This window comes from Microbacterium oxydans (genome assembly GCF_026559675.1).
GTDB lineage: Bacteria > Actinomycetota > Actinomycetes > Actinomycetales > Microbacteriaceae > Microbacterium > Microbacterium oxydans_D.
Genome location: NZ_CP092891.1, coordinates 961,780 through 1,017,678 on the forward strand (window position 1 = coordinate 961,780; position 55,899 = coordinate 1,017,678).

58 protein-coding genes (2 of these 58 cut by a window edge) are annotated in these 55,899 nt (G+C 70.6%); 27 read left to right on the forward strand and 31 right to left on the reverse strand.

Going from position 1 to position 55,899, the window contains the following annotated elements:
• From MME74_RS04600 to MME74_RS04715, 24 genes are all read right to left on the reverse strand, one after another.
• Window positions 1–269: the 5' portion of a FliO/MopB family protein gene (locus tag MME74_RS04600; RefSeq protein ID WP_267417539.1), read on the reverse strand. 196 nt of this gene lie to the left of the window's left edge; 269 of the gene's 465 nt are visible here — the first part of the coding sequence; its start codon is at window positions 267–269; its stop codon lies beyond the left edge, outside the window.
• Window positions 270–301: 32 nt separating this feature from the next.
• Window positions 302–961 (reverse strand): flagellar motor switch protein FliN, encoded by a 660-nt coding sequence (fliN, locus tag MME74_RS04605; protein ID WP_267417540.1) that lies wholly within the window; start codon window positions 959–961, stop codon window positions 302–304.
• Window positions 958–1,890 carry a flagellar motor switch protein FliM gene (locus MME74_RS04610; RefSeq protein ID WP_267417541.1) on the reverse strand — a complete coding sequence of 311 codons (933 nt, stop codon included), beginning with the start codon at window positions 1,888–1,890 and terminating at the stop codon, window positions 958–960. The genes fliN and MME74_RS04610 overlap by 4 nt, the downstream gene beginning before the upstream one ends.
• A 48-nt stretch (window positions 1,891–1,938) precedes the next feature.
• Window positions 1,939–2,748 (reverse strand): OmpA/MotB family protein, encoded by an 810-nt coding sequence (locus tag MME74_RS04615; protein ID WP_267417543.1) that lies wholly within the window; start codon window positions 2,746–2,748, stop codon window positions 1,939–1,941.
• Window positions 2,745–3,554: a motility protein A gene (locus MME74_RS04620; protein WP_267417544.1), complete on the reverse strand. Its 810-nt coding sequence runs from the start codon at window positions 3,552–3,554 to the stop codon at window positions 2,745–2,747. The genes MME74_RS04615 and MME74_RS04620 overlap by 4 nt, the downstream gene beginning before the upstream one ends.
• Window positions 3,554–3,799, reverse strand: coding sequence for a flagellar FlbD family protein (locus MME74_RS04625; RefSeq protein WP_267417545.1), 246 nt, complete (start codon window positions 3,797–3,799; stop codon window positions 3,554–3,556). Before MME74_RS04625 ends, MME74_RS04620 begins: the two co-directional genes overlap by 1 nt.
• A 179-nt stretch (window positions 3,800–3,978) precedes the next feature.
• Entirely contained in the window at window positions 3,979–5,679 is a 1,701-nt protein-coding gene (locus MME74_RS04630; RefSeq protein ID WP_267417546.1) for a long-chain-fatty-acid--CoA ligase, read from the reverse strand.
• 43 nt (window positions 5,680–5,722) lie between these two features.
• Complete coding sequence (locus MME74_RS04635; protein WP_267417547.1) at window positions 5,723–6,121, reverse strand: hypothetical protein; 399 nt, start codon at window positions 6,119–6,121, stop codon at window positions 5,723–5,725.
• Between the two features lie 173 nt (window positions 6,122–6,294).
• On the reverse strand, window positions 6,295–7,455 hold the full coding sequence (locus tag MME74_RS04640; protein ID WP_267417548.1) for a flagellar hook protein FlgE: 1,161 nt from the start codon (window positions 7,453–7,455) through the stop codon (window positions 6,295–6,297).
• Between the two features lie 25 nt (window positions 7,456–7,480).
• A complete protein-coding gene (locus MME74_RS04645; protein WP_267417549.1) occupies window positions 7,481–7,918 on the reverse strand; it encodes a flagellar hook assembly protein FlgD in 438 nt (145 codons plus the stop codon).
• A 15-nt stretch (window positions 7,919–7,933) separates the two neighbouring features.
• Complete coding sequence (locus tag MME74_RS04650; protein WP_267417550.1) at window positions 7,934–9,379, reverse strand: flagellar hook-length control protein FliK; 1,446 nt, start codon at window positions 9,377–9,379, stop codon at window positions 7,934–7,936.
• On the reverse strand, window positions 9,376–9,798 hold the full coding sequence (locus MME74_RS04655) for a hypothetical protein (protein WP_267417551.1): 423 nt from the start codon (window positions 9,796–9,798) through the stop codon (window positions 9,376–9,378). The genes MME74_RS04650 and MME74_RS04655 overlap by 4 nt, the downstream gene beginning before the upstream one ends.
• Entirely contained in the window at window positions 9,795–11,090 is a 1,296-nt protein-coding gene (locus tag MME74_RS04660) for a FliI/YscN family ATPase (RefSeq protein ID WP_267417552.1), read from the reverse strand. Before MME74_RS04660 ends, MME74_RS04655 begins: the two co-directional genes overlap by 4 nt.
• Window positions 11,087–11,692: a FliH/SctL family protein gene (locus tag MME74_RS04665; protein ID WP_267417553.1), complete on the reverse strand. Its 606-nt coding sequence runs from the start codon at window positions 11,690–11,692 to the stop codon at window positions 11,087–11,089. Before MME74_RS04665 ends, MME74_RS04660 begins: the two co-directional genes overlap by 4 nt.
• Window positions 11,682–12,686, reverse strand: a complete 1,005-nt coding sequence (gene fliG / locus MME74_RS04670) for a flagellar motor switch protein FliG (RefSeq protein WP_267417554.1) — start codon at window positions 12,684–12,686, stop codon at window positions 11,682–11,684. The genes MME74_RS04665 and fliG overlap by 11 nt, the downstream gene beginning before the upstream one ends.
• Window positions 12,683–14,305 (reverse strand): flagellar basal-body MS-ring/collar protein FliF, encoded by a 1,623-nt coding sequence (fliF, locus tag MME74_RS04675; protein ID WP_267417556.1) that lies wholly within the window; start codon window positions 14,303–14,305, stop codon window positions 12,683–12,685. Before fliF ends, fliG begins: the two co-directional genes overlap by 4 nt.
• Window positions 14,305–14,607, reverse strand: a complete 303-nt coding sequence (gene fliE / locus MME74_RS04680; protein WP_267417557.1) for a flagellar hook-basal body complex protein FliE — start codon at window positions 14,605–14,607, stop codon at window positions 14,305–14,307. The genes fliF and fliE overlap by 1 nt, the downstream gene beginning before the upstream one ends.
• Window positions 14,607–14,999, reverse strand: coding sequence for a flagellar basal body rod protein FlgC (locus MME74_RS04685; protein ID WP_267417558.1), 393 nt, complete (start codon window positions 14,997–14,999; stop codon window positions 14,607–14,609). The genes fliE and MME74_RS04685 overlap by 1 nt, the downstream gene beginning before the upstream one ends.
• A complete protein-coding gene (gene flgB, locus MME74_RS04690; RefSeq protein WP_267417559.1) occupies window positions 14,996–15,337 on the reverse strand; it encodes a flagellar basal body rod protein FlgB in 342 nt (113 codons plus the stop codon). Before flgB ends, MME74_RS04685 begins: the two co-directional genes overlap by 4 nt.
• A 112-nt stretch (window positions 15,338–15,449) precedes the next feature.
• Entirely contained in the window at window positions 15,450–15,746 is a 297-nt protein-coding gene (locus MME74_RS04695) for a hypothetical protein (protein ID WP_267417560.1), read from the reverse strand.
• On the reverse strand, window positions 15,743–16,129 hold the full coding sequence (fliS, locus tag MME74_RS04700; RefSeq protein ID WP_267417561.1) for a flagellar export chaperone FliS: 387 nt from the start codon (window positions 16,127–16,129) through the stop codon (window positions 15,743–15,745). Before fliS ends, MME74_RS04695 begins: the two co-directional genes overlap by 4 nt.
• Window positions 16,130–16,131: 2 nt before the next feature.
• The gene (gene fliD, locus MME74_RS04705; protein WP_267417562.1) at window positions 16,132–17,520 is read right to left on the reverse strand and encodes a flagellar filament capping protein FliD; all 1,389 of its coding nucleotides are present in this window, start codon (window positions 17,518–17,520) and stop codon (window positions 16,132–16,134) included.
• Window positions 17,521–17,589: 69 nt separating this feature from the next.
• Window positions 17,590–18,420 (reverse strand): flagellin, encoded by an 831-nt coding sequence (locus MME74_RS04710; RefSeq protein WP_267417563.1) that lies wholly within the window; start codon window positions 18,418–18,420, stop codon window positions 17,590–17,592.
• 102 nt (window positions 18,421–18,522) lie between these two features.
• Window positions 18,523–19,323: a sigma-70 family RNA polymerase sigma factor gene (locus tag MME74_RS04715; protein WP_267417564.1), complete on the reverse strand. Its 801-nt coding sequence runs from the start codon at window positions 19,321–19,323 to the stop codon at window positions 18,523–18,525.
• Window positions 19,324–19,520: 197 nt separating this feature from the next.
• Between MME74_RS04715 and flgN the strand changes: the two genes are divergently transcribed.
• The 10 genes from flgN to MME74_RS04765 are packed head-to-tail and all read left to right on the forward strand — an operon-like array spanning window position 19,521 to window position 27,764.
• A complete protein-coding gene (gene flgN, locus MME74_RS04720) occupies window positions 19,521–20,003 on the forward strand; it encodes a flagellar export chaperone FlgN (protein ID WP_267417565.1) in 483 nt (160 codons plus the stop codon).
• 13 nt (window positions 20,004–20,016) lie between these two features.
• Entirely contained in the window at window positions 20,017–21,426 is a 1,410-nt protein-coding gene (flgK, locus tag MME74_RS04725; RefSeq protein WP_267417567.1) for a flagellar hook-associated protein FlgK, read from the forward strand.
• Window positions 21,427–21,439: 13 nt separating this feature from the next.
• Window positions 21,440–22,321: a flagellar hook-associated protein FlgL gene (flgL, locus tag MME74_RS04730; protein WP_267417568.1), complete on the forward strand. Its 882-nt coding sequence runs from the start codon at window positions 21,440–21,442 to the stop codon at window positions 22,319–22,321.
• On the forward strand, window positions 22,318–22,689 hold the full coding sequence (locus tag MME74_RS04735) for a flagellar assembly protein FliW (RefSeq protein ID WP_267417569.1): 372 nt from the start codon (window positions 22,318–22,320) through the stop codon (window positions 22,687–22,689). The genes flgL and MME74_RS04735 overlap by 4 nt, the downstream gene beginning before the upstream one ends.
• 60 nt (window positions 22,690–22,749) lie before the next feature.
• Entirely contained in the window at window positions 22,750–23,367 is a 618-nt protein-coding gene (gene tsaB, locus MME74_RS04740; protein WP_267417570.1) for a tRNA (adenosine(37)-N6)-threonylcarbamoyltransferase complex dimerization subunit type 1 TsaB, read from the forward strand.
• Complete coding sequence (gene rimI, locus MME74_RS04745; RefSeq protein WP_267417571.1) at window positions 23,364–23,852, forward strand: ribosomal protein S18-alanine N-acetyltransferase; 489 nt, start codon at window positions 23,364–23,366, stop codon at window positions 23,850–23,852. The genes tsaB and rimI overlap by 4 nt, the downstream gene beginning before the upstream one ends.
• Entirely contained in the window at window positions 23,849–24,916 is a 1,068-nt protein-coding gene (gene tsaD / locus MME74_RS04750; RefSeq protein ID WP_267417572.1) for a tRNA (adenosine(37)-N6)-threonylcarbamoyltransferase complex transferase subunit TsaD, read from the forward strand. The genes rimI and tsaD overlap by 4 nt, the downstream gene beginning before the upstream one ends.
• Window positions 24,913–25,398, forward strand: a complete 486-nt coding sequence (locus MME74_RS04755; RefSeq protein ID WP_267417573.1) for a hypothetical protein — start codon at window positions 24,913–24,915, stop codon at window positions 25,396–25,398. The genes tsaD and MME74_RS04755 overlap by 4 nt, the downstream gene beginning before the upstream one ends.
• A gap of 4 nt (window positions 25,399–25,402) precedes the next feature.
• On the forward strand, window positions 25,403–26,599 hold the full coding sequence (locus MME74_RS04760; RefSeq protein ID WP_267417574.1) for a hypothetical protein: 1,197 nt from the start codon (window positions 25,403–25,405) through the stop codon (window positions 26,597–26,599).
• On the forward strand, window positions 26,583–27,764 hold the full coding sequence (locus tag MME74_RS04765; RefSeq protein WP_267417575.1) for a hypothetical protein: 1,182 nt from the start codon (window positions 26,583–26,585) through the stop codon (window positions 27,762–27,764). The genes MME74_RS04760 and MME74_RS04765 overlap by 17 nt, the downstream gene beginning before the upstream one ends.
• A gap of 6 nt (window positions 27,765–27,770) precedes the next feature.
• Here MME74_RS04765 and MME74_RS04770 read toward each other — a convergent pair whose 3' ends face one another.
• Window positions 27,771–28,976 (reverse strand): THUMP-like domain-containing protein, encoded by a 1,206-nt coding sequence (locus MME74_RS04770; RefSeq protein WP_416383339.1) that lies wholly within the window; start codon window positions 28,974–28,976, stop codon window positions 27,771–27,773.
• 167 nt (window positions 28,977–29,143) lie between these two features.
• Here MME74_RS04770 and groES point away from each other — a divergent pair, with 167 nt between their 5' ends.
• From groES to MME74_RS04785, 3 genes are all read left to right on the forward strand, one after another.
• On the forward strand, window positions 29,144–29,440 hold the full coding sequence (gene groES, locus MME74_RS04775) for a co-chaperone GroES (protein ID WP_017203655.1): 297 nt from the start codon (window positions 29,144–29,146) through the stop codon (window positions 29,438–29,440).
• A gap of 148 nt (window positions 29,441–29,588) precedes the next feature.
• Window positions 29,589–30,518, forward strand: coding sequence for an EamA family transporter RarD (rarD, locus tag MME74_RS04780; RefSeq protein WP_267417577.1), 930 nt, complete (start codon window positions 29,589–29,591; stop codon window positions 30,516–30,518).
• Between the two features lie 144 nt (window positions 30,519–30,662).
• Entirely contained in the window at window positions 30,663–31,916 is a 1,254-nt protein-coding gene (locus MME74_RS04785; RefSeq protein WP_267417578.1) for an ABC transporter substrate-binding protein, read from the forward strand.
• A 168-nt stretch (window positions 31,917–32,084) separates the two neighbouring features.
• Here MME74_RS04785 and MME74_RS04790 read toward each other — a convergent pair whose 3' ends face one another.
• Genes MME74_RS04790 through MME74_RS04805 form a run of 4 tightly spaced genes read right to left on the reverse strand, consistent with a single transcriptional unit; the run spans window position 32,085 to window position 36,101 of the window.
• The gene (locus tag MME74_RS04790; protein ID WP_267417579.1) at window positions 32,085–32,852 is read right to left on the reverse strand and encodes an ABC transporter ATP-binding protein; all 768 of its coding nucleotides are present in this window, start codon (window positions 32,850–32,852) and stop codon (window positions 32,085–32,087) included.
• On the reverse strand, window positions 32,849–33,808 hold the full coding sequence (locus MME74_RS04795; protein ID WP_267418517.1) for an ABC transporter ATP-binding protein: 960 nt from the start codon (window positions 33,806–33,808) through the stop codon (window positions 32,849–32,851). Before MME74_RS04795 ends, MME74_RS04790 begins: the two co-directional genes overlap by 4 nt.
• A gap of 25 nt (window positions 33,809–33,833) precedes the next feature.
• Complete coding sequence (locus MME74_RS04800) at window positions 33,834–34,811, reverse strand: branched-chain amino acid ABC transporter permease (RefSeq protein ID WP_267417580.1); 978 nt, start codon at window positions 34,809–34,811, stop codon at window positions 33,834–33,836.
• Window positions 34,812–34,814: 3 nt separating this feature from the next.
• On the reverse strand, window positions 34,815–36,101 hold the full coding sequence (locus MME74_RS04805; protein ID WP_416383340.1) for an ABC transporter permease subunit: 1,287 nt from the start codon (window positions 36,099–36,101) through the stop codon (window positions 34,815–34,817).
• Between the two features lie 319 nt (window positions 36,102–36,420).
• Here MME74_RS04805 and guaB point away from each other — a divergent pair, with 319 nt between their 5' ends.
• Window positions 36,421–37,923 (forward strand): IMP dehydrogenase, encoded by a 1,503-nt coding sequence (gene guaB, locus MME74_RS04810; protein WP_267417582.1) that lies wholly within the window; start codon window positions 36,421–36,423, stop codon window positions 37,921–37,923.
• A gap of 98 nt (window positions 37,924–38,021) precedes the next feature.
• Here guaB and MME74_RS04815 read toward each other — a convergent pair whose 3' ends face one another.
• The gene (locus MME74_RS04815; protein WP_267417583.1) at window positions 38,022–38,558 is read right to left on the reverse strand and encodes a hypothetical protein; all 537 of its coding nucleotides are present in this window, start codon (window positions 38,556–38,558) and stop codon (window positions 38,022–38,024) included.
• A 162-nt stretch (window positions 38,559–38,720) separates the two neighbouring features.
• Between MME74_RS04815 and MME74_RS04820 the strand changes: the two genes are divergently transcribed.
• From MME74_RS04820 to MME74_RS04865, 10 genes are all read left to right on the forward strand, one after another.
• On the forward strand, window positions 38,721–39,035 hold the full coding sequence (locus MME74_RS04820) for a DUF2277 domain-containing protein (RefSeq protein WP_267417584.1): 315 nt from the start codon (window positions 38,721–38,723) through the stop codon (window positions 39,033–39,035).
• A 220-nt stretch (window positions 39,036–39,255) separates the two neighbouring features.
• The gene (locus tag MME74_RS04825; RefSeq protein ID WP_267417585.1) at window positions 39,256–40,299 is read left to right on the forward strand and encodes a response regulator; all 1,044 of its coding nucleotides are present in this window, start codon (window positions 39,256–39,258) and stop codon (window positions 40,297–40,299) included.
• A complete protein-coding gene (locus tag MME74_RS04830; protein WP_267417586.1) occupies window positions 40,299–41,288 on the forward strand; it encodes an ATP-grasp domain-containing protein in 990 nt (329 codons plus the stop codon). Before MME74_RS04825 ends, MME74_RS04830 begins: the two co-directional genes overlap by 1 nt.
• Complete coding sequence (locus tag MME74_RS04835) at window positions 41,285–41,998, forward strand: PHP domain-containing protein (RefSeq protein WP_267417587.1); 714 nt, start codon at window positions 41,285–41,287, stop codon at window positions 41,996–41,998. Before MME74_RS04830 ends, MME74_RS04835 begins: the two co-directional genes overlap by 4 nt.
• Complete coding sequence (locus MME74_RS04840; RefSeq protein WP_267417588.1) at window positions 41,998–43,485, forward strand: glycosyltransferase family 2 protein; 1,488 nt, start codon at window positions 41,998–42,000, stop codon at window positions 43,483–43,485. The genes MME74_RS04835 and MME74_RS04840 overlap by 1 nt, the downstream gene beginning before the upstream one ends.
• Entirely contained in the window at window positions 43,482–43,625 is a 144-nt protein-coding gene (locus MME74_RS04845) for a hypothetical protein (RefSeq protein ID WP_267417589.1), read from the forward strand. Before MME74_RS04840 ends, MME74_RS04845 begins: the two co-directional genes overlap by 4 nt.
• Window positions 43,622–43,969: a response regulator gene (locus MME74_RS04850; protein WP_267417590.1), complete on the forward strand. Its 348-nt coding sequence runs from the start codon at window positions 43,622–43,624 to the stop codon at window positions 43,967–43,969. Before MME74_RS04845 ends, MME74_RS04850 begins: the two co-directional genes overlap by 4 nt.
• Window positions 43,966–45,771, forward strand: coding sequence for an ATP-binding protein (locus MME74_RS04855; RefSeq protein WP_267417591.1), 1,806 nt, complete (start codon window positions 43,966–43,968; stop codon window positions 45,769–45,771). The genes MME74_RS04850 and MME74_RS04855 overlap by 4 nt, the downstream gene beginning before the upstream one ends.
• A gap of 87 nt (window positions 45,772–45,858) precedes the next feature.
• Window positions 45,859–46,410 carry an OsmC family protein gene (locus tag MME74_RS04860; protein ID WP_267417592.1) on the forward strand — a complete coding sequence of 184 codons (552 nt, stop codon included), beginning with the start codon at window positions 45,859–45,861 and terminating at the stop codon, window positions 46,408–46,410.
• A 79-nt stretch (window positions 46,411–46,489) separates the two neighbouring features.
• Complete coding sequence (locus MME74_RS04865) at window positions 46,490–48,178, forward strand: ABC-F family ATP-binding cassette domain-containing protein (protein ID WP_267417593.1); 1,689 nt, start codon at window positions 46,490–46,492, stop codon at window positions 48,176–48,178.
• 110 nt (window positions 48,179–48,288) lie between these two features.
• Here MME74_RS04865 and MME74_RS04870 read toward each other — a convergent pair whose 3' ends face one another.
• A complete protein-coding gene (locus MME74_RS04870; protein WP_267417594.1) occupies window positions 48,289–49,374 on the reverse strand; it encodes an FAD-dependent oxidoreductase in 1,086 nt (361 codons plus the stop codon).
• A gap of 73 nt (window positions 49,375–49,447) precedes the next feature.
• Here MME74_RS04870 and MME74_RS04875 point away from each other — a divergent pair, with 73 nt between their 5' ends.
• The 3 genes from MME74_RS04875 to MME74_RS04885 all read left to right on the forward strand — a co-directional run.
• Complete coding sequence (locus MME74_RS04875) at window positions 49,448–50,563, forward strand: GuaB3 family IMP dehydrogenase-related protein (RefSeq protein ID WP_017203636.1); 1,116 nt, start codon at window positions 49,448–49,450, stop codon at window positions 50,561–50,563.
• Between the two features lie 58 nt (window positions 50,564–50,621).
• Entirely contained in the window at window positions 50,622–51,380 is a 759-nt protein-coding gene (locus MME74_RS04880; protein ID WP_267418518.1) for an SURF1 family protein, read from the forward strand.
• Window positions 51,381–51,744: 364 nt separating this feature from the next.
• Window positions 51,745–55,899, forward strand: partial view of an ExeM/NucH family extracellular endonuclease gene (locus MME74_RS04885; protein ID WP_267417595.1) — the 5' portion only. It continues 378 nt past the right edge of the window; only the first 4,155 of its 4,533 coding nucleotides appear in the window; the start codon lies at window positions 51,745–51,747; its stop codon lies beyond the right edge, outside the window.

Below are 55,899 nucleotides of genomic sequence, written 5' to 3' on the forward strand. Positions count from 1 at the left end.
GTGGCCGACGACCACGTCGGGCGGGCGTCCTCGGCGTCGGGGGAGGCGGGTTTGAGGGGCAGCCGGTCGACGACGCTCACCCCGTGCTCGGTGACACCCAGCACGTAGCGGGCGTCCTCGGTCTGGATCACGACGACCTGCGCCTTCGGCCCGACCCCCTGGCGTCCGAGCACCGTGATCGCCTCGCTGTCACGACGACGTGCCTGCGTGCGCGCCACCCGGCGCTGCAGGAACCACAGCACCCCGAGCACTGCGGCGAGCGAGAGCACGACCCGCAGGCCGAGCAGGAGGTCGTCCAGGGTCAGGCCTCGACGTTCTCGAGGATGCGGGTGATCCGCACCGCGTAGTCCTGGTCGACCACGACGACCTCGCCGTGCGCGATGATGCGGCCGTTGAGCTTGATGTCGGCGGGGGCGCCTGCGGAGCGGTCGAGCTCGACGATGCGTCCCGGCTCCAAGTCGAGCACGTCGCGCACGGCCATCCTGGTGCGACCGATCTCGACCGTGAGCTCCATCTCGACGCCCGCGATGCGGTGCAGCCGGCGCGAGGAGTTCGAGGCGGCGGCCGGCGCGTGCGTGACGATGACGGCCAGGCGACCGATCGTGCGGTCCGTCTGATCCTGCAGGTCGAAGAGCTGTGCGAGCGGGTCGGAGAACAGCGGGGAGGCGTCGCCGATCAGAGCCTCGCCGAGCGCTCCGGCACCGAGTGCGCTCGTGGAGGCCTCCAGGGCGTCGCGGAGCCGGTCCGCCAGCGGGGCGCCGGCGAGGCCGTCGACCAGGGCGTCGGGGTCGAACAGCTGCACGGCCAGCTGGGCGCTGGCCTCCCCGACGAACTGCACGATCACGGCGTCGCCGGTGTCTCCCGAGACCTGCGAGGCCCGTGCGGCGACGGGAGCGGCGGTCGGCAGCGACGCGGCGAAGGCGGCGGCGACGGCGGACTCGTAGGTGGTGGTGCTGGTCACGCGGACTCCTCGGCGAGAGCTGGATCGGGGACGGTGGTGGTGACGACGCAGGCGAGGCGCGCTCCGGCGCTGCCGACGGCGGCGGTCGCGACGGGCTGGTCGCCCACGGCGAGGACCAGCGGGCGGTCGGCCGAGTGCGGGAAGGAGATGATGTCGCCCACGGCGAGGTCGAGCACCTCACGGGGGAGGACGGCCCGAGGAGCGAGCCGCAGCGCGAGCTCGACGGGGGCGACCTCGACCTGCCGACGGATCTGGCCGGGGGCGGCCGCTAGGTCGGCATCCGAGGAGCGCACCGTGAAGCCGGCGAGGACCGACGCGGGCAGCATCACGCTCGCCGGGACGGTGCGGCCCCCGAGGCGCATGGAGAAGCGCGCCACGATGACGGGTTCGCCCGCGGCCGCGACCTGCGCGAACTGCGAGTTGTACTGGATGCCGCTGACCGTGATCCCGGCGGGGAGCATCCCGTCCAGCGAGCCGGTGAGGTGGTCGATCGCGTCGACGATCAGCGAGCGGATCAGGGCCTGCTCGATCGGGGTGAACGTGCGGTCCTCGGAGGCGGCGGTCGCCCGCCCGCCGACCATCTGCACGATCCACGCGGTCGCGGCCGAGGTCGGCAGCTGCACGATCAGGCGCTCTTCGGAGTCGGGAAGCGCGCACACGATCATCGTGGTCGTGGTGGGGAGCGACTGGGCGTACTCGCCGTAGGTCATCATCCCGACGTGTTCGACGGCGATCGTGGCGCGGACGTGGATCTTGCCGGAGAGCTGCGCCGACCACTGTCGGGAGAACGTCTCGAAGGCCAGTTCCAGCGCCCTGGTGTGCTCGCGCGAGAGGGTCGCCGAACGGCCGAAGTCGTACACCTCGACCTCGGCGGTCTTCGTCGCCGTCGCTGCGCGCACCTCGGAGCGCACGCTGTCCTCGATCACCACGAACCCGACTATCGGGCGGTGGGCGGCGTGCGTTAGAAGAGGAACGGGTCAGGAGGAAGGCTGCCCCGCCTGTGCTTCGGGGATGAGCGCGCGCACCTCCTCGTTCGCGTCGGAGAGGACGACGATGTCGACCCGCCTGTTCTTCGCCAGGGCATCGGCGCTGCTGCCCGCTGCGACCGGGCGGGTGTCGCCGAATCCGACCGACTTCAGGTGCGTCGGCGGGAGGCCGGAGGACTCGACGAGATGGCGCAGCACCTGGGTGGAGCGACCGGCCGACAGCTCCCAGTTCGTGGGATACGGGGCCACGGAGCCGCGCACGTCGGCGTGACCCTCGACCGAGATCTCGTTCGGGGCGGAGACCAGCACCGAGCCGAGCGCATCCAGGACGCGCACGGCCTTGGCGCTGAGCGTGGTGCTGTTCGTGGTGAAGAACGTCTCGGCGCTGACGAGTCCGATCGTGAGGCCGCGCTCATCGATCGTGAAGGTGACGTCGGCCTCGAGCCCGTTGTCGGCGAGCACCTTGCGCAGCCGCTCCCGCAGCGCGGAGAGCTCGCTGAACTCGGTCTGCGCCGCGGCCATGTCGATGTCCGCGAAGTCGTCGCCGTTCTCGTCAACGAGCTCGGGCGGGACCACCACGCCGGTCGTGACGTCGACCTTGTCGGAGGGCTCCTGTCCGAAGCCGGTCGCGAGGGAGGCGCTGAGGGCCTCGAACTTCTCCTGGTCGACCGTCGACATCGCGAACAGCACGATGAACATGCACATGAGCACGGTGACCATGTCCATGTAGGACGCCATCCATCGCTCGTCCGGACCGCTGTGCTCCTCCTGGGGCACGCGGCGACGGGCACGGACGCTCATGACGCCTGCTCCGTCTCCTCGGCTGCTCGGGTGCGGGCATGACGGCCGGAGCGGGCGGAGGGACGCTCGGACACGAGGGCGCGCAGGCGTTCTCCGACGAACTGCGGCGGGGCACCGGCCTGGATCGCGAGCATGCCCTCCATGAGCACGGTCATGCGTTCGAGCTCGAGCTCGCCGAGACGCTGGAGGCGTCCGCCGATGGGCAGCCAGATGAAGTTGGCCGACAGGAGACCCCACAGCGTCGCCACGAATGCCGTCGCGATCATGGGACCCAGGGTGTCGGGCTTGTCGAGCTTCTCCAGCACATGCGTGAGGGAGACGACGGTGCCGATGATGCCGACGGTGGGCGCGAAGCCGCCGAGCGTCATGTAGAAGCGTGAGGCGGTGCGGTTGCGGGCGGCGGTCGAGGTGAGCTCATCCTCCAGCAGGATTCGCAGGTCTTCGGCGTCCGTGCCGTCGGCGATGCTCTGCAGTGCCTGGCGCAGGAACGGGTCCTTCTCGTCCTCCAGCCCCTGCTCGAGGGCGAGGAGCCCTTCGGCGCGCGCCTTCTCGGCGTAGCCGACCACCGTCTCGATCATGCTCGACGCGGTGCGGCGCTCGCCGCGGAAGGCGCGGGGGAGCGACTTGACCGCATGCAGTGCATCGCGCACGGTGCCGCTCGCGATGCCGACGGCGATCGTGGCTCCGAAGACCAGCACCATCGGGGCAGGGATCAGCAGCGATCCGATGGTCGCGCCTTCGAGGTTGATCATGGCGATCAGGGCGCCGAACGCGAGCACCAGTCCGAGGATGAGGGACGGATCCATCAGAGACCGGCCTCGGGATCGGGGGCCACGTCGGAGCCGTTCGCGGCGATCAGATCGGCCGCGGCCGCGAGCACTCCGGCGCGGAACCGGGTGATCTGCGCGATCACGTCGTCCATCGTCTCGGTGACGACGAAGGTCGCGCCGTCGACCATGATGAGCGTCGTGTCCGGCGTGGCCTGGACACGTTCGATCAGGTCGGGATTCACCGCGAACCGCGAGCGGTTCAGGCGCGTGAGGACGATCATGGGCTCCATCCTGGAAAGATCCGTCCGCGTTCCCGGGGGAGCGCGGACCCGACGGCCCGTCCTGGGCTGTCGGAGGTGACTGTCGGCCGGTCGGGACCGTGCGTTAGGTCGGAGCCGGCGGAGGCGCTCGCAATCGCGATCGGTCTCCTCCGCGTCACGGCGCCTCCGACCTCGGCGACTCAGCGATCGGACAGCAGACTGTCCCGCACCTGACGACGCAGCACCTTCCCGATGAGCGACCGGGGGAGGTCGTCGACGGCGGTGATGCGGCGCGGCACCTTGTAGGGGGTGAGGCGGGTGCGGCAGAAGTCGCGCAGCGCATCCACGTCGAGAGCGGCGCCGTCGCGGAGCACCACCGCGGCGGCGACCTCTTCGCCGCCATGCGATCGCGGCAGGCCCACGACCGCAGCGGCGACGACATCGGGGTGGGCGACGAGCGCGTCCTCCACCTCGCTGGGCGACACGTTGAAGCCACCGGTGATGATGAGCTCCTTGAGACGGTCGACGATGCTCACGAACCCGTCGGACGAGACCTGGGCGATGTCGCCCGTCCGCAGCCACCCCTCGGGGAGCAGGGCGTCAGCCGTCTCGCCCGGACGTCCCCAATACCCCTGGAAGACCTGCGGTCCGCGGATGAGGAGTTCACCGGCCTCGCCGGACGGCACGTCGACCGTCGGGTCCGCCGGATCGACGACGCGGATCTCCGTGCTCGGGAAAGGCACGCCGACCGTGCCGGGGCGACGGGTGGGGCCCATGGGGTTGCCGAGCGCGACCGGCGAGGCCTCGGTCATGCCGTAGCCCTCGACGAGCAGGCCGCCGGTCGCCTCCTCCCAGCGCTTCACGGTGGCGACCGGAAGGCTCATCGCTCCGGAGATCGCGAAGCGCACCGTCGAGAGATCGATGGTGCCCCGCGCGGCCGCACGGGCGAGGGCGTCGTAGATCGGCGGCACGGCGGGAAGGAAGGTGGGCGGAGTCGAGCGGGCGGCCGCGGTGACCAGCCCCAGGTCGAACGTCGGGAAGAGGACGAGCCTCGCGCCGATGCTCATCGCGAAGGTCAGGCACAGGGTCATGCCGTACGCGTGGAACAGCGGCAGCACGCCGTAGAACGTCTCCTGGCCGTCCACGAGCCCCGGCACCCACGCCCGCCCCTGCATCGCGTTGGCCCGGAGGTTCGCGTGCGTGAGGATCGCCCCCTTCGGGACACCCGTCGTCCCGCTCGTGTACTGCAGCAGCGCGATGTCGTCCAGCCCGGGGCCGGCCACCCGTCGCGAGAGGCGTCGGTGATCGGCGAGGCTCTTCCACGCGGTGAGGTGCCGTGCCTTCGGGGTGGCCGTGAGCTTCGCGCGCGCCTCGCGGGCCTTGGGCAGGGGCAGGCGCAGCGCGAGACGCTTCGACAGCGGCATCGCCGCGGTGATGTCGACGCTCACGATGTGCTCCACCCTGACGTCTGCGGGGAAGCCGGCGACCGTGTCCACGGACTTGTCCCACACGACGGCGACGCGCGCACCGTGATCCTCGAACTGATGCCGCAGCTCGCGTGCGGTGTAGAGCGGGTTGTGCTCGACCACGATCGCGCCGAGTCGGAGGATCGCGTAGAACGCGACGACGTGCTGCGGGCAGTTGGGCAGCACCAGCGCGACCCGGTCGCCCGGGCCGACTCCGAGACGGCGCAGACCCTCGGCCGCCCGCTCGACCTGCTCCCCGAGTTCCCGGTAGGTCGTGACGGCGCCGAAGAAGTCCAGCGCCGGTCGCCGGCCGAACGCCTTCACGCTCGCGGACAGCATCTCCGTCAGGGTCTGCGAGGGCTCCTCGATCTCCGCGGGGACGCCCTCCGCATAGGAGTCGAGCCAGGGACGTGCGGCGAGCGGAGATTCAGGCATGTCTCCATCCTGCCCGCGATCGCGATCCGCGGACACCGCGCCGTCAGCCGACGAACAGGAGGACGATCGACAGGACGACCGCGGCCGCGCCGACACCGGCCAGGGTGATCCCGAGCACCTGGAACGCATGCAGCAGGGGCCTGCGGGGCTCGAACCGCATCAGATCCGGGTGCCGCTCGCTGAGGAAGGCGTCGGCCTCTTCTCGTCCGCGCCAGTGGACGGCCTCCTCCGCGCGGAGCGGTCGTTCCCGGAAGTCGCCCGCGGCGAACCAGCGGGCCCGCGCCCGGCCGTCCTCCTCGTGGACGATGACGACCTCGTGAGGCACCCAGGAGCCGTCGTGCACCTTCACCAGGAACACGATGGCGAGCAGAGGGAGACCGATTCCGAGCCCGATCCAGGAGAGCACCTCGGCGATGATGCCCACAGCGTCGACCGCGTCCATGACCGGCTCCGTTCTCTCCGTTCGACAGTACCGGCGAAACCCGGCGGCTCAGGCTGACGGGTGGACGAAGACACTCGGAACGTGAGCTGACATCGGAGCTGCGCGAGTTCGGATAGACATCGGGGTGGCGGTCTCGCCGCCACCCCGATGGGGACTCCGCAGAGTCCGACCGATCAGCGCTTGAGGTTGGTCAGCTCCTGCAGCACCTCGTCGCTGGTGGTGATGATGCGGGCGTTCGCCTGGAAGCCGCGCTGGGCGACGATCAGATTCGTGAACTCCTGCGACAGGTCGACGTTCGACATCTCGAGCGCGCCGCTGATGATGCCGCCCATGCCGTCGGAGCCCGCCTGACCGAGCGTGGGCTCGCCGGAGTTGCCGCTCGGGCGGAACTGCGAGGAGCCGGCCTTCTCGAGGCCGCCCGGGTTGACGAATCCGGCGAGGGCGATGCGGGCGAGCACCTCGGTGTCGCCGTTGCTGAACGTGCCGACGAGGCTGCCGTCGTTGGTGAGCGCGTATGAGCTGAGCGTGCCGGCCGGCTTGCCGTTCTGCTCCTTGATCGCGACGTCGCTGACGTCGGCGAACCCCGTCACCGCGGAGAGATCGACCGTGACGCCGCCGGACACGATCGACGACGCGCCCGGCTGCTTCCCGTCGTTGAACGTGAGCGCGGTGGTCGCCCCGGCCGGGTCGGTGACGTCCCACCCGGTGGCGCTGCGCGTGAAGGTGAGGCGCAGTGAGGTGGCGGTGCCGTCGGCGCCGTAGGTCTTGATGTCGCGGACGAGCGTCTCGCCGACGGCGGCTCCGGACGGGAGGTTGCCGGTGACGCGGGCGGTGGTGGTCGCCGTCGCGGGGCTCAGCGCCCCCACCGGGAGGGTGATGTCGCCGATGCCCTGACCGGGGACGATGGCTCCGCCGCGCGCGGTCCACCCCTGCACGAGTGCACCGTCGGCGGAGACCAGCTTGCCGCTCGCGTCGAACGAGAAGCCGCCGTTGCGGGTGTACAGGGTCTCGCCGCCCGAACGCACGACGAAGAAGCCGTCGCCGGCGATCATGAGGTTGGTGGGCACGCCGGTGGGCTGCGGCGCACCGGAGGCGAAGTTCGTGCTGATGCCGGCGACCTGCACGCCGAGTCCGACCTGGGCGGGGTTCTGCCCGCCGACGGCCTGCTGCGGCATCATCGAGTTGCGCACCAGCTGCGAGAGCGAGTCCTGGAACTGCACGGCCGAGGCCTTGAAGCCCGTCGTGTTGACGTTGGCGATGTTGTTGCCCGTGACGTCGAGCATGGTCTGGTGCGAACGCAGACCCGAGATTCCGGCGAACAGAGAGCGGAGCATGATGATGCCTTTCTGGAGGGACTGGTCAGGACTGCGAACGGGGGGCGAGGGAGACGCCGGAGACGGCGTCGAGGGGGATGGATGCGTCGCCGATGGTGACGAGGGGGACGGCGCTGGCGTAGGAGACCGAGGTCACGATGCCCTTCTGGGTGACGCCGTCCTCATCGACGTACTGCGCCTCGTGGCCGATCAGCGCGGCGGCGGTCTGCCGCATGCTGAGCGCGAAGCTCTCCGTCGAGGTCGCGGTGAGCGCGGTCAGCTGCTCCATGGAGGCCAGCTGCGTGGTCTGCGAGATCATCTCGTTCGTGTTCATGGGGGAGCTCGGGTCCTGATTGGTCAGCTGGGTCACCAGCAGCTTCAGGAACACCTCGGAGTCGAGCGTCTTCTTGCGCTCGGTCGGGGGCGTCGTGCTGCCCGTCTGCACACCGGACGGCGGGATGGTGCCGGAGATGGGATCGGTCATGGGGTTCCTCTCGGATCAGGCGAAGACATCGATGCCGCCGTGCGGCGAGACGAGCGGGAGGGGGGTCGCCCCGGCCGGTGTCGGAGGGCCCGCGTCCGGCGAGGAGCGCGCCCCGGGGGCATCCCGCCCGGCCGCGGTGCCGTTCCCGGACTGGCCGCCGCTCGCACCGGCGTTGCCGTTCGCGGAGCCGCTGCCGTTCGTGCCACCGCCGTTCGCGCCACCGCCGTGGGGGGACGTCTGCGGGTTCGGCGTGCCGGGACCGTCGTCCGAGGTCGACAGCAGGAGCGAGGCCTGCGGGGCAGCCGCCGCGAGATCCCGTCGCAGGTCGGCGAGGATGGCCCGCAGCGCCTCGCGACCGAGGTCGTTCGGCGCGTGCAGCTCGATGTGGATGGCACCGCCCGAGATGTGCGCGCGCACCGTGACCGGGCCGAGGTTCTCGGGCGACACCGTCAGCGTGATGCTGTGGTCGCCGTCCGGAGACTGGGCGAGTGCGACGACGGGCGCCGCGATCTGCGGGAGCAGCACGGGGCGGGCGACCGGCACCGCGGGGGTCGCGGCGGTCACCGGCGTCGGTGCCGCGCTGCTGCCGACGGCGAGCGGCGGCGGGGGCGTCTCACCGGTCGTGCTCACCGACGGCAGGGGCGCGACCGGAGCGGACGCCGGACCGGGCGCGGCGGCACTCGTCGCGGCGTCCGGAGCAGCCTTCGTGTCGAGCGCTTCCCGGCCGGTCGCCGTCGCGGGGGAGGCCGCCGCGGGCGCGACCGCGCCGCCGACCGCTGCTCGTCCGAGGACGCCGGGACCGGGCACGGCCGGCCCCTCCGCAGTCGTCCCGGTGGCGAGAGTCGTTCCGGTGCCGAGAGTCGTTCCCGCGCCGAGAGTCTTTCCCGCGCCGAGCGGAGACGCGTCGGACCTCGTCGAGGCCGCGGGTGCGGTGGCCGGAGCAGCGGCCGTCGTCGCGGGTGTGCGGATCCGGGTGGCCTCGGGGGGTGCCGGCTGCGCGCGTGCGATCTTCGCGCCCGAAGCGGCTGTCGCCGCCGCGGCGGTGGGGGCAGCGTTCGGTGCGGCCGGGGCTGCGGGCTCCGTCGTGCCGTCGGCGGGCGAGACGGCCGTCGGCGCACCCGCGTCCTCGGAGGTCCCCGGCTGTCCCGCGGTGGGGAGCCCGACCGACGTGTCGATCGCCGGGGAGGGTGCGGAGGTGAGAGTCGCCTCCGGTGCAGGGATGGTCATCGGCGGGGCGGGCGCCGTGGGCGTGGAGGGCACGGCGGCGGGTGAGGGCGATGCGTCGTCCGTGGCGGCGTCGGATGAGCTTCCGCCCGCGTCGTCCGCGGGGATGCGCGCGGCGTCCTGGATGACGTCGGCGAAGGCCGCGGCTCCGGGGGTCGAGTGCCGCGAGCCGTTCGCGCCGCCCGGCGATCGGGGCGCCCGCGCGTCGAGGATGTCGACGATGCCGAGGGAGGTCATGAGGGGCTCTCCGTCCTGGTGCGCGAGCCGATCTCGTCGAGCTCCGTCTGCTCCGCGTGCAGCTCGGCCGTGCGCACCCGCAGGGCGTGCGCCTGGGCGAGGCGGTCGAGACCGCGCATCGCCCGGCGAGCCTCCGCGTGCGCGGTCCGCGCCTCGTCGACCGACTGCTCCTGCAGCTCCGCGAGCGTCGTGAGATCGGCGAGCAGGGTCCGTCCGGCCACCCGGGCCGCGGCGAGAGCGGCGAGGGAGCGCACGTCGACGGCCTCGCTCCCCGCGCCGGACAGGTGCGCGCGGAGGGACCGATCACGGGCCTCGGTGTGCTGGGCGTCGATCACGGCACGGGAGAGCCGCTGGGCCGCCGCCCGTTCCTGGATCTCCCGCACACGCAACAGGCCGGCCAGGGAGAAGGACCGCGTCATGAGACCCCTCCGAACCCGGCGACCAGTGATTCCAGCCGGCGCCACGATTCGCCGATCTCGCTCGTCTCGTCGAGGGACTGGGTCAGGAAGGCGGAGATCGCCCGTTCGTGGGCGATCGCGGCGTCGATGCGCGCGTCGGCCCCCGCCTGGTAGGCGCCGATGTCGATCAGGTCGTTCGCCCGTCGTCGGGCCGCGAGCACCGCGCGCAGCGTCGCCGCATGGCCGCGCCGCTCCGGAGCAGTGATCTTGCCCGCCACCCGGGAGACGGAGCCGAGCACGTCGATCGCCGGGTGATGGCCGGACAGTGCGAGCGCACGGTCGAGCACCACATGGCCGTCGAGGATCGATCGCACGGTGTCCGCGATGGGTTCGTTGTGGTCGTCGCCGTCGACGAGCACGGTGTAGATGCCGGTGATCGAGCCGCGCTTGTCGGTGCCGGCCCGCTCGAGGAGCCCGGCGAGGAGCGAGAAGGTGGAGGGCGGGTATCCGCGCGTGGCCGGAGGCTCGCCGGCGGAGAGACCGATCTCGCGCTGCGCCATCGCGACGCGGGTGAGGGAGTCCATCATGAGGATGGCGTGCGCGCCGTCGTCGCGGAAGGCCTCGGCGATCCTCGTCGCGGTGTACGCGGCCCGGATGCGGGCCATGGCGGGCTGATCCGAGGTCGAGACCACGACCACGGAGCGGGCGAGCCCCTCGGGCCCGAGGTCGTCCTCGATGAACTCGCGCACCTCGCGGCCGCGCTCGCCGACGAGGGCGATCACCGTGACCTCGGCCTCGGTGCCGCGCGCGATCATCGACAGCAGCGACGACTTGCCCACGCCGGAGCCCGCGAACAGGCCCACGCGCTGCCCGCGTCCGACGCTGACGAGCGTGTCGAGGGTGCGGACGCCGAGGGGGAGCGGGGAGTCGATCCGGTCGCGCCCCATGATCGACGGCGGCGCGTGATCGAGGCTCACGGTGACCGCGCCGTGCAGGGGGCCCTTCCCGTCGATCGGTCGACCCAGTCCGTCCAGCACCCGTCCGAGCAGCGCGGCCCCGGTCGGCACGCGCAGCGGACCGCCGCGGCCGCGCACGGGTGCGCCGACGGTGAGGCCGGCGACCGGACCGAGGGGCATGCAGCGCAGACCGCCCTCGCCGATGGCCACGACCTCCGCATCGACACCGTCGAGGGTCACCACGTCGCCGACCGCGCCCTCGAGCCCGCGCACCTGCACGCTCAGGCCGCGCACCTGGGAGACCTCGCCCACGCGCTCGGGGCGCACCGCCTCCCGCACCGCGGCCCAGGCGGTCACGATCCGGCCTCCGCGAGGGCGAGTCGGGCGCGTTCCAGCGCATGCGCGATCCGGGCGTCGATGTGCCCGTGGTCCAGCGTCGCCACGGCATCGCCCCGGTCGAGCGTGTCGTCGGCGACGAGCGCGAAGGCGGTCAGCTCGCCGGCGGACCGCTCGATGGTGGCGAGGTCGTCCGGATGCAGTCGCACCTCGCGGATCTCGGTCGGGTCGACGGCCGCGAGCGCTCGCCGGGCCGCCACCGCTGCGGAGGAGCCGGCATCCGTGAGCTCACCGACGAGGATGAGCTCCGCGAGCTCGATGGCGCAGCGCAGGACGCGGTCGTTGGCCGCCGTCGTCAGCTCGCGTTCCCGGTCGCCCAGCGAGCGAGCGGCTGCGTGGAGCGCGGCGACCGCGTCCTCTCCCTCGCGCGCGGATGCCTGCGCACGGGCCTCCTGCTCCGCCTCGGCGAGACGCTGCGCGGTCGCCGCCTCGGCGAGTCCGGCTCGATAGCCCTCCGCGTGTCCGTCGGCGTAGCCGCGCATCCGCGCCCGGGCATGCTCCGCCGCGTCCTCGTGCGCGTCGAGGCGGGGGAACAGGACCGGCGAGAAGGCGTCAGTAGACATACTCGTCCTCGTCGGCGCGCTGCACCGTGATGTCGCCCGCCGCTTCGAGCGCACGGATCGTGCGGACGATCTCGGCCCTGGCCTCCTCGACCTGGGACACCCGCACCGGACCGAGCGTCCGCGCCTCCTCGTCCAGGTTCTCCCGGTTGCGCTCCGAGACGTTGCGGCGGATCAGGTCGGCGATGGCCTGGTTCGCGCCCTTGAGCGCGAGCGCCAGCGAGCGGATGTCCATGCCTCGCAGCACCCGCTGGGTGTCGCGGTCGTCGAGCTTCACGATGTCGGCGAACGTGAACATGCGCGAGCGGATGTCCTCCGCGAGCGCGCTGTCCCTGTCCTCGATGCTCGCCAGCAGCGCCTTCTCGACCGTCGCCCCGGACCGGGCGATGATCTCGACGAGCGGCTCCACGCCGCCCAGCACCTCGGGGGTGTCGCGGGCGGCGAAGGTCCCGGTGCGCGCCCGGAGCGCGTCGGCGACGATCGCGATCGCCTCCTGCGAGGCGGTCCCCATCGTCGCGATGGCGTGGGCCACATCCGTCCGGGTCGGATCGGGCAGCGCGGCGAGCACGGCCGCGGCGCGATCGGTCGGCAGGTGCGCGAGCACCAGGGCGACGGTCTGCGGGAGCTCCCCGTCGAGGAGCGTCGCGAGCTGCGCGGGGTCCGCGGAGCCGAGGAACTCGAAGGACGAGGTCATCGACGTCGAGCCGACCCTGCCGAGCACGGCGGCGGCGCGCTCGGCGCCGAAGGACGCCTCCAGCAGCCCGGCGGCGATGTCGCGGCCGCCGCGCGCGGGCGGCAGATGTCCGCTCGCGATGCGGTGGAACTGTCCGAGCGCCTGCGCGGTGGTGGCGGCATCCAGGTCCTGCAGGTCGATGATCTCGGCGGCGACGGCCTCCGCCTCCGCCTCGGAGAGATGCTTCATCACCTCGATCGCCTGCGCGCGATCGAGGTTCATCAGCACGACGGCGGCCGTCTGCCGATCGGTCAGCCCGCTCATACGCGCTGCCTGTCGTCGATGAGCGTCCGCAGCAGCTCGGCGGTCCGCTTCGGGTCCTGCCGCGTGAGTGCGTCGATCTCGGCACGGCGGCGCTCGAGGCTGACCTGCGCGGGCTCGGGATCGGGCTCCGGCTCGGGGTCCGGGACGGTGTCCAGGAACGCGAGGGGCACGGTGGGCGGGTCGAGCTGTGCGGTGCCCGCACCGGCGGCGATCGCGGACAGGGGTGCCGGCTTGTCGCCGAAGAGCTGGTCGAACTCGGTCGCGGCGGTGGCGCGACGACGCGACCGCAGGAACAGCGCGATCACGGCGAGCAGCAGGGGGAGGCCGACGGCCGCGGCGATGATCAGCGTGTTCAGCAGCACCGCCTGTCGCTCGGCGCCCTCCGCGTCCTTCGCCGCCTGCAGTGCGGCCTGTGCGGCTTTGGCGTCGGTCTGGCTGAAGGCGACCAGCTCCACGGCGAGGTCGTCGCCGCGCTGACGGTCGATGCCGGCCGCGGTCGCGACGAGGTCGCTCAGCTGCGCCGTGCTCAGGTTGCCGCCCGCGCCGGCGTCGATCGCGACCGACACCGACTGGCGCAGCACGTTCCCGGCCGGGGTCGACGTGCTCTGCGTGCTCTTGTTGACGGCGTTGTTCTTCGAGGCCTCGGTGGACTCGTATGTGCCGTCGCCGCCCGCGGACGGCACGGCGATGTTGTCGGGGCCCAGCACGCCGGCGTTCGAGCTCGAGCCGTTCTGGGTCTCGGTGCGCGTCTGCTCGGTGAGCGGCGGGGCGCCCTCGGCGGGGGTGTAGGTCTCCTCGACGCGCTCGTTCACCGAGCGGTCGATCTCTGCGACCACGGTCACGGTCGCGTTCCCCGGGCCGACCACGGTGTCGAGCATCTGCTGCACGCTCGCGGTCACCCGCGCCTCGTAGTCGCTCGCCTGCTGGTCGATGCCGCCGGTCGAGCCGATGCCGACGGCCGAGAGGGTCTGGCCGTTCTGGTCCACGACGGCGACGTTCTCCGGCTTCATGCCGCTGACCGCGGCCGAGGTCAGATGCACGATCGCCTCGACCTGCTTCGCCGAGAGGGTGGAGCTGCCCGACGTCTCCACGAACACGGAGGCCGTGGCGTCGACGGTCTCCGAGACGAACACGCTCTCCTCCGGGATGGCGAGCTGCACCGACGCGGCGGTCACGCCCTTGATCGACGAGATCGTGGCGGCGAGCTCGCCTTCGATCGCGCGCTTGTAGGTCACCGACTGCTGGAACTCCGACGTCGTGACGCCCATGTCATCCAGCAGCGAGTAGCCGCCCGAGTTCGAGCTGGGGAGTCCGGCCGAGGCCGCGGCGAGGCGCTGGTCGTACACGTCCTTCTCCGGTACGAGCACGGTCGCCCCGCCGTCCGCCAGCTCATAGGGGACCGACGATGACCGCAGCTGCTCGACCACCGCGTTCGCGTCGGTGGCGCTCATCCCCGAGAACAGCGGGGTGTAGGTCGGGCGGGTGAGCCAGCTGGACAGCGCGACGATGCCGAGCGCGAGCACGGCGACGCCGATGATGGCGATCGTGCGCTGGGCGAGCGAGAAGCCCGCGATGGTGCGCCCGATCCGCTGGAAGATGTTGGTGACGGCCTGGGGCATCAGGCTTGCATCCGCATGATCTCGTTGAACGCGTCGACGCCCTTGTTGCGCACGGCGGCGACGAGCTCGAGCGTGACCGCCGCACGGGACGAGGCGATCATGGCCGAGTGGATGTCATCGAGATCGCCGGTGACGGCGGCCACCTTGAGCGCGTCGGAGTCGGACTGCAGCGACCGCAGCTCGTCGATCGCGCCCGTCACGCTGTTCGCGAAGGCGGTGTCGTCCGTCGCCTTCGCGGGGGCGGTCGGCGGGGTGAGCGTGAACGAGGAGGAGATGCCCTCGATGCCGGCGAGAGGGTCCATCAGCTGCGTCCGATCTGGAGGGCGGATTCGTAGGCGTTGCGAGCACGGTCGACGATCCCGGCGCTGGCCTGGTAGCCGCGCTGGGCGAGGATGAGCTGGCTCATCTGATCGCCGAGGTCGATGTCGGGGTAGCGCACGTAGCCGTCGGCGTCGGCGAGCGGGTGGTCGGGCTGGTGCACGAGGCGGCCCTGCGCGCTGCCCTGCACGGTGCCGGCCACGTAGACGCCCGGCGACTGGTCGCTCGTCTGGGCGAGGATGTAACGCGCGCGGAACGCCGTGCCGTTGGTGGCGGTCGCGGTGTTGATGTTCGCGATGTTGTCGCTGATGGCGTCGAGCCACTTGCGGTGCACGGTCAGGCCGGTGCTGGCGATGCCGATCGCGTCGAAGGTCATGAGGTCCTCATCGCTGCGCGCATCGACGCGAACGAGCCGTTCACGGCCTGCGTCGCGAACTGGTAGCGCAGCATCGTGTCGATGCTGGACAGGGTCTCGGTGTCGAGGTTGACGTTGTTGCCGTTCAGTCGCGTCGGCTCGAGAGAGGTGCCGACCGTGGCGCCGACCCGGCCGTCGCCCGCATCGACCGACCGCGCGAGAGCCTCCTCGAACTGCACCCGCTTGGCGTGGTAGTTCGGGGTGTTGATGTTGGCGATGTTGTCCGCGATGGCCCGCTGGCGCAGCGCGAGGCCGTCGAGCGCACTCGTCAGTGCGGTGATGGTCACAGAGTCGAACACGAACCGGCTTCCCGTGTGAGGCTGATGTGGCCGATCCCTGGCCGAGTCTTGCGAGCCATCCCTGCTCACCCTGCTCTATCGGCAGGACGGACCGGGGCGTTAGGGAGCGGTCTCAGCCGTTCACGTCGAGGTAGGCGGGAGCGTCGGGCTGCCGGGGGCCGGGGACGCGGCGCACGGCGACGAGGTGCTGACGGAGGTCGTCGAGGTCCGTGCGGGTGCGCTCCATCGCGGCGCGCTGGAGCTCCACCACGAGCCGGGCGCGCTCGGCCAGGTCGGGCGGCAGCGGTGTGGACGGGGGCGTCCACGGCAGGATGTCCGCCGCGTCGGCACTGCCGGGCGCGGCGGCGAGGATGCGCTCGGCGTCCTCCTCGAGCCGGTCGAGCAGAGCGGTCCACTCGTCAGAGCTCACGCCCTGGCCTCCGCGACGGTGCGCGCGGCCTCGTGCCAGGCGGCGCGCAGCGGGGCGACGATCTCGTGGCAGGCGTGCGTGCGCTCCGGGTCACGACCGATGTTCGCGCCGATGAGCGTCTGCGAGAGGAAGAGGTACAGCGACCGCAGTCCGGCGCTGCCGTTCCACTCGTCGGTCAGCGACGACGACAGCTCCGAGACGATGGCCTGGGCGTGCTGGAGCTGGGCGTTCGCCTCCGTCCAGTCCTCGGCGCGCTGGGCCGTCTCGCCGCGCTCGATGTCGAGCAGGAGGCGGTCGTAGAGCATCGTGACGAGACGCTCCGGCGGCGCCGACAGCACGGCGTCCTCGCGGTAGCGCTGCTGGGCACGGAGGGCGGCGTTCATGCTCACTTCCCCGACCCCGAGCTCGAGCCCGGCAGGGCGGCGATCTGCGAGGTGAGGTACGAGGACTGCGACTGCAGCTGCGACAGCATGACCTCGAGGCGCGCGTAGGTCCGCTCCAGCGAGGTCTTGCGCTGGGCGAGACGCACGTCCCAGCGCTCCATCTGCTCGCCGAGGCTCTTCACCTCGCTCTCCTGGCCGGTGATGCGCGAGGTCAGCAGGCCGTCGTACTTGTCGGAGTAGACCTTGGTGGTCTCCTGCACGCGCGAGGCGATGTCGGAGAAGAGGCCGGCGACGGCATCGGGATCCTTCGCGAGCGCCTCCGCGAACTTCTCCTCGTCGAAGCTCAGCACGCCGTACATGTCGGACGAGATGCCGATGGAGGAGGGGGAGACGCCGTCCACGGGGTGCTGCACGGCGTCGGCGAGGGCGTTGCGCAGCCCGCGGACGGCGCTGTCGCCGGTGAACACGCCGAGCTTCGTCTTCTCGCCCGGGTTCGCGGCGACCGTCGCCTTCGAGCCGTTGTCGATGCGGGTCAGGATGTCCTTGATCGCGGCGACGAACTCGGCGGAGGCCTTGGTGCGGGCGGCCGTGTCGACGGTCACGCCGATCGTGACGGGATCGGCGGATGCAGCCGAGACGGTCACGTCGACGCCGTCGAACAGGTCGGTGAAGGTGTTGCTCGACGACGTCAGCACCTGCTCGGCGCTGGTGCCCGCCCAGAGCCGTACCTGGGCGTCGGTGCCGACGGCGATGACGGCGGCTCCTGCGGCGGTGGAGATGTCGGTCGCCGTGCCGGCGGCGACGGCGGCGGTGTCCCCGCGGTAGGCGCGGAACTGTCCGGCTTCCCCGGAGTCCGCCGCGCGCAGCTGCAGGCGGTGCATGACGTTGCCGTCGGCGTCGCGTCCGGCGGGGACGGCGGCGGCGACGATGCCGAAGCCGGATTCGTTGATGGCCTGTGCCACGTCCTGCATCGAGGCGGAGTCGGCGGTGACCTGCAGGCGCTCGCCCTTCGCGTTCTCGAGCGTGATCACGGGCGGGTCGTCCGGCCAGCCGTTCGAGGCGGCGGAGACGATGGTGTGGTTCTTCGCGATGCGGTCGACGACGATGTCGGCCGCGAGGGCGGTGGCGCCCGTGCGCGTGGCGACCGTGACCGTCGGTGACGACGAGGACGTCGTGAAGCGGGCGAGCCCGTCCCGGGACGCGGCCTTCTCGGCCGCGGTGCCGAGGTTCTGGAGGGCGGTGTTCAGCGTCTGCAGCTGGCTGACGATGCCGTTCTTGTCATCCATCTTCGCCTTGAGCAGCGAGCGGGGGATGGCGTGCACCTCCATCAGGGCCTTGATGACCTCCGTGGTCTTCAGGCCGGAGACGAGGCCGTCGAGCGAGAGGGACATGGTCGCCTTTCCAGATCGGGAGCGGGCAGGGTCCGGGCGCCGGTGGGCGCCCGGACCCTATGGCGCGGTTCAGCGCAGGAGCTGGAGCACGCCCTGGTTGGCCTGGTTGGCCTGGGCCAGCATCGCCGTACCTGCCTGCGACAGGATGTTCTTCGATGTGAACTTGACCATCTCGGACGCCATGTCGGTGTCGCGGATCCGGCTCTCGGCAGCGGACAGGTTCTCCGCCGACACGTTGAGGCTGTTGATGGTCGACTCGAAGCGGTTCTGCAGCGCACCGTAGCCGGCGCGTGCGGTCGAGACCGCCTGGATCTGCGTGTCGATACCCGCCAGCGCGGTACCGTACGTCGCAGCGTCCGTCATGGTCGCCGCGAGCGTCTTGATGTCGGCACCGAGGGTGGCGAAGTCGGTCAGGGCGACCGAGATCTGGTCCTCGGCGGCGACGGAGCCCGCACCGACCTGGAACGTCAGCGTGTCGCCGCCCGAGAGCAGCTTGATGCCGTTGAAGTTCGTGCTGCCGGCGATCCGCGTGAGCTCATCACCCAGGGTGTTGATCTCCTTCTGGATCGCGTCGCGCGACTTCGCGTTGTTCGAGTCGTTCGCACCCTGAGCGGTCAGGTCGCGAACGCGCTGCAGGATCGAGTGGACCTCGGTCAGGGCGCCTTCCGCGGTCTGGATGACCGAGATGCCGTCCTGGGCGTTGCGCGCCGCGACGTTCAGGCCGTTGACCTGCGAGCGCAGGCCCTCGGAGATCGCGAGGCCCGCAGCGTCGTCAGCCGCGCGGTTGATGCGGAAGCCGCTGGACAGCTTCTCGAGCGACTTCGACAGGTCGTTCTGCGTGTTGGACAGGTTGCGGTAGGCGTTGAGTGCCGACACGTTCGTGCTGATCTGCATACCCATAAGGGTTTCTCCTCCGTGATGTGTTGTGCGGGGGACCATCCGTGGTCTCCCGCACACACCTATCGGCGGAGTAGGCGCGCCCGTTAGCCGGGCGCGGGTCGATCAGGCGGGAGCCGCTTCCCGGAACACCCCGGCGATCCGCGCGCTGCTCGCGTCGGCGATGCGCGTGAAGTACGCATCGCGGGCGCCGGCGGACACCCGGGTCGTCGTGACGGGCGTGGGCCCTTCGGTGAAGAACCGGTCCAGCGCGTCGCGCAGGAGCCGGATGGCCTCCGACCGCTGCTGCGACACCGCGGAGTGGGTCACGCCGAGCTCCTCGGCGATCTCCTTCACGGGGCGCTCGTCGAAGTACACGGCCTGAACGATCCGGCGCATGCGCTCCGGCAGCGCGGCGACGGCCTGCTCCAGCACCTCGCGCCGTTCGCCGACGAGCGCCGACTCCTCGGGGAGGGGGATCTCGGCGGCCACGTCGCGGGCCGACGGGTCCTCCAGCGTGGTGACGGTGCGGGCCGCGTCGGCGAGGGCTTCGACGACGACGTCCTTCGCGACGCCCATGGCCGTGGCCACTTCGGCGGCGGTCGCGGTCCGGCCGAGCCCGGCGGTGAGGGTCTCGCGGACGGCCACGGTCTCCTTGATGCGCTTGCGGATGCCACGGGACGCCCAGTCCATGGAGCGCATCTCGTCGGCGAACGCACCGAGGATGCGGCGGCGTGCATAGGCGCCGAAGGGGACGCCCAGTTCGGGGTCGAACGCCTCGGCGGCGGTCACGAGCGCGAGCGCTCCGACGGCCGCGAGCTCGTCACGGGGGATGTGGGTGGCTCGGGCATGGGTCTCGGCGGCGAGGTATCCGACCAGGGGGAGGTTGCTCTCGATGAGGAGATTGCGCTCAGCGCGCGACGACATGGGGGATGATCCACCTCTCTGGATGCACTCCGGAAGATCCGAGGAGATGAATAGATGCGCATATCACATATGACGTGATTTGTACATGGGGAGAACTACCCATCGCCGTTCCACATAGTAACCTTAGGGGCGCGATAGCCGATAGTGACCTTTGGCCGCGTTAACAGGCGGGGCGATCAACTGGGGAAAAGGGGATCATGGGAGCCAACGAACTATCGATACAGCTGTGGCGCGAGCGCGAACTGCTCGAGATGCTGCTCTTCAAACTCGACGAACAGCAGCTGCTGCTGGCCGCGGGACGATCCCAATGGATCCAGTTTGCCGCACGCGAGATCGACCAGGTGCTCGATCGTCTGCGCGGTGCCGGCCTGGCGCGGACCGTGGAGGTCTCCGCGGTCGCCGAGGAGTGGGGGGCTCCCGAGACCGCGACCATCCGCGAACTGATCGAGCATGCACCGGAGGGGGCCTGGAAAGAGGTCTTCTCGGACCACCTGCGTGCGCTCACCCGGCTCGCCGCCGAGGTGGAGCAGATGCGCGACGCCAACGCCGAACAGCTCAGCGGCGTGCTCCGCGCCACCCAGGAGACGATCGCCGCGCTCGGAGACGACACCGGCGAGTACACGACGAACGGTGACCGCGCGCGCGACGACGCCGCGCGCATCATCGACACCGAGATGTGACCGGAAGGGGATCATGTCGACCTTCAGTGGATTGAACACCGCGGCCAGCGGTCTCGCGGCCGCCCGCCGCGGCATGGACGTGGTCGGGCAGAACATCGCCAACCAGAAGACGGAGGGGTACACGCGCCAGCGGGTGCTGACCTCGGCCGTGGCCGCCGTCGCCCAGACCGGACGGTTCAGCGTCGGGGCCGTCCCGGGGCACGGCGTCTCCATCGACGGCGTCGCCCGAGTCGGGGATGCGCTGCTCGACGCCCGCGTCCGCGATTCCCTCGCGGCGTCCGGCTTCTGGTCCACGCGGGCGGTCGCCGCGACCAGGATCGAGGCGTCTCTGGCCGAGCCCACCGAGAACGGACTGGCCGCCCGGCTGTCGAAGTTCTGGTCGGGCTGGCAGGACCTCGCGAACACCCCGGACTCGGGGGCCGCGGCCTCCAGCATCCTGGAGTCCGCGAAGGAGCTCGCCTCCCACATCGCGGGCGGATACCGCGCGGTCGCCTCGCAGTGGAGCGACGCGCGTGCGGGTGCCGACCGCACGATCACCCAGGTGAACGCGGCGGCGGATCAGATCGCCGTGCTCAACCAGGAGATCCGCGACGCCCTCGCCTCCGGGCGCTCGGCGAACGAGCTCATGGACCAGCGCAGCGTCCTCGCACAGAACGTGTCCCGGATGGCCGGTGCCGCCGCGACCGTCGAGAGCGACGGGACGATGACGGTGCGCATCGGCGGCAACGCCCTGGTGTCGGGGGCAGACTCCCGTCATCTCGCGCTGACCGGGCCGACGACGCTCGGCGACGGCCAGCGGCTCACGGTCTCCTGGGTCTCCGATCCCGACATCCCGGTGTCGATCGACGGGGGCGAGCTCGGCGGCTCGCTCTCGATCCTCGCCCCCGCGTCGGACGGCGGGATGCTCGCGCAGCTCGCGTCGACGTACGACGCGATGGCGACGACCCTGGCCGATGCGCTGAACACGCAGCATCGTGCCGGTGTGACCGCGTCCGGTCAGCCCGGCGGCGACTTCTTCACGCTCCCGACCACGGGATCGGCGGCGCTCGGACTGCGCGTCGCCGTCACCTCGCCGTCGGAGCTGGCGCTCGCCGCGCCGGGAGCCGGCGCACTGGATTCGACCAACGCCGACCTGATCTCGCAGATCGGGCGGAGCGCCACGTCCCCGGATGCGCTGTGGTCCGATCACGTCACGCGCTTCGGCGTCGCGACCGCGGCCGACGTGCAGCGTGCGCGGGTGTCCGACGCGACGGCGGTCGCCGCGGTCGGGGCGCAGCAGTCGGTCGCCGCCGTCGACGGCGACGAGGAGACGATCAGTCTGCTCACCTACCAGACCGCCTACCAGGCCGCAGCCCGCGTGATGACCGCGGTGGACGAGGCGCTCGACGTCCTCATCAACCGCACGGGTCTCGTCGGACGCTGAGCGAAGGAGCATCGTGATCTCTCGAGTGACCTCATCCGCCATGACGCAGACGGCCATGCGCCAGCTGCAGTCGAACCTCTCCGAGCTGGCGCGGCTGCAGGAGCAGGCGACCTCCCAGCGCGCGTTCGCCGCACCGTCGGACGACCCGGCGGCAGCCGCGGCCGCGCTGGCGCTGCATGCCGAGCAGCGCCGCACCGACCAGTACGCCCGCAACATCGACGACGGCCTCGCGTGGGTCACGGCGGCGGACGGGGCGATCAGCGCCAGCACGTCCCTGTTGAGCCGCATCCGCGACCTCACCGCACAGGGAGCGAACGACGGCGCGCTGGACGCGACCGCGAAGGAGGCCCTGGCCGTCGAGCTCGAGGGCATCCGCAAGGAGCTCCTCTCACAGGCGAACACCCGGCTGCTCGGGCGCTCGGTGTTCGCGGGCACGTCCGATAGCGCGGCCTTCGCCGCGGACTACAGCCACAGCGGCGTTCCGGGTGCGGAGGTGACCCGCCGCGTCTCCGACGGTGCCTCCGTCCGGGTCGACACCGACGGCGCCGCGGTCTTCGGAACCGGCGACGACTCGGTGTTCGCGCTGGTCGACAAGATCGTCGCCGACCTCCGCTCCGGCACGAACGTCGGACCCCGACTGGCGGAGATCGACTCCCGGCGCACGGCCATGCTCGCCGTGCAGGGATCCGTCGGTACCCGTCAGGCTCAGATCGAACGCGCCAAGGAGGCGGCAGTGCAGAACACCGTGTCCCTCGAGTCCCGCCGCGTGGCGGTCGAGGACGTCGATTCGATCGAGGTGCTCGTGCGCCTGCAGGCGCAGGAGCTCGTGTACCGCTCCGCGCTCGCCGTGAACGCGCGCGTGCTCCAGCCCTCGCTCATGGACTTCCTGCGATGACCGCGGCACTCACGTTCCTGGCTCCGCCGCCCGGGCTCGCCCCGCACGTCGACTTCGCGCTCGCGCCCGTCGACGGTGCGGACGGCCTGTTCGCGATGCGGGCGGTGGACGACGCGGAGCTGCGCCTGTACCTCGTCGACCCCCGTTCGGTACTCACCGAGTACGCACCCGTGCTCACCGACGAGCAGGCCGACGGCCTCGCGCTCGAGACGCCCGATGACGCGCTGATCCTCGTGGTCGCGCACCCGTCCGCCGACGGGGTGAGCGTGAACCTCCTCGCTCCCGTGATCGTCAACCGCACCACGGGCGCCGCCGCGCAGGTGATCCTCGAGGACCAGGACTACCCGCTGCGCGCTCCGCTGGGCTGACGCGCGCTCCGCGGTCGAACCGGGCCGCTGCCCGGGCGGAACCACGGCTACCCTGGAGACGTGATCCTTGCCGTCGACACCTCCCTGGGCACGGCTGTCGCCCTCATCGATGCCGACGGGGCGGCCCGCTCCACAGCGAACGCCACCGACCCCTTCGGCCACGCCGAGGTCATCGGCGACCTGCTCGTCGACGCCTGTCGGGAGGCCGGTCCCGGTGACGTGACGCATGTCGTCGCGGGCATGGGGCCGGGACCCTTCACGGGCCTGCGCATCGGCATCGCCGCCGCCCGGGCGTTCGCGCTCGGTCGCGGCATCCCGGTCGTCCCCGTCCCCAGCCACTTCGCGGCAGCGCTCACCGCGCTGGAGACCGAGACGCAGCCGTTCGCGATCGTGACGGACGCCCGCCGCCGCGAGGTCGCGATCACCGTCTTCGACGGCACGGATCCCGACGGCATCCCGAACGTCGTGGCGGACACCGTGCTGGTGCGGGCGGCGGAGGCCGACGCGCATCTCGACGGCCTCCGCCGCATCGACGTGGCGACGCTGTCCGCCACGGACCTGGCCCGGGTCGGCGCGCGGGCGCTCGCCGCCGGCCGCACCCTCACGGGCGACGAGCCCCTCTACCTGCGCCACCCCGACGTGACGCTTCCCGGCGCACCGAAGAAGGTGGGGACGTGACGCTCCGCGACGCCACCCCGGAAGACCTCGACGCGATCATGGCGATCGAGAACCGGTCCTTTCCCACCGACGCCTGGAGCGCCGACACCATGGCCGCCGAGCTCGACAGCCCGCACGGACGCTACCTCGTCGATGAGCAGGACGGCACCGTGATCGGGTACGGCGGCGTGCGCGCCCTCCAGGGCAGCGCGGATGCCGACATCCAGACCATCGCCCTCCTCGCCGAGCACCGGGGCCAGGGGCGGGGGCGCGCTCTGCTGCGTGCACTGCTCTCCGCCGCCGTCGAGCGCGGCGCCCGCGAGGTGTTCCTCGAGGTCCGGGCCGACAATCCGTCCGCCGAAGGTCTCTACCGCGCGGAGGGTTTCGAGGAGATCGGCCGGCGTCCTCGCTACTATCAGCCGGACGACGTCGACGCGATCGTGATGCGCCTGGAACTGCGCCGCCACCCGGCGTCGACCGACACGACCGAGGAGGCGAAGGCATGAGCGAACCGCTGGTCCTCGGCATCGAGACGAGCTGCGACGAGACGGGCATCGGCATCGTCCGCGGGCGCACCCTGCTCTCGAACACCATCGCCTCGAGCATGGACGAGCACGCCCGGTACGGCGGCGTCGTGCCGGAGGTCGCCGCGCGGGCGCACCTCGAGGCGCTGCAGCCGTCGATCGAGGCGGCGCTCGCGGAAGCCGGCGTGCGCCTCGACGACCTCGACGCGGTCGCCGTCACGAGCGGGCCCGGACTCGCGGGCGCCCTCATGGTCGGGGTCGGTGCCGCGAAGGGTCTGGCCGTGTCGCTCGACAAGCCGCTGTACGCGGTGAACCATCTGGTCGGACACATCGCGGCCGACATCCTCACGGTCGACTCGGCGCCGCTCGAGTACCCGACGATCGCGCTGCTGGTCTCCGGCGGGCACACCTCGCTGCTGCACGTGCGCGACCTCACGACCGACGTCGAGCTCCTCGGCGAGACGATGGACGATGCGGCGGGGGAGGCGTTCGACAAGGTCGCCCGGCTCCTCTCGCTGCCGTATCCCGGTGGTCCGGAGATCGACCGTGCGGCGGCCGAGGGCGATCCGAACGCGATCCGGTTCCCGCGGGGGCTCTCCCGCGCGTCCGACATGGCGAAGCACCGCTACGACTTCTCGTTCTCGGGGCTCAAGACGGCCGTCGCCCGCTGGGTCGAGCGCTGCGAGGCCGACGGCGTGGAGGTGCCGGTGGCCGATGTCGCCGCGAGCTTCCGCGAGGCCGTGGTGGACGTGCTCGTGACGAAGACCCTCGCCGCCTGCGCCGACCTGGGTGTGCCGCGACTGCTGCTGGGCGGGGGAGTGATCGCGAACCGGCGACTGCGCGAGGTCGCACTGCAGCGCGCGGCCGAGGCAGGCGTGACGGTGCGCATCCCCCCGCTCTCGCTCTGCACGGACAACGGGGCGATGATCGCGGCGCTCGCGGCCGAGCTGATCTCATCGGGGCGCCGCCCCTCGACCCTCGCTTTCGGCGCCGATTCCACGCTTCCGGTCACGGAGATCCAGATCGCGGAGGCGGTGCTCGCATGAGCGACGCGGCCGACGCCTCCGCGGCGAAGACTCCGCCCGCGCCGCAGACGCGCATCGAGCGCCCCAGCGGCGAGGTCGAGCACCCGGCGGGATCGGCACGGCTCCCCGGCGCGCGGCGTGAGGGGTACACGAAGCTCCCGACCGGGCCCGTCGGCATCGAGCCGGTGGTGGTGAGCGGTCCCGACATCGATGCTCCGGAGGAGCCGGAGTGGGAGCCCGCGGTCGACACCGCACCGATCGACGACACCCGACTCGCCCCCTGGGCACTGCTCGCCGCGATCGTGGCGCTCGGAGCGTCGTTCTTCGTCGGGTGGGGCATCCCCGTCGCCGTGGTCGCGGTGATCGCGGCGATCATGTCCCTGCGACGCCCCGTCGAGAACCGGGCGATCGCTCGCTGGGCGCTCGTGCTCAGCCTCTGCGCCACCGTCTACAGCCTGGGATGGCTCGTCTGGGCGGGCATGCAGTTCGAGAAGCTGGGCTGATCCGATGCTGAGCGCCGAGGAGCAGGAGGAGCTGCGTTCCCTGCAGGCGCGTGCCTACGGACGTGACGCCGTGCTCACTCCGACCGAGGCCGACAGGCTCCGTGAGCTGGATGACCGCCGCTTCGCCGCCGGGGCCGCCGGGTCGGCAGCGGACGGGAGCGCCGGACCGCCGGAGGCCTCGGCCGAGGAGAGCGCGGTCCAGGAGAGCACGCTCGAGGAGAGCGCGGTCCAGGGGAGCGCGGTCCAGGGGAGCGCGGTCCAGGGGAGCACTGTCGGGCCGGGCCGCCGGACCACGGTCATCGATGCGCCGGAGGACGGTGAGCGCACCGACGCGGGCGGCACCGCGGACGAGGGCGCTGCGGAGGAGTCCTCCGCGCCCACTGCCGGCGCGCTGCGCGCGACCGTACGGGCATACTGGCGGCCGCTCGCGCTCGCGGCCGCATTCGTGCTCGTCGTCGGTCTGGGGATCGGCTGGCTCGCCTTCGGCCGGTCCGGGGGCTCGGCCTCGGTCGAGCTGACCGCGGAGCAGCAGGAGTGGCAGAACACCCTGCTCTCCGGCGGCCGCTACGACCCGGGATCGATCCGTGCGCTCGCCGTCGAAGAAGGTGCCGTCATCTGGACGGCGACGATGGACGAGAACGCGCGCACCTGTCTGATCCTCGGCACGGGGGATGTGACCATGCCCCAGTGCGATCTCACGGAGACGGCCGTCGTGACCGGCATCTCGGGGTCCATCACCGTCGACGGCGAGGGCGACCTGCAGCGCCAGCTCAGCGTGCAGATGCTGTTCACCGCGGCGGGAGATGCCGCCGTCGCGGTGAGCTCCTACGACTACGACCCGAGCTTCAGCGGCATCACCTACGCGAACGACCAGGAGTCGCGGACGGCGGAGCGGCTCGCGGACGAAGGCTTCGACACCAATTCGCTCTGGGTGGTCGGGTACGACGGCGACGTGCCGGTGTGGACCGCCGTGAAGGTCGATGCGCAGACCCAGTGCCTCATCTACGACGGCTCGACCGCGGAGGCGCCGATCGCCTGCGCCGATCCGGAGACGATGCAGGATCAGGCGTCGAGTCTCGTCCTCAACGTCGTCGACACCGAGACCGGCGGCGTCACGCACCTCGAGCTGCCGACCAGCAGCGGCCCCGGCTACCTCGTGATCACCCGCGAGGGAGGCGTCGAGGGTGCCGGCGAGGACTGACGCCGAGGAACGGCGGGCGCTGCAGCGGAAGGCCTACAGTCCCGGCGGCAGTCTGACGACGGCCGAGGCGCAGCGGCTGCGCGCGCTGGAGGACCGGCGCCTCGATGTCGCCGAGCCGACGACGGCCGCGTCCGCGTCCGTGGAGACGGCGATCCACGACGGAGTGCCCGCCCCGAACGCCGGTGACGGGCGTGCGCCGGATGCCGCAGCGACGTCGGATGCCCCTGACCTCCCCGGACAACCGGACGCCCCCGAACCGCCGGAGGCCCCCGCGACGTTCCATGGAGCACTGCGGAGGAGCGCGAAGGCCGCGGTCGTGGGATCCGTCCTCCTGCTCGCGATCGGCATCGGCGCCGGCGGGGCCCTCTTCTCCCCGCAGCCCGCGAGCATCCCGCTGAGCGCCGAGCAGCAGCAGCGTCGTGCCGAGCTCGGCGCGTCGACCTACGACCCCGGTTCGGTGCGTGCGATCGCGCAGAACGACGACGCCCTCGTCTGGTACGCGACGAGGAAGGCGGGTGAGGTCCACTGCCTGGTGCTCGACGTCGGTGAGAGATCCCAGGCGGACTGCCGGACCTCGGAGGAGCAGGAGGTCGGGATGTCCGCGTTCCTGCCGCTGCCGGCGGAGGAGGGCGACGCCGAGGGAGGGTGGTTCGACGTGAATGTCGGCGCCACGATGTTCCTCACCGCTGACGGGGAGCCCATGGTCGGTCTCCAGCGCTGGGGTCCGGGATTCGGTTCGACCGACGGGCTCGCCGACGCCGAACGCGAGAGGGCCGGGGAGCTGGCCGCGGAGGGGTACAGCCTCGGGCTCACGCTCGTCGGCCGTTTCCGTTCGGCGCCGGTGTGGTCGGCCGACCGTCTCACCGAGCAGGGCGCGACGCAGCGGTGCCTGATCGTGGATGCCGGTGGTGGAGTGGCATGCAAACCCTTCGAGGCCGCCCTGCAGGAAGGACTCGACGTGCAGGTGGTCGATCTCGATCCGACCGGCGGGGTGACCGGCGTCTCCGCCATCGACCTGCGGTTCACGGGCCAGCAGGCTCCGTTCGTGACGGTCACGAACGCGACATCGCTGGCCGATGTCGCTCCGGAGGAGACCGTCGTGGTGCAGGGGGAGCCCGGCGATCCGATCGAGATCCGCATCCCCGGCGCCGGCACGGACGACTGAGGCGGATCACCCCGCGGCGGGCACCCGATCGGCGAGGATCGCCGTCCGTCGATCCCCGATGCGCGCGAGGATCAGCGTCGCCTCCTGATCGCCGCGCAGCGTCAGCTTCTTCCGGAACGCCGCCGGGTCGACGTCGACCCCGCGCTTCTTGATCTCGAGGCGGCCGATGCCGTGCGCCTTCAGCGCGGCGCTGATCGCCTTGGGGTTCGCCGGCAGGGTCTCGCGCACGCGGAACGACTGCACGAACGGGCTCGTCAGCGCCGCATCCGACGTCAGGTACGCGATGTGCTCGTCGAGCATCCCGGCATCGAGGCTCCGGGCGACGTCGCCGATCAGACGGGCGCGGATGACCGCTCCGTCGGGTTCGTGCAGGAATGCGCCGAGCTCGCGCACCGGCTCGTCCGCGGCATCCGCCGATGAGGTGAGTTCGTGGGAGCGGTCGTCGCGGATCACGAGGGCCGCACGCCGCACGCCCTCCCGGGCGAGGGCACCGCTCCACATGACGAGCTCCACCACGCTGCCGTCGGCGCTGACCCACTGCGCCTCGGCATCGGCGGGCAGCGCGTCACGGTCGTGCGCGGGGCCGAGCTTGATGCCGGTCGGCACCCGGGAGGCGACATCGAACGCCCAGTCCAGCGAGGGGGAGTAGTCATCGGCGGAGACGCGACGGGTCTCCGTGTGCCCCGACGTGCGCCGGGCCGGATCCATCCAGACGGCGCGGGTGCCGGTGTCATCGAGAGCGGCGAAGGCGTTCTCGGCGGTGTCGTGACGCACCACCGCGTTCTCGCCGAAGGGGGCGAGGTTGTATGCCGCGATCGCGGCCGTGACCTCGTCGGCGTCGACGGCCCGCACGTCGAGCCCGGCGCCCGCGAAGGCCAGCGCATCGCCGCCGATGCCGCAGCCGAGGTCGGCGACGTCCGTGAATCCCGCACGCCGGATCCGCTGCGCGTGCCGTGCCGCCACGCCGAGCCTCGTCGCCTGCTCGAGCCCCGCCCGGGTGAACAGCATGCGCGCGGCGAACGGTCCGAACTTGGCGGCGGCCCTGGACCGCAGGTGCGCCTGTCCGACGACCGCCGAGACGAGATCGGGCGCGTGCCCGGCGGCGCGCAGCCGGGAGACGGCGCGCGCGACGTCGGCGGTCGATTCGATCGGGTCGAGTGCGTCGAGCAGCTCGAGACCGGCAGGGGTCAGCAGGGCACGCAGCTCGGACATCTCCACGCCCTCAGCCTAATTCCCCCGCGCGGCGGACCGAGCGGCGGCGACGCACTGGCACTCGCATTGCATGAGTGCCAGCCGACCGCCTACACTGGCATTAGCACTCTCGGGTTGAGAGTGCGAACAAGTCTTTCGTGTCAGCGTCAAGAAAGAAGAGGTAGACCGTGTCGGTTTCCATCAAGCCGCTCGAGGACCGCATCGTCATCAAGCAGGTCGAGGCCGAGCAGACCACCGCGAGTGGCCTGGTCATCCCCGACACCGCCAAGGAGAAGCCCCAGGAGGGCGAGGTCGTGGCGGTCGGCCCCGGCCGTATCGATGACAACGGCAACCGTGTTCCGCTCGACGTCGCCGTCGGCGACCGCGTGCTCTACAGCAAGTACGGCGGCACCGAGGTGAAGTTCGGCGCAGACGAGTTCCTCGTCCTGTCGGCTCGCGACGTCCTCGCGGTCGTCGTCCGCTGATCTGCTGAGGTCCTCGAAGGGGGCTCGGATGCTTCGGCATCCGAGCCCCCTTCTGCGTTCCGCCACCCGGCATCCGTTTCCTGCCAAACTCGGCGGGGAGCCTGGAGGGGAGAACTCTGCGCCCGTGGCGCGGGCATAGTGTTGTGCGGTGACCCCCGAGACGACCCGCGCCACCCCGTCCGCCGGAGTCGCCTACGCCGGAGCCGCCTACCTCCTCTGGGGAGTGCTGCCGCTCTACTTCCTCCTGCTCGTGCCCACCGGGCCGTGGGAGGTCGTCGCCTGGCGTGTACTGCTGTCGTTCGTCTTCTGCCTCCTGCTGCTCACGGTCATGCGGGGCGGGGCCGCGTTCCGGGCGATCCTGCGCCAGCCGAAGCTGCTGGGCTGGACCGCGCTCGCCGGCCTCCTGATCTACATCAACTGGCAGGTGTTCCTGATCGGGACCCTCAGCGGCAACGTGGTGGAGACGAGCCTGGGCTACTTCATCAACCCGATCACCACCGTGCTCCTCGGAGTCTTCGTGCTGAAGGAGCGCATCCGGCGGCTGCAGTGGGCGGCCATCGCGATCGCGGCCCTCGCCGTCGTCGTGATCGTCGTCGCGTACGGCGACTTCCCGTGGATCGCGCTCTCGCTGACGGCGTCGTTCGGGGTCTACGGGCTCATCAAGAAGAAGATCGGTCCGGCGGTCGACGCGGTCAGCGGTCTGACCCTCGAGTCCTTCTGGTTGATCCCGATCGCGGTCGTGCAGCTGATCGTCGTCGCGCAGACGACCGGGATCACGATGGGCGCGAACGGCTGGGCGCACGGCGTGCTGCTCGCCTTCGCCGGTGTCGCGACCGCCGTCCCGCTCCTGCTCTTCGCTGCGGGCGCCCGACGGATCAACCTCACCGTGATCGGCATGATCCAGTTCATCACCCCGGTGATGCAGTTCCTCATCGGCGTCGTCGTCCTGCACGAGCCCATGCCGGCAGCGCGGTGGGCGGGGTTCGTGATCGTCTGGATCGCCATCGCCGTGTTCCTCGTCGACCTGTTCCTCGCCGCCCGCCGAGGGCGCAGGACCCCGCGGCCCGATCTGGTCTGACCGGCCCTTTCCAGGGCTGGAGAACCCGGTGTCGGATCGTTAACGCACCGAGATACTTGCCACCCCTGTGCGCGGGCATCACGCCCTAGTGTTAGAGCACCCGACTGTGGTCACAATCCACGTTCAGTTACGCAAGGGAGCATCATGAACGCATTGAAGGGCTCGCGCACCGCGAAGGTCTTCGCCGGGATCGCACTTATCAGCGCATCCGCCATCGTCATCTCCGGCTGCGCGAGCACGCCGAACGCGGAGCCGTCGAAGGGTGGTGAGAAGCCGGCCGTCGACCTGACGCTCAAGCTCGGCTCGATGCTTCCCGCGACCGGCACGCTCGCGTTCCTCGGAGCGCCGATGGAGGCCGGTGTCCAGCTGGCCGTCAACCAGATCAACGAGGCCGATGCCGGGGTGACCATCGACCTCACCACCGCCGACGAGGGCGACCTCGACAACAAGGCCTACGAGACCTCGATCACCAACCTGCAGAACGCGGGCATCACCGCGATGGTCGGCGCCGCGTCGTCGAGCGTCACGAAGCTCATCCTCGACGGCAACGCCGGTGCGGGCATCCTCACCGTCTCGCCGTCGAACACGTCCGCGGACTTCACGGGCATCAACCCGCTGTACTTCCGCACCGCCCCCAGCGACAACCTGCAGGGCGAGGTGCTCGGCAACCAGATCGCCGAAGACGGACACAAGACCCTCGGCATCATCTACCAGAACGACCCGTACGGCACCGGCCTCTTCGAAGCCATCAAGTCGACGTTCGAGGGCACCGGTGGCGAGGTCGTCGCCGAGGCCTCCTACAACCAGGGCGACGGACAGTTCAACGCTCAGGTGTCGACGATCGCGGCCGCCAAGCCGGACGCCGTCGCCGTCGTCTCGTACGACCAGTTCGCGACCATCGCGCCGCTGCTCGGCAACGCCGGCATCGACACGGGCTCGCTGTACCTGGTCGACGGCAACCTGAAGGACTGGGGCACCGACGTCTCGGTCAGCCTCGAGGGCTCGAAGGGAACCCGCGCCGGCGCCGAGCTGCCGCAGGACTTCCTGGACCAGCTGAACGAGGTCTGGACCGCCGAGGGCAACGACCCGATCGACGCCGTGACGTACTCCGCCGAGGCGTACGACGCCGTGATCCTGATGGCGCTGTCGGCTCTGGCCGCCGGTTCCGTCGAGGGCGCGGACATGGCCGAGCAGATGCGCACCGTCTCCGGTGGCGACGGTGACGGCGAGAAGTGCAAGACCTTCGCCGAGTGCGCCGACATCATCAACGGCGGCGGCACCGCCGACTACGACGGCCTCTCCGGTGAGATCACGTTCGACGAGAACAACGACCCGAAGGGCGCGGCAATCGGCGTGTACGAGTTCGGCGCCGACAACACCGCCAAGCGGATCAAGTAATCCCGCACACGAAGGCCCCGGATGCTCGGCATCCGGGGCCTTCGTCGTACCCCCGCCGCTTCCCCTCGGTCGTCGAGCGAGCGGAGCGAGACGAGACGCCCCGCCCGGAGCAGATGTCCGGGCGGGGCGTCTCGTCGTCGTGGTTTCCGGCCGACGCAGGGGTGCGGCTCAGGCGGCGTCGGTGCCGAGCGTGCCGAGGTACAGGCCGATGACCTTGGGATCGTTCAGGAGCTCGCGCCCCGATCCCTCGTAGGCGTCCTTGCCCTGGTCGAGCACGTAGCCGCGGTCGCAGATCTGCAGGCAGCGTCGGGCGTTCTGCTCGACCATGATCGTCGTCACGCCCGCCTTGTTGATGTCGGAGACGCGGATGAACGCGTCGTCCTGGCGCACGGGGGAGAGGCCGGCCGAGGGCTCGTCGAGCAGCAGCACCGAGGGATCCATCATGAGCGCCCGTGACATCGCCACCATCTGGCGCTCGCCGCCGGAGAGCGAGCCGGCGCGCTGCTTCAGGCGCTTGCCCAGCTCGCCGAAGATGCTGCTGACGAACTCCAGGCGCTCCGCGAAGATCTTCGGGTTCTGGTACAGCCCCATCTCCAGGTTCTCCTGGATGGTCAGCGAGGGGAACACGTTGTTGGTCTGCGGCACGAAGGCGACTCCGCGCTGGACGAGCTTGTCGGCCTTGAGGCCGACGATGCTCTCACCCTTCACGGTCACGTCGCCGGACCGGATCTCGACCATGCCGAAGATGGCCTTGAGCAGCGTGGACTTGCCGGCGCCGTTCGGGCCGATGATGCCGATCAGCTCACCCTTGTGGGCGACGAGGTTCGCGCCGTTGAGGATGTTGACCCCCGGCAGATACCCCGCGTGGACGTCTTTCAGCTCGACGATGACGTCGTCGTTCTTGATCTCGTTCCGTTCGACGGGTGCGTCGGTCATGCCTTCTCCTCCTCGGCCTCGTCCTCGGCTTCGACCTCGGCCTCGACCTCGGTCTCGATCTGCTCCCGGATCCGGGTGGCGTCCTCTTCCGAGATCACCGGGAGCCGGCCGGTGACCGCGCCGAGATCGACGTCCTGGTGCGCGCCCAGGTACGCGTCGACGACGGCGGGGTCCTCCATGACCTGGTCGGGCGGGCCCTCGGCCACGACGCGACCCTCGGCCATGACGACCACCCAGTCGGCGATGTGGCGCACCATGTGCATGTCGTGCTCGACGAAGAGCACGGTCATCCCGAGATCCTTGAGATCGAGGATGTGCTCCAGCAGCGACTGCGTGAGCGCGGGGTTGACCCCGGCCATCGGCTCGTCGAGCATCACGAGGGTCGGGTCGCTCATGAGCGCCCGCGCCATCTCGAGCAGCTTGCGCTGACCGCCGGACAGCGACGCCGCGAAGTCCTGCTCCTTGGCGTCGAGCTTGAAGCGGGTGAGCAGCTCGTGCGCGCGCTTCTCAATCTCCTGGTCCTGCTTGCGCCAGAGGAAGGGGAAGAGCCCGGCCCAGAAGCCTTCGCCGCGCTGATCCTTCGCCCCGAGCTTCATGTTCTCGAGCACGGTGAGCAGCGACAGCGACTTGGTGAGCTGGAACGTGCGCACCTGTCCCATCCGGGCCACCTTGAAGGAGGGGATGCCGGACAGGTTGGTGCCGTCGAACGACCAGGTGCCAGAGTTCGGCTTGTCGAAGCCGCAGAGCAGATTGAACAGCGTCGTCTTGCCGGCACCGTTGGGACCGATCAGCGCGGTGATGGCGCCGCGCGGGATCTCGAGGTGGTCGACGTCGACCGCCGTCAGCCCGCCGAAGCGCCGCTCCACGGCGTCGACGATGAGGATCGGGTCGACCTTCTTGACGCCGGGGGCGGCGGGACCGGCGGCGAGGCCGCCGGTCTTCGCCCGGGGCGTGATCTTCGCGGCTGCTGCCGCGTCGTTGTCACTTGACAAAGGTCATCTCCCTCTTGTTTCCGAGGATGCCCTGGGGGCGGAAAATGACGATCAGCATCAGGACGACACCGATCACGATGTACCGCACGACGTCGGCCTGTGCGCCCGACATGGGCAGGTAGCCGGCGTTCGCCATCGCGGGGAGCAGCGCGCCGAGGAAGGCGAACACCACCCAGAACAGCACGGCGCCGAGTGTCGGTCCGAGCACGGTCGCCGCACCACCGAGCAGGAGGATCGTCCAGAGGAAGAACGTCAGCGACGTGGAGTAGCTGCCCGGGATCACCGCGGACGGCAGGATGAACACGATGCCGCCGAGGGCGCCGATCACGCCACCGACCACGAGCGCCTGCATCTTGTAGGCGAAGACGTTCTTGCCGAGGGAGCGCACCGCGTCCTCGTCCTCACGGATGCCCTTGAGCACACGGCCCCAGGGGCTGCGCATGAGCGCCCAGACCACCAGCACCGCGACGGCGAGCGAGATCAGGCCGACGACGCGCACCCACAGGTCGGTCGCGTTGTAGGTCCACGGCCCGAATCCGTAGGTCCCGGGAGGGAAGGGGTTCGCGTCGCGGAAGCTCTGGTGATACCCCGAGAGCCCACCGGCCGAGTTGGTCCAGTCCTTGAACAGCTCCGTCACGAACATCAGACGCACCACCTCGGCGGCCGCGATGGTCGCGATGGCGAGGTAGTCCGCGCGCAGGCGCAGGGTCGGGATGCCGAGGAGGAGGGCGAACAGCGCGCCGCCGATCATGCCGACGAGGACGCCGGCCCACCACGGGAACCCGAACGTCAGGATCGAGATCGCGTAGCCGTAGCCGCCGATCGCCATGAAGGCCGCCATGCCGAAGTTGAGCAGTCCGGTGTAGCCGAAGTGCACGGCGAGACCGGTCGCGGCCAGAGCGTAGGCGATCGTCGTCGGGCTGAAGAGATAGGAGGCGGTGTTGCCGAAGATGCTTCCGAAGTCCATGTGTCAGCCCAACCTTTCCTTGCGTCCGAGGATGCCCTGCGGTCGCACGAGCAGGATGATGATCAGCGCGACGAGGGCGCTGGCGTACTTGAGGTCGGAGGGGACGCCCAGCAGGGTCGACACCTCCACGGCGAGACCGACGATGATCGAGCCGATCAGGGCGCCGATCGCGGAGCCGAGACCGCCGAGCGTGATCGCGCAGAACATCAGCAGCAGCATCTGCATGCCCATGTCCCACTTCACACCGGGCCGGAAGTACGCCCAGAGGATGCCGGAGATCGCCGCGAGCGTGCCCGCGAGGATCCACACGGTGCGGATGACCTTGTCGACGTCGATGCCCGAGGCCGCGGCCAGCTGCGGGTTGTCCGAGATCGCTCGCGTCGCCTTTCCGGTGCGGGTCCGGGTGAGGAAGAACGCGACTCCGAGGATCACGATGATGCTCGTCGCCATCCCGATCATGTCGATGTAGGAGAGCGAGATCGGTCCGAGTCTGATCGGCTCCGGGCTCGCACCGGGCAGCTGATAGGTGCTGCCGCCGATCATGTACTGCATGCCGTAGCGGAGGGCGAGCGAGAGGCCGATGCTCACGATCATCAGCTGGACCACCCCGAGGCCTCTTCGTCTCAGGGGTTTCCAGATGCCGGCGTCGAGCGCCCAGCCGAGGATCGCGCCGCCGAGGACCGCGGCGATGATGCCGAGCCAGACCGGGACATGCCAGAACGTGGTGAAGATCAGGGCGACCACCGCGCCCCACGTGACCATCTCGCCGTGTGCGAAGTTCGACAGGCGCGTGGTGCCGTAGATGAGTGCGGCGCCCATGGAGGCGAGACCGAGCAGGAGGCCGAAGTTCAGGCCGCCCACGAGGCGCGAGAGCAGCTGATCGAGGAAGGAGACCGTGACCCGCTCTCCGGCCCCGAGGAAGAAGTTGACGATCTTGGTGCCGGTCAGGCCGAACTCCAGCTCGAACGACGCGCTGGTCCCGGAGACGGGCTGGATGCCCTCCGGGAGCTGCGTCGCGTCGACGATCACGCCGTCGGGGAGCGTCGATTCGTCCACCGTGAGGGTGTACGTCTCCTTCTCCGGCACGTAGAGACGCCACTTGCCTTCGGCGTCCGTCTTCGTCTCGGCCTCGAAGCCGTTGCCCTCGATGGACATGACCACGCCCTCGACGGGTTGGTCGGCGTTGGTGACGACTCCCGCGAAGTAGAAGTCCGTGACCTCCTGCCCGTCGTCTGTCGTCTCGGCCGAGGCCGACGAGGGCGGAATGAACAGGAACGCTGTGAGCGCCATGAGGATACCGAGGAAGGCGACCAGCCAGGGGCGCTTTCGATGCACGGCGATTGTTGTGGGTCCCACGCAACCTCCACTTTGAGTGCTGTGTCTCTGCGGCGTCGGGTTTCGACCGCAGGGATGGACGACGCACTTGAGCGTAATGGGCGATCGGCGATTCACCTACCGTCGGGGCCAACGGTCCGATAACGACGGGGTACTGGGAATGTTCTCGGGCGTGTCTCGCTTAGAATCTTCATACGGGCCGCGGCCCCGCAACGGCCGACGTCGACCACCCCCTCGCACTCGGACTCGCGCGACACGCGCAGAAGGAGAATCCATGGAACAGCACGATCCCTTCGGCTTCGTCGGACTGACATACGACGACGTGCTGCTCCTGCCGGGGCACACCGACGTGATCCCCAGCGAGGCCGACACCTCGTCGCGGATCACTCGCCGAATCTCTGTCGCCACTCCGCTGCTCTCCAGCGCCATGGACACGGTCACCGAGTCGCGCATGGCGATCGCGATGGCACGCGAGGGCGGCATCGGGATCCTGCACCGCAACCTCTCCATCGCCGATCAGGCCGCGCACGTCGACCGCGTCAAGCGCAGCGAGTCGGGCATGATCACCGACCCGATCACCACGACGCAGGACGCGACCGTCGAAGAGGTCGACAACCTGTGCGCCAAGTACCGCATCTCCGGTCTCCCCGTGGTCGACGACGACGGCAAGCTCGTGGGCATCATCACCAACCGCGACATGCGCTTCGTCTCGGGCTTCGAGCGTCAGACGACCTTCGTCAAGGACGTCATGACGAGCGAGAACCTCGTGACCGCTCCGGTCGGCGTCGCCGCCGGTGAGGTCATCGCGCTGTTCGCGAAGCACCGCGTCGAGAAGCTGCCGCTGATCGACGAGGACGGCAAGCTCGCCGGGCTCATCACCATCAAGGACTTCGACAAGAGCGAGAAGTATCCGCTCGCCACCAAGGACGACCAGGGCCGACTGCGCGTCGGTGCGGCGATCGGCTTCTTCGGCGACGCCTGGGAGCGCGCCGAGGCGCTGCGCGACGCCGGTGTGGACGTGCTCGTCGTCGACACCGCCAACGGACAGTCCCAGGGCGTCATCGACCTCGTCCGTCGCCTGAAGGCCGATGCGTCGTTCGAGCACATCGACATCGTCGGCGGCAACGTCGCGACCCGCGAGGGTGCCCAGGCGCTCGTCGATGCCGGAGTCGACGCGGTCAAGGTCGGCGTCGGCCCCGGTTCCATCTGCACCACGCGCGTCGTCGCGGGTGTCGGCGTCCCGCAGGTCACCGCGGTCTACGAGGCCTCGCTCGCCGCACGCCCCGCCGGCGTGCCCGTGATCGCCGACGGCGGTCTGCAGTACTCGGGTGACATCGCCAAGGCTCTGGTCGCGGGCGCCGACGCCGTCATGCTCGGCTCGCTCCTGGCCGGGACCGACGAGTCGCCGGGCGAGATCGTCTTCCAGTCCGGCAAGCAGTTCAAGCAGTACCGCGGCATGGGCTCGCTCGGTGCGATGCAGACCCGTGGCAAGCAGACCTCGTACTCCAAGGACCGCTACTTCCAGGCCGACGTCCCCAGCGACGACAAGCTGATCCCCGAGGGCATCGAGGGCCAGGTGCCGTATCGCGGACCGCTCTCCGCCGTGGCCTATCAGCTGGTCGGCGGACTGCGTCAGTCCATGTTCTACGTGGGTGCGCGCACGATCGAAGAGCTCAAGTCGCGCGGCAAGTTCGTGCGCATCACCTCGGCGGGACTCAAGGAGTCGCACCCGCACGACGTGCAGATCGTGGTCGAGGCCCCGAACTACAAGAAGTAGTCGTCACCGACGACGAGAGGGACCGGATGCATGTCGCATCCGGTCCCTCTCGCTGTCTGTCGGAGCTGTCTGTCGGCGATGGCCGTCGCAGATGCGCGTCAGCTGCACCGGTAGGTGACGCCGTCGACCTCCCAGATCCCGGGGCCGAGGTCCGCGCACATGCCGAAGAGGGCGGCGAAGGCCGTGACCAGCACGATCACGAGGACCACCCAGAAGATCGTGATGATCGCGCCGACGATGATGCCGGCGATGGCGAGCCCCTTCGGCTGGCCGGTCTTGCCGAGCTTCACGGCGGCGACGATGCTGAGGATCAGTCCGACCGGGGCCACCACGAACGCGAGCACGAGGCCGACGATCGCCAGCACCTTCCCCGGGGGCGTCGGTGACGGCTGCGCGTAGACCGGAGCGCCGGGCGTCGCATATCCCGCGGCCGGGGGAGCGGGGTACTCCGCGGACGGTGGGGCCGGATAGTCGGGCGCGGGAGCGGCGGCGCCGGCTCCCGGGACGCCGTCCGGCGCGGTGTTCCAGTCCGGGGCCGGGGCCGCGGCGGGCTGCTCGGCGGGTGGGACCGGAGGTGGGGTGCCGGGGGTCGGGGAATCGGGGTTCGGCTGGTCGGGGAACGGAGGGTTCGTCATGTTCTGTCCTGTCAACGGGGTGAACGAGGGAACGAGCATTGCGGTTCCGATTGCCCCGAGCGTAGCGAGACCGGTGCGGCTCGCACCATCCCCTCCCATCGCGGCGCCCGGTACCGGTGTCCGGCTCTTCCGTCCGTCCAGGGCGCGGCGTAGCGTGCCGGTATGTGCCGAAACATCGTCCCGCTGAACAACCTCGAGCCTGCCGCGACCGATGACGAGTGCCACGACGCGGCCCTGCAGTTCGTCCGGAAGATCTCCGGTGCGAACGCGCCGTCGCGTGCCAACCGGGACGTCTTCGACCGTGCCGTCGCCGAGATCGCCCAGGCGACGAGGGTCCTGCTGGACGAGCTCGTGACGACCGCGCCGCCCAAGAACCGCGACGACGAGGCGGCCAAGCGTCGCGCGCGCTCGGCCGATCGCTACGAGGCCATCCGCGTGTTCCAGCAGGAGAAGCGGGCCGCGGCGGCCGGATCCTGAGACAGGCGGCGCCCGGCGCAGGAGAGCGCAGCCGTCGGCCCACGACGGCCGTCGACCCCTCCCATGCACGCTCGCGGATGCGCCTCCCGCCGTGCGTGCGGGCCTATGCCAGAATCGACATACCCCGCTCGACTTTCCCAGCGGCCCCGGCGATGAAGGCGCCGAGGTCGCGTGGCCGATCCCCATCGGTCAGGGAACCTCCCCAAGGAGAGCTGCACAAATGTCAGAGGATGCTCCTCGCGTACTCGTCGTCGATGACGACCCGGACGTCGCCCTGCTCGTGAAGACCGTTCTCGAGCGCCGAGCCGGCTGCGTCGTCGACGTCGCCGAAGACGGCCGGACCGCCGTCGAACGCGTGGCGGAGGTGCGCCCCGACGTCGTGGTCACCGACATCGAGATGCCGGGCCTGAACGGGCTGGAGCTGCTGGCCGAGCTGCGGCGCACCAACCCGACCGTGCCCGTCGTCGTGATGACGGCGCACGTCTCGGTCGAGTACGCGGTCTCCGCGCTGCGCGCCCAGGCCGACGAATTCCTCACCAAGCCCCTCGACAACGTCAAGCTCGTCGAGGCGGTCACCCGCCTGGTCGAGGAAGGACGCCGCCGTCGCGAGGAGGCACGCAAGCCGGAGCGGGTGCTCGCGATCGGCGCGCACCCCGACGACGTGGAGATCGGGGTCGGTGGGCTCCTCGCCGCCCATGCGCGGGCGCAGGACGAGATCACGATCCTCACCCTGTCCCGTGGAGCCCGCGGCGGGGATGCCGACAGCCGCCAGGACGAGTCGCTCGCGGCAGCCGAGATGCTCGGTGCCCGGCTCTTCCTGAAGGATCTCGTGGACACCGAGATCTCCGGCGGCGGCTCGACCGTGCGCCTCATCGAGGAGGTCGTGCAGGAGATCCAGCCCACGATCGTCTACACGCACTCGAGCCACGACCGCCATCAGGACCACCGCGCCGTGAGCGAGGCCACCGTGGTGGCGACCCGACGTGTCGGGACCGTCGCCTGCTACCAGAGCCCCTCGTCGACGATCGACTTCCGTCCCACGCGCTTCGTGCGGATCGATCAGTATCTCGACGACAAGCTGCGCCTGCTGGAGCGGTTCGGCTCGCAGACCGCGAGCCGCGACTACCTCGCGCCCGAGTTCGTCACGGCCACCGCGCGGTACTGGTCGCGGTTCGGCGGCGGAGTCGCGGTCGAGCCACTCGAGGTGGTGCGCGAGACGGCCGAGTTCATCGGCGCCCACGAACTCACTCGACGGGAGAGCTGATGACCACGCGTGTACTGGTGACCGGAGCCGGCGGACCGGCCGGCGTCGCCGTGATCCGATCCCTCCTCCGCCGTTCCGACCTGACCGTCTTCGCGGCGGACATGGACGGGTGGGCGAGCGGCATCTACCTCGTGCCGCCGGCACAGCGCCGCCTGGTGCCGCCGGGACGGGACGCGGACTTCGTGCCCGCGATCGCCCGCCTGGTCGCCGAGGACGAGCTCGACCTCGTGATCTCGACGGTCGACGTGGAGCTCATCGCCCTGGCCGGCCGGCGGGACGAGCTCGCGCCCGCGGTGCTCGCCGCGCCCTCGGAGGACACGCTCGACACGGCACTCGACAAGCTCGCGCTCGCCGTGCGCTGCGCGCCGACCGGCCGCACCCCGCGCACGGTCCTCGCCGGAGCCGATGCGGAGGCGGTCGACTGGGAGTTCCCGGTCTTCGCCAAGCCGCGTCAGGGCGCGGGGAGCCGTGGCGTGCGCCTGGTGCCCGATCGTGCCGCGCTCGAGGCCCTGCCGACGGACGAGGGACTCATCGTGCAGGACTTCCTTCCGGGGGAGGAGTACTCGGTCGACGTGATCGCGGACGCGGCGGGCAACGTCGTGGCCGCGGTGCCGCGGACCCGGGCGCGCGTGGACTCGGGTGTCGCGATCGCCGGGCAGACCGTCCGCGACCCCGAGCTCGAGGAGACCGCGGCCGCGATCGCCCGGGCCATCGGACTCGTGGGCGTCGCGAACGTGCAGCTGCGTCGTGACCGGGCCGGCCGTGCCGTGCTGCTCGAGGTCAACCCGCGGTTCCCCGGAGCGCTGCCCCTGACGATCGCGGCCGGCGTCGACATCCCGTCCCTCGTGGCCGATCTGTTCCTCGGGCGCGAGCTGCCGGTGCGCGTGCCGTTCCGCGAGGTCGCCTCGGTGCGCTTCCTGGAAGACGTGATCGTCGAGGTCGACGACCTGCTGGTCTCCGACCATGCGGGGCATCAGGAGGAGCTGTGAGTCACGCGCTCCTCCGCGGCGACCACCACGTCCACTCGACCTTCTCGGACGACGCGGTCTCGACCCTCGCCGAGAACGTCGAGGCGGCAGCGGCGGCCGGACTCACGACGCTGCGTCTGGTCGATCATGTGCGGCAGAGCACCACCTGGGTGCCGGAGTACCTCGCGGCGGTGCGTGCGCTGCGGGTGCCGGACGGGCTCACCGTGCTCACGGGCGTCGAAGCCAAGATCCTCGATGCCTCGGGGGCCCTCGACATCCCGTCCCTGCCAGAGGGGATCGACCGGATCCTGATCGCGGACCACCAGTTCCCCGGCGTCGACGGCCCGCTCGGCCCCACGGCCGTCCGGGAGCGGATCGCCGCGGGATGGGCGGTGGATGACGTCCTGGACCAGTTCGTGAACGCCCTGATCGCCACGATGCGCCGGCATCCGGGCAACCAGCTCGCGCACTGCTTCTCGATCCTGCCGAAGATCGGCCTCTCCGAGGACCAGCTGGGTCCGGCGCGCACGGATGCCTGGGCGCGCACGGCCGCCGAGACCGACACCCTGGTCGAGGTCAACGAGAAGTGGGGCTGCCCCGGAACGGGCGCGCTCGAGTCCCTGCGGCTCGCCGGCGCCGAGATCGTCGCCTCCACCGACAGCCACCAGGCCTCCGACGTCGGACGCTACTCCCGGATCCTGCCCCTGCTCGACACGAGGGATGACTCCTGATGGCGGATCTGAGTTGGCTGGAGACGGTGCTCGTCGTCTTCCTGCTGCTCTGCGTCCTGGTCGGCACCCTGCCCGTACTCAACACGGGCCTCCAGTTCCTCACACTGCCGCTGCACGCGTTCCGCAACCACTACGGCAAGGCGGCGCCGTACCACCCGAACGTCGCGGTCATCATCCCCGCCTGGAACGAGGGGCTCGTGATCGGCCCCGCGATCGAGCGGCTGCTGCAGCTGGAGTATCCCGCCGAGCGTCTCCGGGTCTTCGTGGTCGACGACGCCTCGACCGACGACACCCCGGCCCTCGTGGCAGCGAAGGCCGAGGCGTACCCCGGACGGGTCGTGCACCTGCGACGGGAGAAGGGCGGCGAGGGGAAGGCGCACACCCTCAACCACGGCCTCGACGTGGTGCTGGCGGACGACTGGACCGAAGCCGTGCTCATCATGGACGCGGACGTGATCTTCTCGCGCGACTCCCTGCGCAAGCTCACCCGGCACCTCGCCGACGAGAAGGTCGGGGCCGTCACGGCGTACATCGCCGAGGGCAGCCGCGACCGCAACTACCTCACGCGGTTCATCGCGATCGAGTACGTGATCGGCCAGCTCTCCGCCCGTCGGGTGCAGAACGTCGGCGGCGCGATCGCCTGCCTCGCGGGCGGTGCCCAGCTGCACTCGCGCGCGAACCTGGAGGCGATCGGCGGGCGTATCCCCACCGGCACCCTCGCGGAAGACACCATGACGACGTTCGAGGGGCAGCTCAAGGGGCGGCGCATGGTGTTCGAGCCGCACGCGCTCGTGCTGGCCGAGGAGCCGCGGACGATCGACAGCCTCTGGAAGCAGCGACTGCGCTGGGCGCGCGGGAACGTGCAGCTCACGTCGATCTATCGCCGGCTCTGGTTCCGTCCGAGCCGCGAGCACCATCTGGGCAGCTTCACGTTCGGCCTCGCCTGGTTCACGATCCTGCTGCTGCCGGCGTTCATGCTCCTCGCGGCCGCCGGCATGCTCGCCCTCCTCGTCCTGCACAGCGACATCGCCGAGTTCGTGTTCCGCTTCATGTGGATCACGGCGGCATGCGTCTACCTGTTCTCGATGCTGTACTCCGTGCAGCTGGATCCGCGGACGGGGCGACGCTCCTGGCGTGAGGCGATCATGTTCCCGGGGCTCGGCGCGCTCATCCTCATGGCCATCGCCCTGTTCCCGTGGGCGTTCGCGTCGGGGCTGACCGCGCTCGGACTGGGGCTCACTGACCAGTCGCGCTTCATGTGGGCCGTGATCTTCTACCTCTGGGGGCCGATCTCGATGCTCGGGATCTGGCTGGCGCGGGCGATCGAGCCGCTGCCCGGAGGACGGTTCTTCGCGGGCCTGCTGCTCTACATCTGCGGCTACGGCTCGCTGCTGTGCGCCATCACCGTGGACTCCTACATCAAAGAGTGGCGTCGCGCCGACGCCTCCTGGATCAAGACCGAGAAGATCGGACGTGTCGACTCATGACCGGAATCCCGTCGCACGACGCCGAAGTGGCGGAGATCACCGCGGATGCTCGACGAGAGCGGCGGCTGATCCCGCAGGCGCTCCTCGCCCTCGCGGTCGTCGTCCTCGTCGTCATCGTCCGAGAGCTGTTCCTTCGATGAGCCGGAGGCCGCTGGCCCTGGTCGTCGAGGACGCCCCCGATCAGGCGGCGCTGCTGCGCCGTTACCTCGATCGCGAGGGCTTCGACGTGTTCATCGCCCGGGACGCCGAGTCCGCGATCGCCGCCTTCCCGGACATCGACCCGGTGCTGGCCGTGCTCGATCTCCTGCTCCCCGGCATCTCCGGACAGGCGTGTGCGCGGCTGGTGCAGGAGCAGTTCCCCGACTGCTTCCTCGTGATCAGCTCGGTGCTCGACGCCGCGGACTATCCGCCGGCCGACGCCGCGCTGCCGAAGCCCATCACGGGTGCTGACCTGCATGCCATCGTCGAACGGGTGCAGCGATGAGGGCGACACCGCTCGACCGCGCCGAGAACCGCTGGTACGGCGTCTTGGACAACCCGAGCCCGATGCTCAAGCAGGCTCCGACGTTCATCGCCGCCGTTCTCGCAGCGGTGCTGACGTGGTGGATCCCCGATCTTCCGCTCACCCACTTCGTGCCGGCGATCGGCGGCCTCGTCATCGTCCTCGCCGCCACCGCTCTGGCTGCCGTGCTCACCGCGCGCGGCACGGAGGACGGCTGGGTCGTGCTCCTGATCCCGATCGTCGACATCATCGGGCTGGGGCTCTTCCGCTCCGGCACGGGCGGCGCCACGTCGATCTTCAGCTCGCTGGTCATCCTCCCCGTGGTGTGGATCGCCGCGGCCCCGGGCATCCGCTGGGTCTTCGCCGTGTTCGGCCTGACCTCGTTCGCGCTGCTGATGCCCTACTTCACGGACCCGCCCTCCACATCCATCGAGTGGTTGCGCGGCGTCGTGGGTCCGCTGGTGTTCTCCGCGGTCGCCGCGGTCGTCAACCAGCTCGCCCGGCAGCAGCGCATGCGCGTCGAACAGGCCGAGCAACTGGTCGCCGAACGCACGAAGGCGCTCTCGGAGAACGTCGCGATGATCGTCCAGCTGCGCGACAAGGAGCGTCAGTACCGCGAGCTGCTCGACTCCTTCGAGAGCCTCTGGTCGTCGATCACGGCGCAGGCGGTGATCGCGACCGACTGCAGCGGCACCGTGACGGCGTGGAATCCAGGGGCTGTGCGGCTGCTCGGGCTCTCGGTCGACGAGGCGCTCGCCGGTGTGCGCATCGACCGCTTCTTCTCGACGTCGGTGCTGTCGCTGCTGGCGGAGGACCATCCGGACTCCGCGCCGCAGCCGGAGGAGCTGCCCGTGGGCTACGCCGACCTCCCGCGCGGCATCCAGGGGCTGTTCGCACGGGCGGATGCCGAGCAGGCGGCCGACGGCGAACTCGAGATCGTCACGGCCGGCGGCGCCACGGTTCCCGCCCGGGTCACGGTGAGCCCGCACAAGGACGGTGCCGGCGCGCAGCAGGGGTACCTGTTCGTGCTCACGGACGAGACCAGGGCCGTCGAGGTCGCACGCATGAAGGACGAGTTCGTCGGGATGATCTCGCACGAGCTGCGCACCCCGCTGAGCGCGATCATCGGCTTCCTCGACCTGTTGCAGAACGACCCGGGGCAGCCTCTCACGGAGGACCAGCAGGAGTTCGTCGGGATCATCGAGCGCAACGCGCAGCGGCTGCTCAACCTCGTCGGCGATCTTCTCTTCACCGCGCAGGTGGAGTCCGGCCGGTTCCCGCTGGACCGCGATGACTCGGACGTGGCCGCGCTGGTGCGTTCGGCGGTGTCGTCGGCGAAGCCGCATGCGCAGCGGGAGGGCATCGAGCTGGTCGCCGAGATCGGGCCCGATGCCGTCCCCGTGTTCGTCGACGCCGGTCGGATCGGGCAGGCCATCGACAACCTGCTCTCCAACGCCATCAAGTTCACCCCGCGGGGCGGAACGGTCACCGCCCGCGTCCGGCAGGTCGACGGGGGCGTCGAGCTCTCGATCGCCGACACCGGCATCGGCATCCCGGAGGACGAGCAGGGGATGCTGTTCACCCGCTTCTTCCGGGCATCGACGGCCACCCGCAACGCGGTGCCGGGGGTGGGGCTCGGTCTCACGATCACCCGCGCGATCGTGCTGGCGCACGGCGGCACGATGGACGTGACGAGTCAGGAGGGGGTGGGCACGGAGTTCCGCTTCATCCTCCCCGTCGCTCCCCGTACCGAGGTGCTGGCGAGCCTGAGCCGCGCGGACTGACCGCGCACTGTTGCGGTCGATGTCGGCCTGTGACCGTCGATGACGGCCGTCGGGCGGTCGGCGGCTGCCGCTCGCTACCGTCGGGCCATGACTCTTCTCCAGGACCAGCTCGCGGGCATTGCCGACGTCACCCCGGCCGAGCGCGCACAGCGCCTCACCGACGCCGGAACCGCATGGAACGAGCGGATCGCGGCGGACGACGCGAATGCGCAGCTCACGTACCGGGTGAGCGGGCGGGGCATCGGCTCCGTCGCCACCGAGATCCGTGCCGGCAAGCACCGCTTCCTGGTCGACGAGCCGGGAGCGCTGGCGGGCGACGACGTGGCGGCCAGCCCGGTCGAGTACGCGCTGGGGGCGCTCATCTCGTGTCAGGTGGTCGTCTACCGCCTCTACGCGCAGGCGCTCGGTCTCACGATCGACGAGATCGAGATCACGGCGGAGGGCGACCTCGACGTGCGCAAGCTCTTCGGCATCGACGAGTCGGGGCGCGCCGGCTTCCACGACGTGCGGGTGTCCGTGGACATCACCGGCCCGGACAGCGCCGAAGCGTACGAGAACCTGCGGGCGACCGTCGACGCGCACTGCCCGGTGCTCGACCTCTTCGCGAACCCCGTCCCGACCGCCAGCGCTCTCGCCTGAGCGCGGTGCGGGGCGTCGCCGCCCGTCCTGATAGCCTGGTCGGCTCGGCATTCGCGGGGCGGAAGGACGGCCACGCACCGTGGGCTATATCGATGTATCCAGTGTCTCCCTGACGCTTCCCGACGGCAGACCGCTTCTCGACGAGGTGACGTTCCGGGTCGGCGCCGGCTCGACGAGCGCGCTGATCGGTCCGAACGGTGCCGGCAAGACCACGCTGCTGCGGATCATCCGCGGTGACCAGGCCGCCGATGACGGCGTCGTCACGATCGACGGCGGTCTCGGCGTCATGGACCAGTTCGTCGGCCACGGCGAGGCGGGTGAGACGGTGCACCAGCTGCTGGTGCGGGTCGCCCCCGCGCGCATCCGCGCCGCCGCCGAGACACTCGAGGCCGCCGAGAACGCGCTGATCGAGCGCGACGAGCACGACGCCCAGATGGCGTACGCCTCGGCCATCGCCGAGTACGCGGACGCGGGCGGTTACGAGCACGAGACGGTCTGGGACCAGTGCACGGTCGCCGCGCTCGGGGTGCCGTTCGAGCGCGCCCGGTATCGCGAGCTCACCACGCTCTCGGGCGGGGAGCAGAAGCGGCTCGCCCTCGAGGCCCTGCTGCGCGGACCCGATGAGGTGCTGCTGCTCGACGAGCCGGACAACTACCTCGACGTGCCCACCAAGCGCTGGCTGGAGGAGCAGCTGCGCCAGACGCCGAAGACGGTGCTCCTGGTGTCGCACGACCGCGAGCTGCTCGCGCGTGCGGCCGACCGGCTGATCACCCTCGAGCCCGGAGCCGCGGGCGCGACCGCCTGGGTGCACGGCGGCGGGTTCGCGACGTATCCGCAGGCCCGCAGCGACCGGATGGATCGGCTCGACGAGCTGCGCCGGCGGTGGGACGAGCAGCACGAGAAGCTGCGCACCCTGGTCGCGAACCTCAAGGTCAAGGCGTCGGCGAACGACGGCTTCGCCTCGCGGTATCAGGCCGCGCAGACGCGGCTACGCAAGTTCGAGGAGGCCGGACCGCCGGAGGAGCGCCCGCCCGCGCAGGACTTCGACATGCGGCTGCGGGGGTCGCGCACGGGCAAGCGCGCCGTGGTGGCCCAGCGCCTCGAGCTGACCGGGCTCATGCGCCCGTTCGATGCGGAGGTCTGGTACGGCGACCGTGTCGCGGTGCTGGGCTCGAACGGCTCGGGCAAGTCGCACTTCCTGCGGCTCCTGGCCCGCGGAGGCAGCGATCCGGACCCGACCCTCGGCCACGTGACCTCCACGGGCGAGGAGCTGAGCGCCGTGGCGCACACGGGACGCGCGGTGCTCGGCGCCCGCGTGGTGCCGGGACTCTTCGCGCAGACCCACGCGCACCCGGAGTTCGTCGGACGGACGCTCCTGGAGATCCTGCATCGCGGCGACGACCGCCGAGCGGGGATGCCGCGCGATGCCGCGAGCTCCGCGCTCGACCGTTACGGACTCGTGCGGCAGGCGCAGCAGACCTTCGACTCGCTCTCGGGCGGGCAGCAGGCGCGACTCCAGGTGCTGCTGCTGGAGCTGTCCGGAGCGACGCTGCTGCTGCTCGACGAGCCGACCGACAACCTCGACCTGGAGTCGGCCGAGGCGCTGGAAGACGCTCTCGCGCGCTTCGAGGGCACCGTGCTGGCCGTGACGCACGACCGCTGGTTCGCGCGGTCGTTCGACCGGTTCCTGGTGTTCGGGGCGGACGGCGAGGTCTACGAGTCCGACGCGCCGGTCTGGGACGAGAAGCGGGTCGCCCGCGCCCGCTGACGCCCCGCCCCTCCGGTCGTTTAGCGAGCCCGCCCACCCGGTCGTTGAGCGAGCCCGCCCCGGTCGTTGAGCGAGCGCAGCGAGACGAAACGGCTCCACCCCCCGTGGCATCAGGGCAGGCGGAAGGCCTCCGCGGCGCGCGCGGTAGGGTCCAGGACGAGATCGGCCAGGACCCCGCCGACGCCCGGCGCGAACTTGAAGCCGTGCCCGGAGAATCCCGCCCCGACGACGACTCGGCCGCGGCGATCGAGGACGAACGTGCCGTCGTCGGTCGAGGTGTACGTGCAGCTGATCGGCACCGCGGTGGCCGCGTCGAGGCCCGGCATCCACTCCCGTACGTAGTCCGCCAGGCCTGTCTGATGCGTGGGGACGTGCGGGCGGGCGTCGGGGTCGACCGCGTCGCCGACGCCGTGGAAGCCGACCTTGACCCCTTCGCCGGGGGTCGGCATCCCGTACACGGTCGCGGGGTACGCGGCGGGATCGACGTAGTGGTTGAACGAGGGCCACACCGCATCCGTCCGAGGCCGGAAGTGCGCCGGCGTCTCCTCCGTGACGGTGAGGGGCGGCAGGCCGAGGCGGGCGAGGAGCGTCGACGTCCAGGCGCCGGCCGTGACCACGACGGTGTCCACCCGCATCCGGGTCCCGTCGGCGAGGGCGAGCACCGCGCCATCGGGATCCTGGCCGATGTGCGCGACCGGGCAGCTCCATCGCACCTCGCCGCCGCCGATCACGATCCGCCGCTCCAGTTCACGCAGCGCTTCCGCGGCGCGCACGACCCCGGCGTCCTGCGACCACAGCACGTCGCCGTCGACGCGCATCCCCGGCCAGCGCGCGCCGGCCTCGGCGGACGACAGCACCGCGGAGGGGATGCCGCGGGCGTCGAGTCCCTGCTGCACGGCCGCGATGTCGACATCGCCGTGTGTGACGAGCCCATGCAGCCGAAGGAGTGGCTCGCCGCCGACCTCGCCGAGGGCGTCCCACCCCGCGCGGGCCCGCACGAGCAGGTCGAGGTAGTGGTCCTGGTCGTAGGCGTTGTTGAAGTTGCGCGTCGCGCCGTGCGAGGCGCCCTCGTGGTGTCCGCGCGCGAAGCGCTCCAGCACGATCGGACGCAGGCCTCGGCGGACCAGCTCCCACGCGGTCGCGAGTCCCATGACGCCGCCGCCCACCACGACGACATCCCCGACGTCCGTCTCCATGCTGCCTCCCGATCTCGCATCCAGTCTCCCAGCACGGGTGCGCTCGGGTGCCGGGTAGGCTGGAGGGGTGACCATGGAGATCGAGCTCGGCCGAGGAAAGCGCGCGCGTCGCGCGTACACGTTCGATGACATCGCGGTGGTGCCGTCGCGGCGCACCCGCAACCCGGAGGACGTGTCGACCGCCTGGACGATCGACGCCTTCGGGTTCGAGATCCCGGTGCTGGGCGCGCCGATGGACTCGGTCGTGAGCCCGCAGACGGCGATCATGCTCGGTCAGCTGGGCGGCCTCGGCGTGCTCGACCTCGAGGGTCTGTGGACGCGGTACGAGAACCCGGAGCCGCTGCTCGCCGAGATCGCCGGTCTCGACGAGGGCAAGGCCACCGTCCGTATGCAGGAGCTGTACTCCGAGCCGATCAAGCCGGAGCTCATCACCCGTCGCCTCGCCGAGATCCGTGAGGCGGGCGTCACCGTCGCCGGATCCCTCACGCCGCAGCGCACGCAGGAGTACTACGACACCGTCGCCGCTGCGGGTGTCGACCTGTTCGTGATCCGCGGCACCACGGTGTCCGCCGAGCACGTCTCCAGCGTCGCCGAGCCGCTGAACCTCAAGAAGTTCATCTACGACCTCGACGTCCCCGTCATCGTCGGCGGCGCCGCGACCTACACCGCGGCGCTCCACCTGATGCGCACCGGCGCGGCGGGCGTGCTCGTCGGCTTCGGCGGGGGAGCGGCGTCGACGACGCGCGCGACCCTCGGCATCCACGCGCCGATGGCGACGGCCGTCTCCGACGTCGCCGCCGCACGTCGTGACTACCTCGACGAGTCCGGCGGACGCTACGTGCACGTCATCGCCGACGGCGGCGTCGGCACCTCCGGCGACATCGTCAAGGCGCTGGCCATGGGAGCGGATGCCGTCATGCTCGGCGTCGCGCTCGCCCGTGCCACCGACGCGCCCGGCCGCGGGTTCCACTGGGGGCCCGAGGCGCACCACCCCAAGCTTCCGCGCGGCCACCGGGTCGAGGTGGGCGGCATCGGCACGCTCGAGGAGATCCTCTACGGCCCCGCCCCCGTCGCCGACGGCACCGCGAACCTCATCGGCGCACTGCGCAAGTCGATGGCCACCACCGGATACTCCGACCTCAAGGAGTTCCAGCGGGTCGAGGTCGTGCTCGCACCGTACGAGGCCTGAGGCGCAGCGCTCGACCGTGACGACTCCTGCTCTCTTCCCTCCGACCCTCCGTGAGGTCATGCTCCGCGGGCGTTGGATCGGGATGCTCCTGCTCTGCCTCCTCGTCGCCGGCGTCTTCGCCTGGCTCGGACAGTGGCAGCTGGAGCGCGCGATCGAGACCGATCCGCCCGAACCGGGGATCACCGAGAAGGTGCAGCCGCTCACCGACGTCCTCGAGCCGGGGGCGTATCTCCCCGAGCCGCTCGTCGGTCAGCGTGTCGAGACCTCGGGGGTCTGGGTTCCCGAGGACTTCATCGTCGTGGGGAGCCGTTTCAACGACGACGTCCAGGGCTACTGGGTCACCGGTCAGCTGCGCGTCGCCGAGCGCACCTCCATCGCCGTCGCGATCGGCTGGGCTCCGGACCGGGCCGCCGCGGATGCGGCCGTGGACGAGCTCGAAGCGGACGCCGACGGCGCCGAGGTCACGGTCACCGGACGCATCATCTCGGACGAGGGGCCACGGGTGCCGCCGCATGCCGAGCCCGAGCAGCTGGATCGCATGTCGCCCGCGGCGCTCCTGAGCCGCTGGCACGACATCGAGCAGCTCGACGTCTATCGTCCGTACCTCGCCTCCACGACCGCCACGGCGGGTCTGGTCGACATCTCGTCGCCGGCCCCCGAGGAGATGTCCCCGGTCAACTGGCTCAACGTGTTCTACGCGGTCGAGTGGGCGATCTTCGCGGGCTTCGCCTTCTACCTCTGGTACCGCCTGGCGAAGGACGCCTGGGAGCGCGAGGTCGAGGAGTTCGAAGAAGCCGCGGCCGCCGAGACGGCCTGACCGCACGCGCGTCACGACGCCCCTCACCACGCCCCTCACGACGCGCATCCGCGCGCGGAATCCTGCGCAATTGTGGATGCCGAGGTGCTCATAGCGACCTTCGTCAGGGGTCGTCGCCGACGTCCGGTGAGCGCTCGATGACGAATCGGAAAACTCCATTGAGGATGCTCCGACCGCTCCGTATGCTCGCTCCATGTGAGCACGCTGGGAGTTTCCCCTGTGTGCCGTGACAGGTCCTGAGAAGTGTCGAACCACGATCGAGGAGACAGCACCGATGATGTCCGCTCCAGGCGAGGAGAGCCGCGTGGCTCCCTCCTCGCACCGTAGAAGCAGGGGGCGCATCGGCGCTCTCGCCGTGACCTGCGTGGCCGCGCTGAGCCTCGGCTCGCTGGCCGCCGTACCCGCCGTCGCCGACACCACGGGGACGGGGGTGGTGATCAACGAGGCGTACCTCTCCGGAGGCAGCGCCGGTGCGGCGTTCAAGAACAAGTTCGTGGAGCTGTACAACCCGACCGCGGATCCGATCGCCCTCGACGGCATGTCGCTGCAGTACCGGTCGGCGACCGGCACCGGCGCCTTCAACGGCGTGGCACCGCTCAAGGGCACGATCCCCGCCGGCGGGTACTTCCTGGTGCAGGGGAACAGCAACGGCGCAAACGGCGCCGAGCTGCCGACCCCCGACGCCGTCAGCACCCTCACGCCGAGCGGCACCACGGGAACGCTCGCGCTCGTCGAGGGCACGGCCGCCGTGACCCTGACCCCCGGCTCGGCCGTCGGCGTCGACGGCGTGGTCGACCTGCTCGGCTACGGCGCCTCCAACACGTTCGAGGGCACCGTCGCGAAGGCCCCCGCCGGCAACACCGACGTCAAGTCGCTGAACCGCACGGACGGCGTCGACACCGACGACAACGGCGCCGACTTCACCCTCTCCGCCACCATCACGCCGCAGAACTCGGGCGACACCGACCCCGGCACGGGACCGGGAACGGATCCGAAGAAGGCCACGATCGCCGAGGTCCAGGGCACGACCGACGTCTCGCCCCTGAACGGGCAGACCGTGCAGGTCGAGGGCGTCGTCACGGCCGACTTCCGCACCGGCGGCTACAAGGGCATCGTCATCCAGACCCAGGGCTCCGGCGGCACGACGGATGCGACGCCCGGTGCGTCCGACGGCGTCTTCGTCTTCCTCAACGCGCTGAACCCGTCTCTCGAGATCGGCGACCTCGTGTCGGTGACCGGTGGCGTGAGCGAGTACTTCGGGCAGACGCAGATCAACCCGGCCGCTGCCGCGGACGTCTCGGTGGTCACTGCCGGCGTCGGTGTTCCCGCGGTCACTCCGCTGCCGGCCACCGTGCTCGGCGCGGACCGCGAGCAGTACGAGAACATGTACGTGGCGCCGGAGGGCACCTACCGCCTCGCGTCCAGCCACCAGCTGTTCAACTTCGGCACGCTCTGGCTGAACGCCGGCGACGACCTGGCGGTGAAGAGCACCGAGACCACGCGTCCGGGCGCCGACGCCTCCGCGATCGCCGCCGCCAACCGCGCGAACCGCATCCTGCTGGATGACGGCTGGTCGATCCAGGTGTCCAACAGCGGGCACCCCGGCGAGCAGCCGTACTTCACGAAGGGCGAGGTCGTCCGCAACGGCGACACCGTCGACTTCGGGGACAACGGCTACGTGCTGCAGTGGGGCTTCGACGACTGGCGTCTGCAGCCGGTCGTGCCGATCGACGACTCCTCGTCGGACGACCTCAAGGTCGGCTTCGCGTCGACGAACCCGCGCACCGAGTCGGCGCCCGAGGTGGGCGGCGACGTCCAGGTCGCGTCCTTCAACGTCTACAACTACTTCACGACGCTGAAGAGCGAGAACGCGGATGCCCGGGGCGCGGCGAACGCGGCCCAGTTCGCGATCCAGAAGTCCAAGATCGTCGCGGCGATCAACGGGCTCGATGCCGAGATCGTCTCGCTCATGGAGATCGAGAACTCGGTGAAGCTGGGCAAGCCGATCGACACCGCGCTCAAGGATCTGGTGGCCGGCCTCAACGCCGACGCCGGAAGCGACGTGTGGGGCTACGTGCCCACGCCTGCAGCCCTCAACGACGCGGCGACCACCGACTACATCACCAACGCGATCATCTACAAGAAGGACGCGGTCAAGCGGGTGGGCGACAGCCTCACTGTCACCGATGAGACCGTGTGGGGCAATGCCCGCGAGCCGATCGCGCAGGCGTTCGACGTCGACGGTCGCGTCGTCACCGTCGTCGCGAACCACCTCAAGTCGAAGTCGCCGCCCACGGGTGCGGGCGCAGAGCCGGCCGACGGTCAGGGCTTCTTCAACGCCGACCGCGTGAAGCAGGCGAACGCGATCCTCGCCTTCACCTCGGAGATCGAGGAGACCACCGGCAGCAGCGACATACTGCTGATCGGAGACTTCAACGCCTACGGCAAAGAAGACCCGATCGACGTGTTCACCTCGAAGGGGTGGAGCGACCTCGTCGCCGACAAGGCGTCCGGCCAGTACACGTACTCGTTCGACGGCGAGCTCGGCTCGCTCGACCACGTGATCGCGTCGCCGTCGCTCGTCTCGTCGATCACGGGCGCCGGAGTCTGGGGCATCAACTCGCCGGAGTGGAGCGACCGCGGCTACGCGTTCGGCGCCACCGAGGAGGGCACGCCCTACCGCTCCAGCGACCACGACCCGATCATCGTCGGCGTCTCCTCGGAGATCCCCCCGGTGAGCATCGACGTGGTGACGGTGAACGACTTCCACGGACGCATCGAGGCCGACGGTGCCGCCGCCGGTGCCGCCGTCCTGGCCGGCGCGGTCAAGCAGTTCCGCGACGAGAACCCGAACACGATCTTCGCCGGTGCCGGTGACCTGATCGGCGCGTCGACGTTCACCTCGTTCATCAACGACGACAACCCGACGATCGACGCGCTGAACGCGGCCGGTCTCGACGTCAGCGCCGCGGGCAACCACGAGTTCGATCAGGGCTGGGAGGATCTGCGCGATCGTGTGCAGGACCGCGCGGACTGGGAGTACATCTCGTCGAACGTGTTCGTCACCGAGACGGGCGAGCCCGCGCTCGCACCGGCCTGGGTGAAGGAGCTCGACGGCGTGCGGGTCGGCTTCGTCGGTGCCGTCACCGAAGACCTCGACTCGCTCGTCTCGCCCGAGGGCATCAAGGACCTCGAGGTGCGCAGCATCGTCGACTCCGTGAACGCCGTGGCCGACGACCTGCGCGACGGCGACGAGTCCAACGGCGAGGCGGATGTCGTCATCCTCCTCGTGCACGAGGGCGCGTCGAGCGTCGAGCTGTCCAGCATCACCCCGGACTCGCCCCTCGGCGAGATCGTCTACGGGGTCGATGACGACGTGGACGCCATCGTGTCGGCGCACACCCACCTCGCCTACAACCACGTGATCGACGGCCGTCCGGTCGTCTCCGCGGGGCAGTACGGCGAGAACCTGGGCCTGATGAACATCCAGGTCGACCCGAAGACGAAGGACCTGATCTCGATCACCAACGAGATCAAGCCCCTCACCGCTGCGGGCAAGCCGCTGTATCCGGCCGTTCCCGAGATCGCGGACATCGTCGCCAAGGCGAAGGCCGAGGCGGACGTGCTGGGTGCGATCAAGGTCGGCGACATCACGGCCGATTTCAACCGGGCGCGTCAGAGCGACGGCAAGACGGAGAACCGCGGTGGCGAGTCCACCATCGGCAACTTCGTGGCCGACGTGCAGAAGTGGTCCACGGGCGCCGATGTGGCGATCATGAACCCGGGCGGCATCCGGGCGAACCTCACGTACGCCTCGGCCGGAGCATCCGACCCCGACGGCAACGTCACCTACCGTGAGGCGGCGACGGTCCAGCCGTTCGCCAACACGCTGGTGACGCTGACGCTCACGGGTGCGCAGCTGAAGGGCGTGCTGGAGGAGCAGTGGCAGCCGGCGGGTTCGGCTCGTCCGTTCCTGAAGCTCGGCGTCTCCGAGGGGCTGGTCTACACCTACGACCCCGCCGCGGCGCAGGGTTCCAGGATCACGTCGATCACCCTCAACGGGGCAGCGCTCGACCCGGCAGCGAACTACACGGTCGCGGCCAACTCGTTCCTCGCGGCCGGTGGAGACAACTTCTTCACCTTCAAGGAGGGCACGGGCAAGCGCGACACCGGCAAGATCGACCTGCAGTCGATGGTCGACTGGTTCGACGCGAACAAGACCGCGACCCCCGACTACGCCCAGCGCGCGGTCGGCGTCGCGATCACCCCGGCGGATGCCGACGGCTACAGCGCCGGCGACCAGGTGACGGTGTCGCTCTCCTCGCTGGCGTTCAGCGCGGGCGAGCCGGCTCCCGGCCAGGCGTCGCTCTCGCTGGGCGACACCGTGCTCGCCACGGGCGCGGTCGACCCGGCCGTCGTCGACACGACCGACGAGGGCGGGCGCGCCAGCCTGACCTTCACGGTCCCGTCGGGGGTGTTCGGTGAGCAGGTGCTCACGGTCGCCGTCGCCGGCACCGGG

Bases quoted from the DNA above. Each gene is read 5' to 3' on its own strand.
- MME74_RS04735 (WP_267417569.1), top strand. From the start codon at position 22,318: ATGACCGCGGCACTCACGTTCCTGGCTCCGCCGCCCGGGCTCGCCCCG.
- MME74_RS04845 (WP_267417589.1), top strand. From the start codon at position 43,482: ATGACCGGAATCCCGTCGCACGACGCCGAAGTGGCGGAGATCACCGCG.
- fliF (WP_267417556.1), bottom strand. From the start codon at position 14,305: ATGCCCCAGGCCGTCACCAACATCTTCCAGCGGATCGGGCGCACCATC.
- MME74_RS04760 (WP_267417574.1), top strand. From the start codon at position 25,403: ATGCTGAGCGCCGAGGAGCAGGAGGAGCTGCGTTCCCTGCAGGCGCGT.
- MME74_RS04880 (WP_267418518.1), top strand. From the start codon at position 50,622: ATGCTCCGCGGGCGTTGGATCGGGATGCTCCTGCTCTGCCTCCTCGTC.
- MME74_RS04850 (WP_267417590.1), top strand. From the start codon at position 43,622: ATGAGCCGGAGGCCGCTGGCCCTGGTCGTCGAGGACGCCCCCGATCAG.
- fliE (WP_267417557.1), bottom strand. From the start codon at position 14,607: ATGGACCCTCTCGCCGGCATCGAGGGCATCTCCTCCTCGTTCACGCTC.
- MME74_RS04655 (WP_267417551.1), bottom strand. From the start codon at position 9,798: ATGACGCGGTCCTTCTCCCTGGCCGGCCTGTTGCGTGTGCGGGAGATC.
- MME74_RS04790 (WP_267417579.1), bottom strand. From the start codon at position 32,852: ATGACCGACGCACCCGTCGAACGGAACGAGATCAAGAACGACGACGTC.
- fliD (WP_267417562.1), bottom strand. From the start codon at position 17,520: ATGTCCCTCTCGCTCGACGGCCTCGTCTCCGGCCTGAAGACCACGGAG.
- MME74_RS04860 (WP_267417592.1), top strand. From the start codon at position 45,859: ATGACTCTTCTCCAGGACCAGCTCGCGGGCATTGCCGACGTCACCCCG.
- MME74_RS04855 (WP_267417591.1), top strand. From the start codon at position 43,966: ATGAGGGCGACACCGCTCGACCGCGCCGAGAACCGCTGGTACGGCGTC.
- MME74_RS04815 (WP_267417583.1), bottom strand. From the start codon at position 38,558: ATGACGAACCCTCCGTTCCCCGACCAGCCGAACCCCGATTCCCCGACC.
- MME74_RS04825 (WP_267417585.1), top strand. From the start codon at position 39,256: ATGTCAGAGGATGCTCCTCGCGTACTCGTCGTCGATGACGACCCGGAC.
- MME74_RS04830 (WP_267417586.1), top strand. From the start codon at position 40,299: ATGACCACGCGTGTACTGGTGACCGGAGCCGGCGGACCGGCCGGCGTC.
- MME74_RS04755 (WP_267417573.1), top strand. From the start codon at position 24,913: ATGAGCGACGCGGCCGACGCCTCCGCGGCGAAGACTCCGCCCGCGCCG.
- MME74_RS04820 (WP_267417584.1), top strand. From the start codon at position 38,721: ATGTGCCGAAACATCGTCCCGCTGAACAACCTCGAGCCTGCCGCGACC.
- flgK (WP_267417567.1), top strand. From the start codon at position 20,017: ATGTCGACCTTCAGTGGATTGAACACCGCGGCCAGCGGTCTCGCGGCC.
- MME74_RS04630 (WP_267417546.1), bottom strand. From the start codon at position 5,679: ATGCCTGAATCTCCGCTCGCCGCACGTCCCTGGCTCGACTCCTATGCG.
- MME74_RS04645 (WP_267417549.1), bottom strand. From the start codon at position 7,918: ATGACCGATCCCATCTCCGGCACCATCCCGCCGTCCGGTGTGCAGACG.
- MME74_RS04840 (WP_267417588.1), top strand. From the start codon at position 41,998: ATGGCGGATCTGAGTTGGCTGGAGACGGTGCTCGTCGTCTTCCTGCTG.
- fliS (WP_267417561.1), bottom strand. From the start codon at position 16,129: ATGAACGCCGCCCTCCGTGCCCAGCAGCGCTACCGCGAGGACGCCGTG.
- MME74_RS04870 (WP_267417594.1), bottom strand. From the start codon at position 49,374: ATGGAGACGGACGTCGGGGATGTCGTCGTGGTGGGCGGCGGCGTCATG.
- fliG (WP_267417554.1), bottom strand. From the start codon at position 12,686: ATGAGCGGGCTGACCGATCGGCAGACGGCCGCCGTCGTGCTGATGAAC.
- MME74_RS04685 (WP_267417558.1), bottom strand. From the start codon at position 14,999: ATGACCTTCGACGCGATCGGCATCGCCAGCACCGGCCTGACCGTGCAC.
- guaB (WP_267417582.1), top strand. From the start codon at position 36,421: ATGGAACAGCACGATCCCTTCGGCTTCGTCGGACTGACATACGACGAC.
- MME74_RS04635 (WP_267417547.1), bottom strand. From the start codon at position 6,121: ATGGACGCGGTCGACGCTGTGGGCATCATCGCCGAGGTGCTCTCCTGG.
- MME74_RS04615 (WP_267417543.1), bottom strand. From the start codon at position 2,748: ATGAGCGTCCGTGCCCGTCGCCGCGTGCCCCAGGAGGAGCACAGCGGT.
- MME74_RS04770 (WP_416383339.1), bottom strand. From the start codon at position 28,976: ATGTCCGAGCTGCGTGCCCTGCTGACCCCTGCCGGTCTCGAGCTGCTC.
- MME74_RS04875 (WP_017203636.1), top strand. From the start codon at position 49,448: ATGGAGATCGAGCTCGGCCGAGGAAAGCGCGCGCGTCGCGCGTACACG.
- MME74_RS04640 (WP_267417548.1), bottom strand. From the start codon at position 7,455: ATGCTCCGCTCTCTGTTCGCCGGAATCTCGGGTCTGCGTTCGCACCAG.
- MME74_RS04710 (WP_267417563.1), bottom strand. From the start codon at position 18,420: ATGGGTATGCAGATCAGCACGAACGTGTCGGCACTCAACGCCTACCGC.
- MME74_RS04650 (WP_267417550.1), bottom strand. From the start codon at position 9,379: ATGACCTCCCTCGGCATCGTCGACATCCTCGACGCGCGGGCGCCCCGA.
- MME74_RS04625 (WP_267417545.1), bottom strand. From the start codon at position 3,799: ATGATCGTCCTCACGCGCCTGAACCGCTCGCGGTTCGCGGTGAATCCC.
- MME74_RS04620 (WP_267417544.1), bottom strand. From the start codon at position 3,554: ATGGATCCGTCCCTCATCCTCGGACTGGTGCTCGCGTTCGGCGCCCTG.
- MME74_RS04800 (WP_267417580.1), bottom strand. From the start codon at position 34,811: ATGGACTTCGGAAGCATCTTCGGCAACACCGCCTCCTATCTCTTCAGC.
- MME74_RS04785 (WP_267417578.1), top strand. From the start codon at position 30,663: ATGAACGCATTGAAGGGCTCGCGCACCGCGAAGGTCTTCGCCGGGATC.
- tsaD (WP_267417572.1), top strand. From the start codon at position 23,849: ATGAGCGAACCGCTGGTCCTCGGCATCGAGACGAGCTGCGACGAGACG.
- MME74_RS04715 (WP_267417564.1), bottom strand. From the start codon at position 19,323: ATGTCGTCGCGCGCTGAGCGCAATCTCCTCATCGAGAGCAACCTCCCC.
- MME74_RS04805 (WP_416383340.1), bottom strand. From the start codon at position 36,101: ATGGCGCTCACAGCGTTCCTGTTCATTCCGCCCTCGTCGGCCTCGGCC.
- MME74_RS04665 (WP_267417553.1), bottom strand. From the start codon at position 11,692: ATGTCTACTGACGCCTTCTCGCCGGTCCTGTTCCCCCGCCTCGACGCG.
- flgN (WP_267417565.1), top strand. From the start codon at position 19,521: ATGGGAGCCAACGAACTATCGATACAGCTGTGGCGCGAGCGCGAACTG.